This is a genomic window from Colwellia sp. 6_MG-2023, assembly GCF_030547765.1.
GTDB lineage: Bacteria > Pseudomonadota > Gammaproteobacteria > Enterobacterales > Alteromonadaceae > Colwellia.
Genome location: NZ_JAUOPP010000024.1, coordinates 1 through 57,671 on the forward strand (window position 1 = coordinate 1; position 57,671 = coordinate 57,671).

At 36.1% G+C, this 57,671-nt stretch carries 45 protein-coding genes and 2 tRNA genes (1 of these 47 running past the window's edge); 13 read left to right on the plus strand and 34 right to left on the minus strand.

What is annotated here, in order from left to right:
* Positions 1 to 237: 237 nt before the first annotated feature.
* The 10 genes from Q4503_RS14595 to Q4503_RS14640 form a co-directional block, all read right to left on the minus strand.
* A tRNA-Arg gene (locus tag Q4503_RS14595) sits at positions 238 to 314 on the minus strand.
* Between the two features lie 97 nt (positions 315 to 411).
* Positions 412 to 503: transfer RNA gene (locus Q4503_RS14600), tRNA-Ser, on the minus strand.
* 195 nt (positions 504 to 698) lie between these two features.
* Positions 699 to 893 (minus strand): carbon storage regulator CsrA, encoded by a 195-nt coding sequence (csrA, locus tag Q4503_RS14605; RefSeq protein ID WP_215971421.1) that lies wholly within the window; start codon positions 891 to 893, stop codon positions 699 to 701.
* Between the two features lie 557 nt (positions 894 to 1,450).
* Entirely contained in the window at positions 1,451 to 4,081 is a 2,631-nt protein-coding gene (gene alaS, locus Q4503_RS14610; protein WP_215971422.1) for an alanine--tRNA ligase, read from the minus strand.
* 669 nt (positions 4,082 to 4,750) lie between these two features.
* Positions 4,751 to 5,809, minus strand: coding sequence for a DNA polymerase IV (dinB, locus tag Q4503_RS14615; protein ID WP_303602713.1), 1,059 nt, complete (start codon positions 5,807 to 5,809; stop codon positions 4,751 to 4,753).
* A gap of 34 nt (positions 5,810 to 5,843) precedes the next feature.
* Complete coding sequence (hemH, locus tag Q4503_RS14620; protein ID WP_303602714.1) at positions 5,844 to 6,938, minus strand: ferrochelatase; 1,095 nt, start codon at positions 6,936 to 6,938, stop codon at positions 5,844 to 5,846.
* A gap of 20 nt (positions 6,939 to 6,958) precedes the next feature.
* Positions 6,959 to 8,221: a c-type cytochrome biogenesis protein CcmI gene (gene ccmI / locus Q4503_RS14625; protein WP_303602715.1), complete on the minus strand. Its 1,263-nt coding sequence runs from the start codon at positions 8,219 to 8,221 to the stop codon at positions 6,959 to 6,961.
* A gap of 9 nt (positions 8,222 to 8,230) precedes the next feature.
* Positions 8,231 to 8,764: a cytochrome c-type biogenesis protein gene (locus Q4503_RS14630; RefSeq protein WP_303602716.1), complete on the minus strand. Its 534-nt coding sequence runs from the start codon at positions 8,762 to 8,764 to the stop codon at positions 8,231 to 8,233.
* Positions 8,764 to 9,312, minus strand: a complete 549-nt coding sequence (locus tag Q4503_RS14635) for a DsbE family thiol:disulfide interchange protein (protein ID WP_303602717.1) — start codon at positions 9,310 to 9,312, stop codon at positions 8,764 to 8,766. Before Q4503_RS14635 ends, Q4503_RS14630 begins: the two co-directional genes overlap by 1 nt.
* Entirely contained in the window at positions 9,313 to 11,313 is a 2,001-nt protein-coding gene (locus Q4503_RS14640) for a heme lyase CcmF/NrfE family subunit (RefSeq protein WP_303602761.1), read from the minus strand.
* Between the two features lie 369 nt (positions 11,314 to 11,682).
* Between Q4503_RS14640 and ccmA the strand changes: the two genes are divergently transcribed.
* The 5 genes from ccmA (at position 11,683) to ccmE (ending at position 14,744) form a co-directional block, all read left to right on the plus strand.
* Positions 11,683 to 12,348 carry a cytochrome c biogenesis heme-transporting ATPase CcmA gene (gene ccmA / locus Q4503_RS14645; RefSeq protein ID WP_303602718.1) on the plus strand — a complete coding sequence of 222 codons (666 nt, stop codon included), beginning with the start codon at positions 11,683 to 11,685 and terminating at the stop codon, positions 12,346 to 12,348.
* Positions 12,349 to 12,403: 55 nt separating this feature from the next.
* Complete coding sequence (gene ccmB, locus Q4503_RS14650; RefSeq protein ID WP_215971428.1) at positions 12,404 to 13,093, plus strand: heme exporter protein CcmB; 690 nt, start codon at positions 12,404 to 12,406, stop codon at positions 13,091 to 13,093.
* 126 nt (positions 13,094 to 13,219) lie between these two features.
* The gene (locus Q4503_RS14655; RefSeq protein ID WP_215971429.1) at positions 13,220 to 13,987 is read left to right on the plus strand and encodes a heme ABC transporter permease; all 768 of its coding nucleotides are present in this window, start codon (positions 13,220 to 13,222) and stop codon (positions 13,985 to 13,987) included.
* Positions 13,987 to 14,220, plus strand: a complete 234-nt coding sequence (gene ccmD / locus Q4503_RS14660; protein ID WP_303602719.1) for a heme exporter protein CcmD — start codon at positions 13,987 to 13,989, stop codon at positions 14,218 to 14,220. Before Q4503_RS14655 ends, ccmD begins: the two co-directional genes overlap by 1 nt.
* Positions 14,220 to 14,744 carry a cytochrome c maturation protein CcmE gene (gene ccmE / locus Q4503_RS14665; RefSeq protein ID WP_303602720.1) on the plus strand — a complete coding sequence of 175 codons (525 nt, stop codon included), beginning with the start codon at positions 14,220 to 14,222 and terminating at the stop codon, positions 14,742 to 14,744. The genes ccmD and ccmE overlap by 1 nt, the downstream gene beginning before the upstream one ends.
* Positions 14,745 to 14,852: 108 nt before the next feature.
* Here ccmE and Q4503_RS14670 read toward each other — a convergent pair whose 3' ends face one another.
* From Q4503_RS14670 to Q4503_RS14745, 16 genes are all read right to left on the minus strand, one after another.
* Entirely contained in the window at positions 14,853 to 15,077 is a 225-nt protein-coding gene (locus Q4503_RS14670) for a TIGR02922 family protein (protein ID WP_215971432.1), read from the minus strand.
* A gap of 258 nt (positions 15,078 to 15,335) precedes the next feature.
* Positions 15,336 to 16,646 (minus strand): N-acetylglucosamine MFS transporter NagP, encoded by a 1,311-nt coding sequence (gene nagP / locus Q4503_RS14675; RefSeq protein ID WP_303602721.1) that lies wholly within the window; start codon positions 16,644 to 16,646, stop codon positions 15,336 to 15,338.
* Positions 16,647 to 16,744: 98 nt separating this feature from the next.
* Positions 16,745 to 17,875: an N-acetylglucosamine-6-phosphate deacetylase gene (gene nagA / locus Q4503_RS14680; RefSeq protein ID WP_303602722.1), complete on the minus strand. Its 1,131-nt coding sequence runs from the start codon at positions 17,873 to 17,875 to the stop codon at positions 16,745 to 16,747.
* 64 nt (positions 17,876 to 17,939) lie between these two features.
* The gene (nagK, locus tag Q4503_RS14685; protein ID WP_303602723.1) at positions 17,940 to 18,863 is read right to left on the minus strand and encodes an N-acetylglucosamine kinase; all 924 of its coding nucleotides are present in this window, start codon (positions 18,861 to 18,863) and stop codon (positions 17,940 to 17,942) included.
* A 289-nt stretch (positions 18,864 to 19,152) separates the two neighbouring features.
* Positions 19,153 to 21,843 carry a family 20 glycosylhydrolase gene (locus Q4503_RS14690; RefSeq protein ID WP_303602724.1) on the minus strand — a complete coding sequence of 897 codons (2,691 nt, stop codon included), beginning with the start codon at positions 21,841 to 21,843 and terminating at the stop codon, positions 19,153 to 19,155.
* A 233-nt stretch (positions 21,844 to 22,076) separates the two neighbouring features.
* A complete protein-coding gene (locus tag Q4503_RS14695; RefSeq protein ID WP_303602725.1) occupies positions 22,077 to 24,686 on the minus strand; it encodes a TonB-dependent receptor in 2,610 nt (869 codons plus the stop codon).
* Positions 24,687 to 25,158: 472 nt separating this feature from the next.
* Entirely contained in the window at positions 25,159 to 26,454 is a 1,296-nt protein-coding gene (locus Q4503_RS14700) for an amidohydrolase family protein (protein ID WP_303602726.1), read from the minus strand.
* Between the two features lie 10 nt (positions 26,455 to 26,464).
* Positions 26,465 to 27,853 carry an amidohydrolase gene (locus Q4503_RS14705; protein WP_303602727.1) on the minus strand — a complete coding sequence of 463 codons (1,389 nt, stop codon included), beginning with the start codon at positions 27,851 to 27,853 and terminating at the stop codon, positions 26,465 to 26,467.
* Positions 27,854 to 28,203: 350 nt separating this feature from the next.
* The gene (gene msrQ, locus Q4503_RS14710) at positions 28,204 to 28,809 is read right to left on the minus strand and encodes a protein-methionine-sulfoxide reductase heme-binding subunit MsrQ (RefSeq protein ID WP_303602728.1); all 606 of its coding nucleotides are present in this window, start codon (positions 28,807 to 28,809) and stop codon (positions 28,204 to 28,206) included.
* Positions 28,810 to 28,851: 42 nt separating this feature from the next.
* Positions 28,852 to 29,868, minus strand: a complete 1,017-nt coding sequence (msrP, locus tag Q4503_RS14715) for a protein-methionine-sulfoxide reductase catalytic subunit MsrP (protein WP_303602729.1) — start codon at positions 29,866 to 29,868, stop codon at positions 28,852 to 28,854.
* Between the two features lie 145 nt (positions 29,869 to 30,013).
* A complete protein-coding gene (locus tag Q4503_RS14720; protein WP_159822533.1) occupies positions 30,014 to 30,382 on the minus strand; it encodes a glutaredoxin in 369 nt (122 codons plus the stop codon).
* A gap of 167 nt (positions 30,383 to 30,549) precedes the next feature.
* Positions 30,550 to 31,314, minus strand: a complete 765-nt coding sequence (locus Q4503_RS14725) for a glucosaminidase domain-containing protein (RefSeq protein WP_303602730.1) — start codon at positions 31,312 to 31,314, stop codon at positions 30,550 to 30,552.
* A gap of 112 nt (positions 31,315 to 31,426) precedes the next feature.
* Entirely contained in the window at positions 31,427 to 32,626 is a 1,200-nt protein-coding gene (locus Q4503_RS14730) for a DEAD/DEAH box helicase (protein ID WP_303602731.1), read from the minus strand.
* An 85-nt stretch (positions 32,627 to 32,711) separates the two neighbouring features.
* Positions 32,712 to 33,173 carry a DUF1456 family protein gene (locus tag Q4503_RS14735; RefSeq protein WP_303602732.1) on the minus strand — a complete coding sequence of 154 codons (462 nt, stop codon included), beginning with the start codon at positions 33,171 to 33,173 and terminating at the stop codon, positions 32,712 to 32,714.
* 101 nt (positions 33,174 to 33,274) lie between these two features.
* Positions 33,275 to 34,546 (minus strand): O-acetylhomoserine aminocarboxypropyltransferase/cysteine synthase family protein, encoded by a 1,272-nt coding sequence (locus tag Q4503_RS14740; protein ID WP_303602733.1) that lies wholly within the window; start codon positions 34,544 to 34,546, stop codon positions 33,275 to 33,277.
* Positions 34,547 to 34,820: 274 nt separating this feature from the next.
* Positions 34,821 to 35,513 (minus strand): glutathione S-transferase, encoded by a 693-nt coding sequence (locus Q4503_RS14745; RefSeq protein ID WP_252727324.1) that lies wholly within the window; start codon positions 35,511 to 35,513, stop codon positions 34,821 to 34,823.
* A 216-nt stretch (positions 35,514 to 35,729) separates the two neighbouring features.
* Between Q4503_RS14745 and Q4503_RS14750 the strand changes: the two genes are divergently transcribed.
* The 3 genes from Q4503_RS14750 (at position 35,730) to Q4503_RS14760 (ending at position 38,707) form a co-directional block, all read left to right on the plus strand.
* Positions 35,730 to 36,290, plus strand: coding sequence for an NUDIX domain-containing protein (locus tag Q4503_RS14750; protein ID WP_215971445.1), 561 nt, complete (start codon positions 35,730 to 35,732; stop codon positions 36,288 to 36,290).
* Positions 36,291 to 36,365: 75 nt separating this feature from the next.
* On the plus strand, positions 36,366 to 37,352 hold the full coding sequence (locus tag Q4503_RS14755) for a cytochrome-c peroxidase (RefSeq protein WP_215971446.1): 987 nt from the start codon (positions 36,366 to 36,368) through the stop codon (positions 37,350 to 37,352).
* Between the two features lie 5 nt (positions 37,353 to 37,357).
* Positions 37,358 to 38,707, plus strand: coding sequence for a GGDEF domain-containing protein (locus tag Q4503_RS14760; RefSeq protein WP_215971447.1), 1,350 nt, complete (start codon positions 37,358 to 37,360; stop codon positions 38,705 to 38,707).
* A 38-nt stretch (positions 38,708 to 38,745) separates the two neighbouring features.
* On the opposite strand, the gene Q4503_RS14765 is transcribed toward Q4503_RS14760, so the two are convergent.
* The gene (locus tag Q4503_RS14765; RefSeq protein ID WP_215971448.1) at positions 38,746 to 39,624 is read right to left on the minus strand and encodes an AraC family transcriptional regulator; all 879 of its coding nucleotides are present in this window, start codon (positions 39,622 to 39,624) and stop codon (positions 38,746 to 38,748) included.
* Between the two features lie 136 nt (positions 39,625 to 39,760).
* On the opposite strand from Q4503_RS14765, the gene Q4503_RS14770 reads away from it, so the two are divergent.
* Together Q4503_RS14770 and Q4503_RS14775 are read left to right on the plus strand one after the other, a co-directional pair.
* Positions 39,761 to 41,845, plus strand: coding sequence for a TonB-dependent receptor (locus Q4503_RS14770; RefSeq protein WP_303602734.1), 2,085 nt, complete (start codon positions 39,761 to 39,763; stop codon positions 41,843 to 41,845).
* Positions 41,845 to 42,990 (plus strand): PepSY domain-containing protein, encoded by a 1,146-nt coding sequence (locus tag Q4503_RS14775; RefSeq protein ID WP_215971450.1) that lies wholly within the window; start codon positions 41,845 to 41,847, stop codon positions 42,988 to 42,990. Before Q4503_RS14770 ends, Q4503_RS14775 begins: the two co-directional genes overlap by 1 nt.
* A 137-nt stretch (positions 42,991 to 43,127) precedes the next feature.
* Here the strand turns inward: Q4503_RS14775 and Q4503_RS14780 are convergent, their stop codons facing one another.
* The 3 genes from Q4503_RS14780 to nagK (Q4503_RS14790) form a co-directional block, all read right to left on the minus strand.
* On the minus strand, positions 43,128 to 43,850 hold the full coding sequence (locus tag Q4503_RS14780) for a DUF1499 domain-containing protein (protein WP_303602735.1): 723 nt from the start codon (positions 43,848 to 43,850) through the stop codon (positions 43,128 to 43,130).
* Positions 43,851 to 44,171: 321 nt separating this feature from the next.
* Complete coding sequence (locus tag Q4503_RS14785; protein WP_303602736.1) at positions 44,172 to 45,560, minus strand: alkaline phosphatase; 1,389 nt, start codon at positions 45,558 to 45,560, stop codon at positions 44,172 to 44,174.
* A gap of 56 nt (positions 45,561 to 45,616) precedes the next feature.
* Positions 45,617 to 46,510 carry an N-acetylglucosamine kinase gene (gene nagK, locus Q4503_RS14790; protein ID WP_303602737.1) on the minus strand — a complete coding sequence of 298 codons (894 nt, stop codon included), beginning with the start codon at positions 46,508 to 46,510 and terminating at the stop codon, positions 45,617 to 45,619.
* 507 nt (positions 46,511 to 47,017) lie between these two features.
* On the opposite strand from nagK (Q4503_RS14790), the gene Q4503_RS14795 reads away from it, so the two are divergent.
* The gene (locus Q4503_RS14795; protein ID WP_303602738.1) at positions 47,018 to 49,714 is read left to right on the plus strand and encodes a TonB-dependent receptor; all 2,697 of its coding nucleotides are present in this window, start codon (positions 47,018 to 47,020) and stop codon (positions 49,712 to 49,714) included.
* Between the two features lie 252 nt (positions 49,715 to 49,966).
* Positions 49,967 to 51,106, plus strand: coding sequence for an ROK family transcriptional regulator (locus Q4503_RS14800; protein WP_303602739.1), 1,140 nt, complete (start codon positions 49,967 to 49,969; stop codon positions 51,104 to 51,106).
* A gap of 139 nt (positions 51,107 to 51,245) precedes the next feature.
* Here the strand turns inward: Q4503_RS14800 and Q4503_RS14805 are convergent, their stop codons facing one another.
* The 4 genes from Q4503_RS14805 to manD form a co-directional block, all read right to left on the minus strand.
* A complete protein-coding gene (locus Q4503_RS14805; RefSeq protein ID WP_303602740.1) occupies positions 51,246 to 52,118 on the minus strand; it encodes a hypothetical protein in 873 nt (290 codons plus the stop codon).
* A gap of 167 nt (positions 52,119 to 52,285) precedes the next feature.
* Complete coding sequence (locus Q4503_RS14810; RefSeq protein ID WP_215971456.1) at positions 52,286 to 54,046, minus strand: transporter; 1,761 nt, start codon at positions 54,044 to 54,046, stop codon at positions 52,286 to 52,288.
* A 15-nt stretch (positions 54,047 to 54,061) separates the two neighbouring features.
* Positions 54,062 to 55,213, minus strand: a complete 1,152-nt coding sequence (locus tag Q4503_RS14815; protein WP_303602741.1) for a Gfo/Idh/MocA family protein — start codon at positions 55,211 to 55,213, stop codon at positions 54,062 to 54,064.
* Between the two features lie 105 nt (positions 55,214 to 55,318).
* The gene (gene manD, locus Q4503_RS14820) at positions 55,319 to 56,536 is read right to left on the minus strand and encodes a D-mannonate dehydratase ManD (protein ID WP_303602742.1); all 1,218 of its coding nucleotides are present in this window, start codon (positions 56,534 to 56,536) and stop codon (positions 55,319 to 55,321) included.
* A 386-nt stretch (positions 56,537 to 56,922) separates the two neighbouring features.
* Between manD and Q4503_RS14825 the strand changes: the two genes are divergently transcribed.
* Positions 56,923 to 57,671, plus strand: partial view of a TonB-dependent receptor gene (locus tag Q4503_RS14825; RefSeq protein WP_303602743.1) — the start only. Its footprint extends 2,233 nt past the window's final position; the window shows 749 of its 2,982 coding nt (coding positions 1-749); the start codon lies at positions 56,923 to 56,925; its stop codon lies beyond the right edge, outside the window.

Here is a 57,671-nt window from a genome sequence, read left to right on the forward strand (position 1 = left end):
AGGAGTCGAACCTGCGACCGCCTGGTTCGTAGCCAGGTACTCTATCCAGCTGAGCTACGCGTCCGCAATTAAGATGTATTTAATATCGTGCTTATCCGATAAGTGAATACTAAAACAAGAGTATGATTAATAAATTATTCAACTAATGATAGTTACACCATCTAAAAATTTATTTATACAGTATTAGTAGTTACTGTTTTTAACATTATACCACTTTACTTTATCAAAAAAGAAAAGTGGCGGACGCGGCAGGAGTCGAACCTGCGACCGCCTGGTTCGTAGCCAGGTACTCTATCCAGCTGAGCTACGCGTCCGCAATTAAGATGTTTTTAATATCGTACTTAACCGATAAAACTTTCTTTTATATCTTAGTTTAAAGATTCACAACCATACATTACAAAAGGTAAATAATGGCGGAGAGGGAGGGATTCGAACCCTCGATCCGGGATAAACCAGATACTCCCTTAGCAGGGGAGCGCCTTCGGCCACTCGGCCACCTCTCCAATGGATGCGAATACTAATGGATCTTAAGAATAAGTCAAACATTTTTGTGAATTTATTTATGTTTTTTTACTGTTTGCTGAGAATTCAGCCAATAATGCTATTTTTCAGTCAATTTTTTAGAATAAAAAAATAATAGCCACAAAAAAAGCACTATAAAAATAGTGCTTTTTCGAACGTTCATAATGTCCATAAAATTAAACGTTGCCGGTATTTTCTCCATCATCCTTTTCTGCTTGTATACGCATGTAAATTTCTTCACGGTGTACTGAGATTTCTTTTGGCGCATTAACACCTATTCTGACTTGATTACCTTTTACGCCTAATACTGTAACTGTGACTTCGTCACCAATCATAAGCGTCTCGCCTACTCGGCGTGTTAAAATTAACATTTATATATTCCTTTGATTAAAATTGAGAAACACTAAATAAATATATAAGCTAGTAATATATGTAAATAGTATATTTTTCATAACACCATTAAGTAATAGTCAATATTATGAAAAAATCCACTTTTAATACGTATTAAACTCCTATGTTTATTACTTATTAAAATATACGCCATTCTAACAAGCTTATATTTGCTTTGAATATAGCTAAAAGCTATTTTTCAATGTATTTCAGCTTTTTTTTACTTTTATTTACATTTTTATAACATAATAGCTTGCGTTATGGTCAATACTCACAAATTTCAATCAGTATTTTAGGTTGACAACTCAGATAAAACCTTAATGAGATAGCTAATAGTGTTTAAATGAGCTTTTGAGCATCAATATACTCTAAATAAGCATTAATCAAGGTAAGAAGTGATTTATTCATATATTTACCTTACAGAGGGAATTTTCGATATAAAAAAAGCCAATTCAATGACTTGATTGGCTTTTATTAGTATTGTGTCTCGTCCTGAAGTGCAAACTCACATTGCAGGACGGACATATTTAATCTTAATTTAACTAAGTTTTTCAACTAACCAAGGTTGCACTGATGCTAAAGCAGTAGTGATATTCTCAGGTTGGCTACCACCGGCTTGTGCCATATCAGGGCGTCCACCACCTTTACCGCCAACTTGAAGGGCAACCATATTAACTAACTCACCAGCCTTCACTTGGCCGATAAGATCTTTAGTAACACCTGCAATTAACCCAACCTTACCATCATTAGCTGTTGCCAGCATGATGATACCCGATTGCATTTTATTTTTTAGCTCATCAACCATACCACGTAAAGCTTTGGTCTCAACGCCATCAAGATCTGCAATTAATACCTTCACACCATTAATATCAATGGCACTGCTTACTAAATCTGAGCCTGCTTGCGCTGCTAACTCTTGTTTTAACTGACTCACTTCTTTTTCTAACGCTTTAGAGCGGTTAATTAATTGTTCAATCTTAGTATCTACACTTGCAACATCAGCTTTTACTAAACTTGCTACTTTAGCTAAACAAGCGCCTTGTTGATTAATAAATTCTAATGCTCCTGTGCCGGTAACAGCTTCTATACGTCGTACACCTGCCGCAATGCCAGATTCTGACACTATTTTTAATAAACCGATATCGCCGGTACGATCTACATGAACACCACCACACAGCTCGGTAGAGAAACCACCTAAAGTAACTACACGTACTTCATCGTCATATTTCTCACCAAAGAGTGCCATTGCACCTTTTTCTTTAGCTTCTTCAATGTCCATTAATTCTGTTTTTCTTTCGTGGTTACGACGTATTTCATCGTTAACCAGTAGCTCAACAGCTTGTAATTCTTGTGTCGTCATTCCTTCAAAATGAGAGAAATCAAAGCGAAGTTTTTCGCTATCGCACAATGAACCTTTTTGGGTAACATGATTACCTAGCACTTTGCGTAAAGCAGCATGTAACAGATGCGTAGCAGTATGATTTTTAATAATAGCAGCACGACGTTCACTATTGATTTCAGCTTTAACACGACGGTTCATACCAATATCAGTACGAGCAATACCTTTGTGAGCAAAAGCATCACCTAGCTTTATGGTATCTTCTACTTCAAAAACACCATCATCTAGATGTAATAAACCACTATCACCAACTTGTCCGCCTGATTCAGCATAAAACGGGGTATGATCTAAGATGACTAAGCCCTGCTCACCTGCATTCAATTGATTCACCGGCTCTTGCTCGCTCGAATTAAACAGTTCGACTACAGTGGCAGAAGATGTATGACTACTATAACCTTTAAAATTAGTTTTATGATCTGATTTTAATTGTTGGTTGTAATCAGTTCCAAATTGACTTGCTTGTTGTGCTCGCTCCCGTTGCAAACCCATCGCTATATCAAAACCATTATGATCAATATTGAGTTGGCGTTCACGAGCGATATCGGCAGTTAAGTCTGCTGGAAAACCATAGGTATCGTAAAGTTTAAATACATCATCACCAGAAATTGTGTCGCCATCTAAATTGTCTAACATCTCTTCAAGCAAAACCATACCACGATCTAAAGTACGACCAAACTGCTCTTCTTCAATACGTAATAATTTTTCAATAATGGCTTGTTGTTGAACTAATTCAGGATAAGCGTCACCCATTTGTTCAATAAGTGATTTTACTAATTTATGGAAGAAGTGCTCTTTTGCTTCAAGTTTATGTCCGTGACGAATCGCACGACGAATAATGCGCCTTAATACGTAACCACGACCTTCATTCGATGGTACAACACCATCAACAATCAAAAAGCAGCATGAGCGGATATGATCGCTAATAACACGTAATGATTTATTATCTAAATCATTACACGACAATAAACTAGCAGTATCTTTAATTAAAGCTTGAAAAAGATCAATTTCATAGTTGCTGTGTACATCTTGCATAATCGCAGAAATACGTTCTAGCCCCATGCCAGTATCAATTGATGGGTTAGGTAGTTTATCCATATCGCCATTTGCTTGGCGATTAAACTGCATGAAAACTATATTCCAAATTTCAATAAAACGGTCACCGTCTTCTTCAGGCGATCCTGGAGGACCACCCCAAATATCAGCGCCATGATCATAAAATATTTCTGAACATGGGCCACATGGACCTGTATCACCCATTGACCAAAAATTATCTGATTCATACTTTTTACCAGCAGATTTATCACCAATACGAATAATTTTATCTTCAGGTATACCTATAACATCTTTCCAATATAAGAAAGCTTCTTCATCGGTTTCATAAATGGTAACTAGTAGCTTTTCTTTTGGTAAACCCAGAACACCTGTTAAGAATTCCCAAGCATAGCTTATTGCGTCTTCTTTAAAGTAATCACCAAAACTAAAGTTACCTAACATTTCAAAGAAAGTATGATGACGGGCTGTGTAGCCGACATTTTCTAAATCATTATGCTTACCACCAGCTCGAACACAGCGTTGTGCTGAAGTGGCTCGTGTGTAACTACGCTTTTCAGCACCTAAAAATACATCTTTAAAAGGTACCATACCTGCATTTGTAAAAAGTAATGTTGCATCATTACCTGGCACTAGTGAGCTACTTTTAACTATTTGATGTTGTTTTGTGGCAAAAAAATCCAAGAATGCTTGACGAACTTCGGCGGTACTTTTAATCATGGGGACCTTAATCAATCTGTGTGTTCAATTATCGTTAACTAGCGCAAAAATTTCATTAATAGAAAATCTGCGATATTGTAAAATCGTATTTTTTGGTTTGCTCTTCTTAAGTTAATAGAAGATCTACTCTCTTACTTTCACCAAAGCGTTTATTATACGCAAGCTCGGCTTGAAGATACCAATCAATTTCGCAATTATTCTGCAATTGTTGAATAATTGTTGAACAAACACCTTTTTGTTCTAACTCATTGACCATATGTAGCTAATCATAATCACTATTCAGAAAGCGCTATAAATAGGCTAGACAAGATTTAATAAATGTTTCTCTAGCTATTATTTTTCCTGACTTCATCGTTAAATTCAATTGTAATAGAGTAACTATTAACACGAAATTTATTTTCGAACTAAAGTAAAAGGTTATCAAGCTAGGCTATAGTAAAAATTAATATAATTAATTATTTCAATTGATTTAAAATATTTTAAATCGAGTTCAGATTAAGTATTCCCTTAAGATCGTATATTGATAACGACAATTTCCACTTACGTGTTTAATAGCCTTTTATAGAATATGGATATAACACTCGTTTAACTTATTTTAATTGAAATACTAAATGCGTTCGGCAAAGTAAGCTCAGTTCAGTAATCTAATATTATTTTTAGTTTTATTGGTTAAAGCAAAGATAATTGTTTACATTGAGTATTCTTTTCAATGCTTGGCTCAGCAAAACCTAAAGTTAAGCCGACAAGACGTATACCTCGTCCTTTTGAACGCTCATGTGCTTTAAGTAATAAACGATGAAAAGTATTTTCTTCTGCAGCTAAGCTTTGTTGCTCAACTGTAGTTTGATTAAAGTCATTGAACTTTAACTTAATACCTTGGCGCACAATTTGTCTGCCTTCAACTTTTGCTAATCGCTCTACTAATTTGGGGTATAGTTTTTCAATCACCCGTAAACATTCGGCTTCACTATAAACATCTGTCATTAAGGTTGTTTCTATTGCTAACGATTTTCGCTGCCGACTTACTTCTAATTCTCTGTTATCGATACCGTGCGATTTTTGATACAAGCTAGTTGCAAATTTACCGACTATAGTCGCGAGATGATTGATAGAAGAAGCTCTAACGTCGGCACAAGTAGTAAAACCAAATGATTGTAATTTTTGAAAAGTTTTAGGCCCTATCCCTGGAATTTTTTTCAGAGATAATTGCTCAACAAATTGACTAACTTGATCAGGTGGAACAATGCACTGACCATTTGGCTTATTTTCATCGCTCGCTATTTTCGCGATAAACTTATTAGGCGCGACACCTGCTGAAGCTGTAAGGTTTAGCTCATTATATATATCACTGCGAATTTTTTCCGCAATAAGCGTTGCACTGCCATGACATTGTACTGAATCAGTTACATCGAGAAAGGCTTCATCAAGTGATAAGGGTTCAATCAGATGGGTATAACGAGAAAAAATCTCTCTTATATGAGCAGAAACTTCTTTATAAACAGACATGCGCCCATGCACAATAGTTAATTCAGGACAGAGTAATTTTGCTTTACTCGCTGGCATAGCAGAACGTACACCATATTTTCGTGCTTGATAATTACAAGTGCAAAGAACACTACGAGGCCCATCACCACCAACCGCTAATGGTATATCACGGTATTTGGGAAAGTCTCGCATTTCTACGGCTGCATAGAAACAGTCCATGTCTATATGAATTATTTTTCTCATACAGATATATTACTGAGTTTTTATACAGTGTCAATTATTCAGTTAGCTTTGAAGCATTAAGCTTCGGTGCTAAAATATTTACAATAGCTTGAATATGATCATCTCGATCATTTAGCGCTGCTATATAATGGTATTCCTCACCACCAGCCTCGATAAAAATGTCTCGATTTTCATGCTCAAGCTCTTCTAGTGTTTCTAAACAATCAGCGCTAAACGCAGGACTAATAATAGCAACATGTTTATGACCTGCTTGAGCTAAACTTTCGAGTGTTTCGTCGGTATATGGCTGTAACCATTGTGCTTTACCAAAACGTGATTGAAAAGTCATCACGAAAGAATCATCTGTTAAGTTTAACTTTTCGCTTAATAAGTTATTGTCTGAGCGACTTAATAATTCTTTCTTTAGTAGGTCTGTTGTTATTTTACAAAAATCATAATAAGGGTCGCCCCATTGGTAAAATAACTCAGGCATACCGTGATAGGAAAGTACTAGTTTATCGGGTGTACCATGTTCATTTAAGTGCTCTATTACCGTATTGGCTAGTGCATTAATATAAGATTTATTATTATGATAACTATTAATAAAGCTAATGTTAGGCACATAACGCCATTTTCTTAGCTCTTTACTAACCGCATCAAAAGTAGAAGCTGTCGTTGGTCCTGCATATTGTGGATAAAGCGGTAACACAACAATATTATCGACATCTGCCTGCTGAAATTTTTGTAATACACTGGGTATTGAAGGTTCGCCATAACGCATGGCAATATCGACAATAACATCCTGTCCGTACTTTTCTTGCAGTTGTATTGCTACTTTTTGTTGCTGAGCTCTACTAATAACAAGTAAAGGTGCGCCCTGCTCTGTCCATACAGTTTGATAGAGCTTTGCAGATTTTTTTGGGCGTATACGTAAGATAATACCATGCAGTATTATCAACCAAATAAGACGCGGAATTTCAACAACTCTGGGATCAGACAGAAATTCACGTAAATATTTACGCACTGCACCCGTAGTTGGTGCAGCTGGTGATCCTAAATTAGTTAGTAAAACTCCTGTTTTAAAAACCTTTTCACTCTTGTCATTATTGTTAGCAACGTTATTCTTATGAGCTGTAAAACGTGATTTCATTTTAATCTTATTTAATTTTGCTATTCAACAAGGCTATCAATAACAATATCGATAGTCTCCGTTTTATCAACCGGTATATTCTGAACTTCAGCTTTAAAGTCGCCTGGTTTAATACCTGCGCCACCATCTTTAGAAACGATAGCGTATATATTCACTGTGCTCACACTACTTAAATTGCTCTGTGGAGACATTGCAGTGCTATTATTTAATACTACGTTTTTAGGCAGGTCACTGGCCATTAATTTTATTGCCGCTAATGGCATACGTTGGCCATCAGTTGGGATCGCATAAACAAATACAACCTTATCTTCACCGTTTGCTAATTGCGCCATAATGTCGTCAGATAAACTCACACTAAGGTTAAGCTGTGGACCATCAATAGCTGCCGTTGATGGTGTTTGATTTACTTCGCTTCCAAGGCGTCTTTTCGCTTCGTTTACCGCTTCTTTTAAAGCTTCAATATTCACGCTTTGTCTATTGTCATCAATAATTCGTTGCCAGTATTCAATCGCTTTAGCATATTCTTGCGAAATAAAATTATGCATACCTAATAAAATGTTGGTTGACGGATCATTATTATCTAACGCTAAAGCTTTATCAATTAGGGTTTGTACTTGTTCATCTATTTGCTGGTTATTACGATAATAGGTTGCCTGGGCAATTGCGCCAAATAAGTCGGCATGCTCACCTTCAATTCGAATGACTTCTTCAAATGCATGTATAGCAAGATCAAACTCACCGACAGCAACGAAAGCTTGACCTAAATCATACCAAGCCTTGCTATCATCTGAATTAGTATCTATTTTTTGCTGTAAACCTTTTATGTAAGCCAACATTTCTTCTTGTTGTGCTTCTGAAGATTGTAGCCCTTCTTGATTAGTAGTTGATGCCATTGGAGTAGCAATAATCGTATCCAACGTGCCTTGCTTTAAATAGATAGCAACAGAAAAAGAAACAACAAATAAAGACAAAAAAATCGGCCATAAAACACTAAAATGATTAGTGTTTTTCACCTTGTTTTTTTCCTTTTCTGTCGTTGTTACATCTTGCAATAAACTATTATCTAATTCTGCTAACAAATATTGGTAGCTTTCTTCATCAATAGCACCATCGCTATAATCTTTTTCAATTTCAGTTTTATGTTCTTTATAAAGCACAACGTTAGTTTCATCACGTAAACCTTGCTTGCTTTGATTATTTTCTTTTGCCTTTTTAAAGAATGGCACCCAAACAATTAATAAAAGTAAGGCAATAAAGATAAAGGCTATTAATACTATTTCCATAACGGTTGACTACTCTTTCTCTTGTTTAGTTTCGTTTGGGCTAGCCTTATTAGAGGCTGCTACATTACTGTCGCGTTGTAATAATTGATTTAGCTTTTCTTGTTGTTTGTTATCTAATGCTAAACTTTCTTTTGTCGCTGGTTTTTTTCTCACAATAATAATAACAACGATAATACCGATTAAAATTAATAATGCAGGACCAAACCAAAGAATATAAGTAAGGCTTGTTACGCGAGGTCTATATAATACAAATTCTCCATAACTACTCACCATGATATTAACAATTTCAATATCTGCTTTACCTTCAACTAGCAAGTTATAAAGCTCCAATCGCATTGCCGAAGCTACAGTAGAGTTTGAATCAGCCAGGTTTTGATTCTGACATTTAGGACAGCGTAACTCTCGACTCAGTGCCTGAAAGCGAACTTTGGTTACTTCATCTTTAAATTGAAAAGTTTCTACCGGTGCAGCATGCACAGTGCTAATCATCAATATACTTGTGACTAGCATTGCAAGACAAAATAAAAATCTACTTAACATCATTATTTACCTGCTTGCCTTTCAGCAATAATTTGATTAATTAATGGTTCAAACTCTTTACGCCAAACACGAAGGTCTAAAGCACCAGCAAATCGTTTTCGAATAATGCCATGATGATCAATCACAAAGGTCTCTGGAGCGCCAAAAACACCTAGTTTTACACCAAGTAACCCGTCTTTATCAAAAATAGAGAATACATAAGGATCTTCGTAATGTGTTAACCATTCATTAGCCGCAACCAATTCATCTTTGTAGTTTATGCCATAAAGCTTTAATTTCGGATCTTTAGACAACTCAAATAAATATGGGTGTTCATATTTACAAGTTGGGCACCAAGTGGCCCATACATTTAATAAAACAATATCACCTTTTAAATCGGCTTTAGTCACGGTGCCATTAGGATTATCTAAGGAAGGTAACGCAAAGTCTGGCATGGGATTACCTACTAATGCTGATGGCATTTCAGTAGGGTTCAAGGATAAACCTCGATATAGTACAACGCCTAATGCAATGACTAATATCAGCGGTAGAAAGCGGATTATTTTATTCATTTAAGCACTCTCCGATACAGCTTTAATACTTGGCTTTGAAGCAGCCGCTATGTTTTCATCACTATTCTTCAACGCATTTTTTCTGACCTGGCTTTTCATTCTATAGCGTTTATCCATCATGGCTAAAATACCACCAATCGCCATAAATATCGCGCCTAGCCAAATCCAGCGAACAAATGGTTTATAATGAACTCGAATAGCCCATGCTCCAGCATCAAGAGGGTCACCTAAAGCGACATAAATATCTCTAAATAAACCACCATCAATACCAGCTTCTGTCATCCCCATTGTTTGTACTCGATAAGTTCGACGTTCAGGTTTCAATAAAGCAACAAAGTTATCACCATCATAAACATTAATTTGACCTTGCTCAGCAATATAATTTGGTCCTTCTACATGCTTAATACCATTAAATTCAATATGATAACCTGCTATCTCTACTTTTTCATGTAATTGCATTTTAACATTGGTTTCACTTTCATAACTCGATACTAACGTAACACCAACAATAGTTACCGCAATACCCGCATGTGCTACTGTCATGCCCCATTGCCCTAAACTTAACTTTGCTCTAAGTTTATATTGATTGATTAAATCCTTAACTACCACAAGGAAAACCCATGCAGCTAATGTCATGCCCATAGCAACCAATGCATCAAATTCACCGCCATAAATAACAGGGAATAATAAACCAAATGCAATACTAAATACTGAAGGTTTAATTAGCTGCTTACGTAATTCTCCTTTTTTAGCCTTCTTCCATCGAATGAGGGGACCAATTCCCATAATGATAAATAATAAGCTCATAATAGGCACAAAAACCGCATTAAAATACGGAGGCCCTACCGAAATTTTTCCGTAACCCAAGGCATCAACTAGCAAAGGGTATAATGTACCTAATAATACCGTTGTGGCAGAAACAACTAAAATAACATTACATAACAATAATGCGGTTTCACGTGAGTAAAGTGCAAAACGACTAAAACTTGCAACATTGCTTGCACGGAATGCATATAAAGTTAATGAGCCACCAACAGCAATAGCTAATAACACTAAAATAAACACACCACGAGATGGATCAGCAGCAAAAGAATGTACCGAAGTTATAACACCTGAACGTACTAAAAACGTTCCTAATAAACTTAAACTAAAAGTAAAAATTGCCAGCAAAATAGTCCAATTTCTGAAAGTACCTCGTTTTTCAGTTACCGCTAAGGAATGAATCAACGCCGTACCCACTAACCATGGCATGAAAGAAGCATTTTCAACAGGATCCCAAAACCACCAACCTCCCCAGCCAAGTTCGTAATATGCCCACCAACTACCTAATGCAATACCTAATGTTAAGAATACCCAAGCACCAATAGTCCAAGGACGCGACCACCGAGCCCAAGCGGCATCCATTTTACCCGACATTAGTGCCGCGACGGCAAAAGCAAAAGCAACAGCAAATCCCACATAACCTAAATACAGCAAGGGTGGATGAACAATTAAACCAACATCTTGTAGTAATGGGTTTAAATCGCGACCTTCAAGTGGGACATTTGGCCAAAGACGTTCAAAAGGGTTAGAAGTTAGTAATGTGAATGCAATAAAACCGACGGAGACCATGCCCATTACAGAAAGTACACGGGCAATAAATTCTTGTTCAACATTTTTTGAAAATTGAGCGACAGCCATCGTCCATGCGGTTAAAGAAAATACCCAAAGAAGCAATGATCCTTCATGTCCGCCCCAAACAGCACTTATTTTAAAATAATAAGGCAAATGTGTATTTGAGTGGTTTGCGATATATTTAATAGAAAAGTCATCAACGACAAAGCTATAAGCTAAAATCACAATACTAATTGCGGTAAAAATAAACATACCAAAGGTAAGTGGTTTAGCATAATTCATTAACTTATGTTGGGTACTATAGACACCAATTAATGGAATAATACTCAAGCATAATGAAAAAGCAAAGGCTATAACCAAAGCGATATGACCTAATTCAGGTATCAGCTCAGGTAAAATTTGGGGATTCATTCATTTCTCCGTATACACATAATTTTTATCCTTTAGGCTCAAGCATAAACAATAAAAAGGTACTAACTCATAATAGTTGCGCAATTCTAGCACACTTTTATCAAGGAAAAGATCAAATGCTTTATCCTAAATGATTTGATAATTGTTTCTTAATGTTACAAATTATCGAGTAACTATGTTTGCTAATTCTAACTATTGCTATGGTATGATATACCCAATGGACATAATAATAATCTAACTTCAAAATAAACAGCTAAACAGTAGCCATCAGGTAAACTTTGCAAGTTAATTAACTCGTACAATCAATTACTAAATTAATTCATTAAATAATAGAGAAACCTCACTTTGTCACAAGATCAAGCTAATATCAGCGATACCTCTTTACTTAGCGCAAGAAGTTTAACTTGTATTCGCGAAGATCGTCTGTTGTTTGATCAACTAAATATTACAATAAACGCGGGTGAGATAGTACAAGTTGAAGGCCCTAATGGCTCAGGGAAAACCAGTTTACTCCGTATTTTAGCTGGCTTATCTCAACCTTACGAGGGCGATATTTATTTTAAAAATAAATTAATAAATCACTCAAACGAAGAGTTTCATCAAGCGTTACTTTACTTAGGCCATCTGCCAGGTGTGAAAGGTGAAATGAATGCACAAGAAAACTTAGCATTCAACCTTAACTTGCATGGTTTACACTGTGATGACACATCGATAAAGCAAACATTAGCTAAGGTAAACTTAACAGGTTTTGAAGATAGTTTAGCTGCTCATTTAAGTGCAGGACAACACAGAAGAATATCATTAGCTCGCTTATATCAATCAACCGCTCGCATTTGGATTTTAGATGAGCCTTTCACAGCGATAGATAAGCAAGGTGTGTACGATTTAGAACAATTATTTAAAGCTCATATTAATCAAGGTGGTTGTATTGTTTTGACGACACATCAGGATTTACTGACATTCGAGCCATCCTCAATAAAAAAAATAACCTTAGACTACATAGTTGAGTAATAATAAATGTACCGCACTCAAAGCCAAATAAATCAAGATAAAAATAGAGGACAGCATGGCTGCAGCTAATTTGTCATATCGTGCTGTTTTTTCGCTCGTACTTAAACGTGATCTAACTATTGCTATGCGCCATAAAGATGACATTATTAATCCACTTTTATTTTTTGTTATTGTCATCACCTTATTTCCATTAGGGATTGGGCCAGAAGCGCAAACCTTAAGTCGTATAGCGCCAGGCATTATTTGGGTAGCCGCGCTATTATCAACTTTATTATCACTCGATAGATTATTTAAATCGGATTATGAAGATGGTTCACTAGAGCAAATGTTATTGAGCCCTCAACCTATCTTTGTTTTAGTACTTGCAAAAATTGTAGCTCACTGGCTAATAACGGGGCTTCCATTGATTTTAATTGCACCTTTGCTTGCTATACTTTTACATTTAAATGAACAAAGTTATAGCGCGTTAATGCTAACGTTATTATTAGGAACACCGGTATTAAGTTTGCTTGGCGCAATAGGCGTAGCCTTAACTGTCGGCATTAAAAAAGGTGGCGTACTACTGAGTTTACTCGTACTGCCCTTGTATATTCCCGTTTTAATATTTGCAACAAGCGCTATTGATACCGCAGCGCTTGGCTTACCTTACAGCGGACAACTTGCTATAATTGCAGCATTATTTTTTGGCTCTCTAACACTGGCGCCTTTTGCTGTTAGCGCTGCATTAAAAGTAAGTACTAATTAACATAAAGCTCGATTGATTAAGTCCCTGATAAAAATTCAGGATAACGGTATTTGTCCTAATAACCGAATGCTTATTCATAAGAGTAAATAACTATAATAGTTTTAGTAAAAAGAGAAGAGCATACTTATGTGGAAATGGTTACATCCCTACGCTAACCCAGAAGTGAGTTATCACTTAACTGGAAGGATTATTCCTTGGTTTAGCGCATTAACAATCTTGTTTTTATCTATTGGTCTTATTTGGGCATTAGCTTTTGCGCCCGCTGATTATCAACAAGGTGACAGTTTTCGTATTTTTTATATACATGTACCTGCTGCTTCATTGTCAATGGGCATTTATTTAGGCATGGCAATAGCAGCTTTCACCTCTTTAGTATGGCAATTTAAATTAGCCGATGCATCGGCTGCGGCCATGGCTCCTGTTGGTGCTATATTCACGGCTATTGCGTTAATTACCGGCTCAGCTTGGGGGAAACCTATGTGGGGAACTTGGTGGATATGGGATGCTCGATTGACCTCTGAACTTATTTTGTTGTTTCTATATTTAGGTGTTATTGCGCTACATAATGCTTTTGAAGATAAAGCTTTAGCAGGAAAAGCGGCTGGTATTTTAACGCTTGTCGGTGTGATCAACTTACCTATCATAAAGTACTCAGTAGAATGGTGGAATACTTTACATCAAGGCTCAACAGTCAGCAATTTGGGCAAACCATCGATGTCTGTTGAAATGCTTTGGCCTTTTGTATTCTGCTTCCTAGGTTTTGCTTTATTAGTTGGGACAATTGTTTGTATACGTTTTCGTAGTGAAATTTTAATTCGTAATAGTATAAGGCCTTGGGTAAAAGCATTAGCTTTAGAAAAGAGCCTTTCCAATAACGCTTTGGAGAATAAATAATGCAATTTGACAGTTTTAGTGCTTTTTTAGATATGGGTGGCTATGGCTTTTATGTGTGGTTATCTTTTGGTATCTCAACGGCCCTCATCTTAGCACTTATTTTTAACTCCATTTACGCCCATAAACAAGTTATTAAAAATATTGCTATGCGCCAGCAAAGAGAAAATAAATTACGCGAATTACGTTCACAACGTAATAAAACTCAAACTAACACACCTAAAGAGGTTATATAATGCACCCCCGCCGTAAAAAACGTTTAACAATAGTTGCCTCAATATTAATCGGTATTTCCTTTGTCGCCGGACTGGTACTTTATGCTTTAAGTCAAAATATTGATTTATTTTATACACCATCAGAAATAACTCTGGGTAAAGACGGCTCTGGTGCTACTCCAGAAATTGGTCAGCGTATTCGTATTGGTGGTTTGGTTGTACCTGGTTCAGTTAAACGTGATCCAGATAACCTGAAAGTTACTTTTAAGCTTTCAGATATGAAAATGCCAATTACCTTTAATGAAAATGATTTAATGATCTCAGTTTATTACGAAGGAATTTTGCCAGACTTATTCCGTGAAGGGCAAGGAATTGTTGCCAATGGCACATTAGTATTAGGAAGCTCTGGAGAATTACATATTGAAGCAAGTGAAGTGCTAGCGAAGCATGATGAAAACTATATGCCGACAGAGCTTGCCGATGCTGCAGGTAAAGATTATAAAAAGCTAGAATATACCAATAAACAGTTAGAGAATAAGAATTAACCACTCTCAAGTAGCGAAGTCGATTAGGAGAACACACTATTTGTTGTTCTCCTTACCTCACAGCCACTGAATTAATACACTACCGTCCTTAAAATCACTTAAGTTAATTTAGTTTGAAGTAACGTAATTAACCGAAAGTATACGATCTCCAATCTTGTTGAGAATCTCAACTTCCCCGTCACAAACAGCAATAATAGATTTACCATCTTTAAATTCTTTTGGAATAATAACTCTTCCAGATAAGTTCTGATCAAATATTTCCACCGTATGATGCAGTTCTAAACCATTATCTTGATAATAAATAATGGTCACTTTACGTTGAAGCTCCGACATAGTATTGACAACTTTAATAATAAATATGGTGATAGATTATACACGAATAACTTATTAGTAAAGCTATTTACTTTGCGCATAAAAAAACCCTGAACCATAAAGGCCCAGGGTCGATCAAATGACCGTTTAACGCACCCTCAACTTTCAAAATAAATAATTGAAATTATTAATTTTGACCGCAGAGATTTTTTACAAATACTGGCTAGAAGGAAGTACCAATATTCGTAATTCTTTCGTTAGTCGTAATTATGTATCTAACTACTTCCAACTTTTCATTTTGCAGCCTTTTACGGCATAAAATAGAATAAATAAATAACAAGGTAACATCACAATATACCCGCCTTGTTGCCCCATAGAAGTGCCGCTTGCCAGTCCCCAAAATAAAGGACCAAATGCGCCACCTGAAATCCCCATAACTAATAGTGCTGAACCAATACTAGTTAGCTTACCCATGCCAGATAAAGCTAAAGGAAATACTGCTGGCCAAACAATCGCATTAGCTAGACCAAGAAATGCTATTAGGATCAGTGTATCTGGGAATTGTGCTTCACCTAAAATAAATGAAAGCCCATTAGCGATAACAAATGAATTATTATCACCAAAAACAACACCTAAGCTCAGTAATACACCAAGTAGCGCAGAAATAGTTAATGCTGTTTGTTGCGAAATAAAACGAGGTATTAAAATAATACCTAAAATGTAACCAACAACCATGCACCCCATAGTATATGACGTCATCACACTATAATTTTTAACACCTAACGATAACGCAAACGTTCCAATGGTATCACCTGCAATGACCTCAACAGCCACATAGAAAAATAATGCTAATACACCTAGCGCTAAGTTAGGATGAGACAGCGCTTCTTTTAGCTGTCCTTTGTTATCACCTTCATCTACTTCTCTTTCTAGCTCAGGTAATGGCGATTTTTTAACAGCAAATCCTAATAAACCAATAAATAAAGCCATGCCCAAATACGGCATGACTAGCGCATCAGCCATACCATCAATTTCTATTGCGGTTAATTCAGTATTAGCCGTATCACCAAAACCACTTAAAATAAGCGCGGTAAAAACAATAGGAGCAACAACACCTGCACCTTTATTTAAGATGCCCATAACAGAAATACGTGCCGCAGCTGATTCTTCAGATCCAAGGCGAACAACATAAGGATTAACAGCTGTTTGTAATAAGGTTTGACCTGCTCCCATTACTAATTGAGCTAAGAGAAACAAAGCAAATATTTGTGTTTTAGCTGCAGGGATGAATAATAAGCCTGCAGCCATCATAGTCGCCATCCCTAATGCCATACCGTTTTTATAGCCAACTTTACGAATAATGGCAGCAGACGGTAGTGCGGTAAAAGTTACTGCGATGTAAAAAGAGAATAAGATCAAAGATGCTTGAAAAGGTGATAACTGTAATATTTGTTTAAGGTAAGGCATTAACGAGCCGTTTAACCAAGTAGCAAAACCTAAGATAAAGAATAGCCCTGCAACTATTGCCATAGGTAACACATTACTCTTTGAGTTATTTGATTGCTCTTGTTCATTTATAGGTAATGACATTTCTCTAACTTCCTCTTTTTTAGTATGTTAGCGATTAAAATAACACTAACTTTTTAATTATTTTTATTTACTACTCAAATAAATTTTATCGCTATTAATTAAACTTTTTCTCCAGCAATCCAAGTAGATAAAACAGTGAAATCTTCTTTTAAAACAACCATATCTGCCTGCATCCCTACCTTTAACTCCCCACGAATAATATTTTGATTTTCATACAAGTATTGTGCTGGATATAAACTCGCCATACGTATTGATTCACCTAGAGGAATATTCAAACCTAAATGTGTATTTTTTACTGCTGTAGCCATATCTAAAGATGAGCCTGCTAATTCACCGGTAGTTGACGTTAACTTGCCCTTGTCTACATAAACCGTTCTGTCATATAAAGGGAATTCTGTCATATTAGTTCCAGCAGGTGGCATTGCATCTGTGACTAAAAATATTCCTCCGGCAGGTTTAGTTTTAATCGCTAACTTACAACTTGCATAATCAACATGATGACCATCAACAATTAAACCACATTGAGTATTATCATTTAACAAGGCGCAACCCACGACTCCTGGCTCTCGACCTTGTAATGGTGACATAGCATTAAACAAATGCGTAAAACCAGTTGCGCCAGCATCAACCGCTTTTTGCGCTGTACAAAAGTCTGCATTAGTGTGTCCTAAACAAACTTTAATACCTAGTTCAACCATGCGCGCTATATCTTTTGCAGAAACAGTCTCTGGGGCTAAAGTAACCATCACTTGCCCCATGTCTTTTCGTGATAATATTTGCCATTCAGCATCAGAAATTGGACGAATAAGGTCACCACTGTGAGTGCCTTTTTTGGCTAAGGATAAATGAGGGCCTTCGAAGTGAATACCCACTATGCCTGGTATTTTCTTGGTTATTGCTTCTGATATAGCATCAGCTGCTTGCGTCATCACGTCTACTTTGTCAGTGATTAACGTTGGCATCATTGCTGTGGTACCAAACTTTGCATGAGCTGACATAATAATTTCAAGCTTCTCAACAGAAGGAGAGTCGTTAAATAAAGCGCCACCTCCACCATTAACTTGTAAATCAATAAACCCTGGCACAACTAAATCTGATGCTACAATATCTACATCATTAATATTTTGATCTATCGCGCTAATAACACCATTAGTAATGGTTAATACTTGATCATCAATAAATTGCTGACCATCAAATAAACGTTTGGCGTGAAATCTAAGTTGTGTCATTTAATGTTAATCCTTAAATATTTCTAGTGTGCCTATGCTAGTTATCGACTCGTTTCTAGCTCAACTACGCACTTTGAACTACACTTAAGCTTTGTTGCATTGCTAGCTCTTTACGGGCAAACAATACAGCTCCAACTTCTGGAGGACTTAATGGCTCGGCTAATTTTTCTTGCAAATTTTTATCAAGCCAAGGTTTCAACCGTATTGTTAAACCGCCAAGCATTGATATACGCGCGGGCATTTTAGTTAATAACACACGAGCAATACTATTAATGTATTCGGCACCCTCTGTGACAATTGCAATAGCAATATTATCGCCCTGCTCTGCAGCATCAAACACTAAATTTGCTAGTTGAGCAAAATAAGTTGCTTTTTTTCCCGCTACTTTTTCAACGATAGATGTCGCATCAGCACAATGTAATTTTGCTAATAACACATCATTCATTATTGAATATTCAGCAATACCATCAAGAGAAAGTAATACTTGCTTCACTGCTTGTAACCCAAACCAAGCACCACTACCAATGTCACCTTGAGGAAAACCATGCCCACCAATGATAACTTCTTGGTCATCAATACATGAAAATCCACAAGAGCCTGTACCTGAAATGATGACCGCACCATTACTACTATGATGAGCACCTAAACAAGCAATAAGTAAATCGTGCGCTAAAAATAAGCCTTTAAATGGGCTTTGCCATTCTTGCATTTTCTTAAACTGAATAGGTAAATTAACCCCTGCTAAACCAACGCCAGCATAAATTTCGCTTAAGTTAATATGTGTTAATCCTGCATCTTTTAATGCCAACAGTGCAGACTCTGTAATTGAATCAGTTGCTTGCCCTATTCCATGTAGAGGGTTGCCTGGTCCAGAAATTCCTGTTCCCAGAATTTCATTGTTTTCATTCATTACAATGGCTTTACACTTGCTTCCACCACCGTCTATTCCTAGAAATAGCGCTTTGTTATTGTCACAGCTTGTGAGCATACTAACCTCAAAATTTTTCTCAATTATTCAATATCTTGCTTTCGTATTGTTAGTGCTACTTCTAATAAATAAGCAATATAAAAAGAATTAAATTAAATTGATTTATTCATTTATCTTACCTTTAGATGACAGCGTTGTCATTTATTTTTTCATTAATTATTAATATTTACCAATATTTTAGTTAACGAAAAAATATAACATCCTGATATTAAAAGAAATATAAAGAATTAATTATCGATAAAGACGAAAAAATTATTGTTTTTCATCTTTATCGATAATATAAAAATCATTACTTAGTAACTTTAGTAATGCGCCCTGTTCTTAAACCATTAATAGCACGACTACGAACAGATACCGCCCCAGTTACTTTAACTGGTGCTGTATACGTGTGCCAAATTGACGGTCCACTTTCAGTATTATTTATTTGATATTCAATAATAAGCCCTGGAAAAGCGATATTAGCTTTTAGTACCCCATCTTCAATTACAGCACCTACTGTTGGCAAGCGATAATCTACTCCAGCTAACTCTAACTTAGGAAGCTCTTTTTGACCTAAAACTTGTGCAAATAAACGCCAGTCATCATCTCGAGATTTTTTCATATCTGTTGTAAATAAGCCTGTCGTTTGACTGTATATAGCGCCATCATAATTATATGGTATTGCCCAGCTAGGTAGATGCCAAGCGCGTTCTGCTAAAGCGATTAAACGTGGATATATTTTATGTTCTGCAACTTCATCACTACGTGTATTTTCACTCCAAAGTTGACCTTGAATGCCTAAAAAGGTTTGTCCTTTAGCTAGTTTCGACTTGGTATCATCAGCAACATAACTATTGTCTTCTCTGTCCAACCAAAACTCTGCATGAGCTGGTAAGTTATCAGGCATAAATTGAAAAACTTTCTCTGTGTTGGTATGACGAGATGCCCAGTAATAACCGTGTTCTTTTGGATCAGCCTCATATGGAAAGTCAAAATATAAAACATCAGGAGAAGAAAGCACGACTTGCCAATCACGGTTTGCTAAAGCATGTACTTTTTTATGCCCTTCCCAAAAAAGCACATCCCAAGAATTAGCTTGTACTATAGCAGGCATATTTTCCTTACGGGTATGTTCCATCCCGTCACTCCAACCTGCTACTTCAATATCAAGACTTAATAAAATACCAGCAACTCGTTCAATAAAGTAAGCGCCAAGATCACTCATCTTTGAAACGCCTTGGTCATTTTTTGCCACAAACGCTTTACATGCAGGCGATTCAAGCCATGCACCTGCAGTTTCATCAGCACCAATATGGTAACGAGTTAATGGTTGTCCAGCCTCACTATGAATTTGTTTTACTTGCGTCATTACTTCCAATATAAAATCGTATGTCGATTCAAGACAAACATTAAGCGTATTATCATTATAAAACTGCACTGACGAATATTCCGTCTTATCTTCGAAGTCATCAAGCAAGAATTGTGTTGCTTTTTCAGTTTCCTCAAGTGCCTGATACTTATTATATCGAGCAGCCATAGCCTTCATCGCCGCACGTGAATGTCCCGGCATATCTAGTGAAGGAATTACTTGAATATGTCTTGCCGTCGCTGCTTTTAAAATCTCTTGATAATCACTTACACTATAAAAACCATTAATCGATGACTCACTATCTACACCAGCACCTAACTGCGATATCAAACATGTTTGCTCTTGTGTATCGAAACAGCGTTTACTTGATAGCTCAGTAAGTTCAGGTAAACTTGGAATTTCTAGACGCCAACCTTCATCATCCCCAAGGTGTAAATGTAGTTTATTTAACTTATAAGCCGCCATTTGATCTAATAACGTTAGAATAAATTCTTTAGAATGGAAGTTACGTGCAACATCAACCAACATACCTCGAAAAGCATAATGTGGCTCATCATCTACTTCAACAACAGGCAAGGTTTTATGCCCTATGGTATACAAGCTTGCAAGTGACTGTAAGCCATTAAAAACACCATTCTCATCAACACCAATGATACTAATTTCTTTGCTATTAACAGATAGTTTATAGCTACCGATTGCTTTAGTATTATCTGGCTCCACTTTTAATGTAACAGGGTAGCCCTGATTGTTTTGCTTAAGACCTAGCATTGATAAATGCTTTAACGCCGCATCCACTGCCTTAGGGACTACATTTAAATAATCAACATTAATTCCTTCAGCCACATTAACCAAAGTATTGTTTTCATCAAAGCGAACTGATTTAGGTGTTGGTATGATTGCTTGAGAAATTGTCGGCAGCTCTTCCGCTAAATCAGCGACTCCTTGAGCATTACGCTTATATAAACTTTGGCTTGTTAACCATCGTGTGCTATCACCACTGCTGCGTTTAAATTGAGTAATTTCATCGGTAAAAGGCACAATAAAAGGTAATACTTCTAATTTAGTTTCTTGGTCTGTTATCGGTTTAGTACTGGTAATGACCCTAGCTTGTAAACCTAACGACGTAACCAGATAATTTGGTAGCGCATCGGTTTCTGATAGCATCCAGAAATTAGCTCTAAAAGTTACTTTTTTCGTTTCATTAGCTTTAAAGCCTGAAAAATTGTTTAACAAAGTAATTTTATGTAAATCACCATTTATATGCGTAACACTAAACTCATCACTTATCGATGATTGGACCGGAGAAATCTGACTGAAATAGATCGACCATCCTTTAGTATCGATAGGCTCTTTTGCAGTAAAACTTAACTCTACTTCAAAACAGGCACCATCACTAACATTAGCATCACAATATTGTGTTGGCACATTACTGATCACTCGGTATTTGACGTCAAGATTGTTGGCAATATTATCAATATCGCTTTGTTTAGCGTCGGGTAATGCTTTGGGCACAACAGATTCTATAGTCTGATTTGGTTTTTGGTTACTATTTTCACAACCTAAAAGAAATAAGCTCAATGACAAAGCAACAAATGTTGATAAACGCATCTTTGGTAGTGTTTTTTGATTCATGTTTCTAATCCATAAAATTTGTTTGATGCTCATTACAATGACGTACTAGATAAATACTAACTTACTACTCTACAATAAATGTTCACTATTAGAATAAAGTAACTTAATTCAAATAGTCGACGGCATTTATTTGCCAAGAGTATGAAAGATAAGTAAACAAAGTAACGTCATTAAATAATGAAAAACCCAGCATTTGCTGGGCTTTCGCAATATTAACTAATATTAGCTACTTATTAAAAGCGTATGCTAACACCCACTTTATAACGAGCTTCACCTTCAAAACTCCAAGCAGGGTAACCCGCTTTAAATTCATCAGTAACACTAGCATCTAAACTCGCAACACCAATTTGAATACTGTCTTCTTCGGTAATGTTAACCGCTTCAAAAGTAATATCGATATAGTCGGTTGCTGCATAAGAGCCACTAAAATCTAAAGAACCGTAATCTTGATGCTCTCTGTTACCGTAAAAACCAGGTAATTCACGCATCATGTACTCAGAGCGCCAGTTATAAGCAATACGTGCAGAGAAGTCATCATTTTCATAAAAACCAACTAAGTTAACAGTATGCTTAGACGAGTCAGAAAAAACACTCACTTCATCAGGGTAGTTTTCACCTGGAGATTCTGCATCGGCATAAGTGTAGTTAGCTGAATAACCAAAGCCATTATCAAACGCATCTTGAATTTGAATTTCTATCCCTTCAATTGAACCACCAGCGCCATTAACAGATTTACTTACCGTCCAACAGTCACCGTCAGCACCGCCACAATTAAGACCAATAGCAGCAGAGTCATTATCAATAATACCAATAGAGTTATTAAGTGTTTGCTGAGATGAAATAAAAGAACTAACTTCTTTAGTAAAGTAAGTAACACTTAACATAGCATCATCACTGAAATACCACTCAACACCAATATCTGCTTGGAATGCCTTGAAAGGGCTTAAACTAACATTACCTGTATTTTGAACTTCATTAGCAGCTATACCGTCGTGATAACCAGTTAATGCTTGTGTAGCAAACATATCTGAATAATTTGGACGAGAGATAACTTGTGCTGCCGATGTACGTAAAATGATATCGTCGGCTAAATCCATTACTACGTTAATACTTGGTAACAGTTCATTATAACTTGCTGATTCATTTGTTAAATTAGTATCTCTAACTCCTGTAGAGCTAAGTGCATAATGATCAGAAGATGCATCAGTTGTGATGTAACGAAGGCCTAGGTTTCCTCGGATACCGTCGGTACTAAAGTCAGCCATTGCATATATCGCAACATTTTCTTCGTCAACAGTTCCATATCCTGCTCTATCTTCTTCATAACCAGTAATAAAAGACTTAGAGTCGCTTAGCATAGCTGATAAGTTTGGTTCTGGTAGAGTAAAACCAGCGCCTGCAGAAATAGTACCTGAATAAAATGCTGAGGCATCTTGTCCGACAATGTCTGGAGCAATGGCGTTAAGCGTTTGCTGCTTAACACTATGATCAGCGTAACGGAAGCCTGTTTTAATAGCAGAAATAACACCAAGTTCAACAGGAACTTCTAAATCTAAATTCACATAAGTTTCTTCGTCAGAGTTAGGCTGTGTTTTAAGTGCCCAACTTGCCGATGCTAATTCACCTTGGAAGTCATCAGCTGTAAAACTTTTTCTGGCAATATCAATAGCAATAACTTTACCAGTAGCATCATATGTACCAGCATAATCTTCAGCAGTACCTAACCATGTACCATAGTTTGCTGTTAAATCAGTACCACCTTCAGCTTTGGTAGAACCAACACGACCAGATAGCGTGTAGGCATCCGCTTCATACTTAAAATCAAGATCAACAGTTTCAGAAGTCATGCCTGTTTCACGTGCCCAAGTTTGTGCCCAACCTGAGTCAGCACCGGTACCTGGTCGACGATAAAAAGTACATGCGCCAGCAGCATTTGTTTGCTCACAAGCTGCATCTTTATCATCAGGAAACATGGTAAATACAGAGGTATTAGCATTATCAGCTTCTAAGTCTAATGACATTATATTTAAACCAAACTCTAAATTGTCCGTTGGTCTATATTGAAAAGCTACGTTTACCGCTGTACGTTCACGTTCTTGTTGGAAAGTTGTTGGAACAATTTCTCCCCAACCTAGTAACGACTCTATGCCATTACGTTGATAGTCAGTTTCAGAATAAGAAGCCGCAACTAAAACACCAAATGATTCATCATCATTTTTCCAGCTGTATAAACCAGATAGTTCAGGGTCAAGAGCTTCAGAAACCGTTCCGTAGTCACCTTTAATACTTAAAAAAGCTGTATTTGAGTCTAAATCTAGTGGTTTACGGGTTTTAACGATCACCGTACCACCAATACCACCTTCAACTAAATCAGCTTGAGAGGACTTATAAACTTCTAGACCACCAACAATTTCAGAAGGAAGCATAGAGTAATTGAAACTACGGTCAATCGCTTGTTGATCATACCAACCAGTAGATGCAACTGAGTGGCCATTTAATAAAGTACGTGTTAACTGTGCTGAGGCTCCACGAATAGAGACTTGTTGACCTTGGCCAAACTGACGGGACACTGCTACCCCTGGAATTCGAGCTAAAGACTCACCAACATCGCTATCTGGAAATTTACCAACATCTTCTGCTGATACAACATCAACTACGGCGTCAGAAAAACGTTTACCGTTTAATGATGCTTTTAATGAACCACGAATACCAGTTACTTTAATTACTTCCATTTCTTTATCTGTAACTTCTTCTGCAGCCATTACCATTGGTGCAGTACCACTAGCTAAGATTAAAGCGATTGAACTAGCTAACACGCCTTTTTTAAATATTTTAGATGACATAGATTTCCCTTACTCATTTTTGTTTTATTTAATTAATTTCAATTTTCTTGTATCAGCGAACTATTGATAAATTTCACAAGCTTATCTGAAATAAACTATATCGAAGCTCTCTATCTTTTTAATACAGTAATATAAATATTTTATTTTCATATTACGACAGCGCTGTCATAAATCATGACAACGCTGTCATAAGGCGACTAAAACCATAACGCTTATTTTTAAATTTAGCTAGTCAAATTCTAAAAATAATTTAATTTAAAATGTATTTTTTCCTTAAGTGATTGAAATAAAGTAATTAAAATTTTTCTTTAATGTAGCTAAATTCAACTTTTAATTATCATAAATACGTCATAATTTTAACACAGAGTGAAATTTATCGTTAAATTATATGATTTGAATAAAAATAATAGCGCAATTTACCAATAAAAAAGGCGAACAAAATTGTTCGCCTTTCATAAAAATTTAATACGTGTTATTGATAATAAGCTTTTGGCATAATACCTTTTTCAGTATAACGATCACGTAAAGCATCTTGACGTGATTGAGTGGAAACAGGTTTACCATTAATCCACATAAAATCTACTTTGGTGCTTAACTCCAAAGGATCACCACTCCATAATACTAAATCAGCATTTTTTCCTACTTCGATACGACCTGAGTTAAGTTTAAATACATCAGCTACATTAGCCGTAAGCGAAGCAATAGCATCAGCTTTTGGTAAGCCATTAGCAACGGCAATACCAGCATCAAAGCGTAATTGATTAATATTATGACTTTCACCTTTAGGTGCTAAAATAATCTTAACGCCTGCTTTAGCTAATATTCCCATGTTAGCTAAAGAAACGTGCAATGAGTCAAAACTACTCGGTAAATTATCAATTGAGCTTAAAATAACCGGTACGTCCGCTGCTGCTATTTCTTTGGCAACAAGTACAGCATCACTCGCACCAACCAACACTAAATCAATACCATATTTTTTCTTCAAGGTAAGTAAAGCTAGTAAGTCAGTTGCTCTGTCAGCATAAGCTAATAATGGCTTTTCTCCCGCCAATAAAGCATTAACAACTAATTCATCACGGTTTGGCTCTTTCGCTTCTTTTTTCTCTTTCGCTGTTTGATTTTTTTGCTTCGCTAACGCTTTTTTAGCATCAGCAAACTTATAATCTAGCGCTTGTAACTTTTGTGCTCTAGAGCCTTTCCTTTCTGAGCCTAAATAAATAATAACAGCATTTTGCTTTTCAATAATACTCGAAAAATCACCCGATAAGTTAACAGCAAATGTTTGACCTGCAAACAGACCTTCTCCGCCAACGGGTGCCGATATATTACTCGTGATCCCACCTTTACGGGTATAAGGAATTAAAGTTGATTTAGGGTTGAATGCTAAGCTAGCGTCAAAGGTGATATCTGCCTTTTCATCCCTACCATCACGTGTTCTTGATACAGCGCCAACTTCAACTAAGCCTAAAGAATTCATGGTTCCAATAAAACCTGGGGTTAATACTCTTCCCTTGGCGTCAATGACTTCATCTGCTGCAATATTTTCAGGCCTATTCTCATTTTCATAAACTTGAGTAATGACTCCTTCATCAATAATAACAGTGGCTTGCTCTAAAATTCCTTGGCTTGCTACCGTATGAACAGTGGCATTAGTAATAGCCGTGATTTTAGCATTTACTGCAGTACTCGTTAACGCTAATACGGTAAGAGATGCTGTTACTAATGAACGTAAAATAAATGTTTGTTTTTTTTGTTGAATATTTTTCATTAGTTATCCCCTACTCTTGCCCTAAAAGAAAATCACTTTTCGCTTGATATTTTTCATCGAAACGATCGTACACTTTTGCGCCATCAACAAAAACTTGTTCAGCACGTGCATAAACACTAAAGGGATTAGTATTCCATAAAACTACATCTGCATTTTTGCCGATTTCTAAGCTACCGGTTTTATCATTAATACCTAACGATTTTGCTGCATTAGCTGTAATCCATTTAATTGCATCTTCTTCTTTTAGATTAAAACCATTATCAATAGCACGATATAACACCTTGCCGGCTTCTTGGTTTAATCGTTGAATTGTCGTTTCAGAATCCGAATGAACAATAGCGCATGAATTTTTCACAGCATCAACAATTGCTACGTTTTCATCAACCATATCATAGGCTTCCATTTTAAAGCCCCACCAGTCAGGCCACATGGCAACACAATTTCCATTTTCAGCTAACTCGTCTGCAATTTTGTAAGCTTCTACCGCATGATGAAAAGTACCAGAGTCATAGTTAAACTCTTTAGCTATGTCGACCATTACAGCCATTTCTTCTGCTTTATAACAATGATTATGCACAAGAATTTCACCGTCAAGTACGCCCATTAAAGTATCTAATTCTAGGTCTCTTTTCGGCGCTTCAGGATTTTTACCTGCGTCATAATCACTATTATATTTAGCCCATGCGCGTTTATATTCAGTTGCTTCAGCCCAAGCTGCTCGATAACCAGCAACATTTCCCATACGCGTTGAAGGCATTTGCTTTCTGCTACCATAAACACGCTTAGGATTTTCTCCGCACGCCATTTTCAAACCGTAAGGAGCATCAGCAAACTTCATCGCTTGCATAGTATGACCAGGAACATTTCGTAGAGTTACGCCACGGCCACCAAATAAATTGGCTGAGCCAGGTAAAATTTGTAATGTAGTTATGCCACCTTCTCTAGCTGCTTCAAAACCAGGATCTTGTGGCCAAACACTATGTTCAGCCCAAACCTCAGAGGTATTAGGCGAGGTCATTTCATTACCATCAGAGTGTGATTCAACACTAGGGCTTGGGTATACACCTAAATGAGAATGCACATCAATAATACCAGGGGTTATCCATTTACCTTGCGCGTCAATAACTTCTACATTGGTTGCCGTTAAATCAACACCAACTTGTTTAATTTTACCATCAATAATAAGAACATCTGCATTATCCATACGTTCACCAATACCATTTAATACAGTGGCATTAGTAAATAAGGTGTTTTGTTGTGGTAATACTTTGTATGTACTTGGGAATGGGTTTTTATTTATCGTGACTTTATCATCTTGTTTTTCGTTGGGTGAACACGCAGTCAAAGTAAGTGACACTGCGGTCAAAGCTAAACTCAGCTTAAAAGGTATTTTTTTCATGTTTATTCCTTTAGGTAAATAACAGCTATTATTATTTTTCATGGCTATTCAAGTAGTATCGAAAAGTTTTTCCTAGCTAAAATATATAAGAAAATTATTTTTACTTTGATATTAAACAACCCGATCTGGGGTTAAATAGAATAGTTTAGACCTAAAAAGAATATTATGTTTGACCAGTAACGACAAGCCCTTAGCGCTATAAGTAGCGTGTTTGAGACAGAATTACGACCAATGGTATAAAAATTGAGATAGTTTACTGAGGAGCATTCTTAATATTTAATGAATCAATATTTAATGAATCAATATTTAAATGGATCAATAAAACCTAGGTAAAACTAAGTCAGTTAAACTTAGTTAAACGTCGATAAGAATAACCGTTTGATTTTTTTATATCTAAATAACAGTAACATAATTGCCATAGCAAAATAGAACAAAGGCGATGTTAATTCTGACTTAACCGACCAGTAAAAATGGATTGCTACCAATAAAATGATGATATAGCTCACATTATGTAGCTGTTGCCATGATTTACCCATTTTACGTTTTAACTTATTTATAGATGTAATACTTAACGCGGTTAATAAAAAGAAAGCCGCCATACCAATGGTAATATATGGACGTTTCCATACTTCACTAATAAATAATGCGCCATCAAATTGTATTTCAAAAGATAAAAAGTTAACTAAGTGGAATAAAGCATAAGTATAAGCATAAAGCCCAAGTAAGCGTCTAACGTTCAACAAATAACCTTGTTTAGTTAATTGAGCGATTGGCGTAACACTTAACGTTATTAACAATAAATTAAACGCTCCTATACCAGTAAAATGAATAACACTTTCAACTGGATCTGCCCCTAATTTATCATTAAAAGCTAAAAAATATAAATTAACTAATGGTATCAAAGCACCTAAGTGAATAAGTACTTTTAATAAAAACACTTTAGTATCATTTTTCATATTATCTAAACAGCTTATGTTTGTAGAAAGACATCATTTACATTAAAAGTTTTTTGATAAATCCATACCTTTATAAAGATCAGCAACTTCTTCGCCATAACCATTAAAAGGTAGTGTTGCAACACGATTACGCGAAAAAAGTCCTCCCGTTGTTATACTACGTTCACTCGCTTGGCTCCACCTTGGGTGATCATGATTAGGGTTAACATTAGCGTAAAAACCATATTCTTTTGGTGCCAGTTTATTCCATGTGGTTGGCGGCTTATGCTCAAGTAATTTAATGCCAACAATTGATTTAATACTTTTAAACCCATACTTCCACGGAACAACCAAACGAATAGGTGCACCATTTTGCGGAGGCAGTGTTTTACCATATAAGCCTACGCTCATTAACGTTAAGGCATTCATCGCTTCATCTATACGTAAAGCTTCTACATAAGGGAAAATAAGACCACCACCTAAACGTCTGTCTGCTTGCCCAGGCATCTGTTTAGGGTCATGCAACGTTTCAAAAGCCACATACTTAGCACGAGAATTAGGCGCTACTTTTTTAAGTAAACCAGCTAAAGAAAAACCAATCCAAGGAATAACCATTGACCAGGCTTCAACACAACGCAAACGGTAAATACGTTCTTCTAAAGGAAACATGTTAGTTAAGTTGTCATAATCAAGCGTTATTGGATTATCACATTCGCCTGATATTTTTAACTGCCAAGGGGCAACATCAAAGCCTTGTGATAGCGCTAAAGGTTGATCCTTTTGAGCGCCAAATTCATAAAAATTATTATGTGAAATCACCTTATTTTCAGGTGTTCTAAGCAGGTGCTCATTTGTTGAGTCTTTACTGAAATTAAGCGCTTTGGTTTGAAACTTCACCTTCTCTTTATCATCATCTGAAAAAAAGCCCGCTTGCGCTGTAGAGGTAATGGCAGAGCTCATTACTGCACTCGCACCTAGAAACCCCATTTTTTTCAATAAACTTCGACGTTCAAGATATACCGATTCATCGGTAACGTTGCAATCTTTAAGGGTATTTTTTGTCGGGATATTAATCAGCATATCAGTATCTAATGGTTCATATTAAAGCACATGAAATAGTAGACACTGATATAGCAGAAATAATTTCAATTATCTCGATTACTGACTAAATTTTTAAACAATCATTTACTGCTTAAACTGAGAGATATTATTATTAAAAGAAAAACTATGCTGTTTTTACTAACTGTTGTAAATGCGTAATGACATCACTTGATTCATAAAGCCACTGTACTTCACCATTATTTTTCTCAATACGCAAACAAGGCACAGTACGTTTGCCCCCCTCACGAATAAGCTCTTCGCGGTAATCATTTTTTTGGTTAATGTTACGCAATTCTATATTCAAACCTTCACGCTTAATTGTACGGCGTACTTTTACACAAAAAGGACAACTAGGTAGTTGGTACAAACTTAAATTTTTAGTATTCTCATCAACTTTTTTCTGTTCTTCAACGGTTCTTTTTGGTGATTTTGGTGAAAAAATAAAATTTAGTAATAAAATAAGGCGACCAATTGGCCAGCGTATGAGCGACATAATCATAGTATTGTTTCTATAGTAAAGTGTGTATTAAAACTTTTATTTAAAAAGTGCGTTAAAACATCTAATTTGATCATTAAACCAAATTCGGTGAAGGTGAAATAGTTTAGCATGAACCATCTTTGTTAGCCCATACATAACCCGAGAAGAATATTGCTTAAATGTTACTGAATATCTTGGCTTTGATCATATTGAGTCAGTTTATTAAATTTAATCATGGCGCGTAGCTCTGTTATATATTCCATCCCGCGCTCAGAATAACGACTTAAACCTTCAGCTAAAACAAGCCCTGTTATCGGCTGCTTGTCAGCTCTTTGTTGTGCCCGTATATTTCGTAATGACTGATATGCAGGATGGCTATTTAAATTATTCATATAGCTTTCAAGTGACTGTTGAGGTGAGTCAAAAGCAGCAACTTCATGGCTCTTACCAGAGTCTCTTTTATTAGGAATAAGTCCACAACCTTTTTCAAAACACCATTGACCAAAAAAATTATTACCGAGTTGAGCAAACCTTGAGGTTCCCCACGCACTTTCATTAGCTGCCTGTGCTAAGACAAGTGATGGCGGTAATACATCAACACGCTTAAGTAGTTTTTGCCAAAAAATATCATCGTCAATAGTGGCGTCTGTGACTCTGTACTGAATTGCTATATCGGCAATTTTTCGCTTATCCCACCAACTGATATTATTTCTATTTTCTGACCATAAAAGTAACTGCTTTCTTGTCTTTTTTATAGTGACATTCTTTTCATCAATAAGCGGATTAAAGTAATTAAAAAAAGCTGATTTTCTCTCCGTACCGGCAGCGTATTCTTCAAAGTTAGGTCGCTTTGGTTCGTGTGAATAAAGGGTGATAACGAGTGTAAGCACTAAAACTAATACGGCTAATAAAATTGATATTCGTTTATTATCAAATGCTTTATTCATATAGCTTCCTTAATTAAATGAGTTTTAGGGCCATTTATTCGTTACGTTAACTTATTGAAAATCTTTATTGAGTACCTTATTTAGGTGTATTTATACTTAGGTACGTTTATGCTTAGCTCCGCTTACTTTTAGGTATATAATTCAAAATAGAAACGGGAACGACTTTTTTGACATCAAAGCCTTCAAATTCTTTCCGATTAATCACATGGCCTAGCCTACTTTCAATAGCACATAAGTTTCTAAAGTTATCTTTGGAAACAAAAGATACTGCTTCTCCAGATGCTCCAGCTCGACCTGTTCTACCTATTCGATGAATATAATCATCAACATTGTCAGGCAGATCATAATTCACTACACGCTCAAGTGCGCCAATATCAAGACCACGTGCAGCAATGCCTGTTGCAACTAAGTATTTAATTTTCCCTGATTTAAAATCATGCCATATTTGTTCACGAACGGCTTGTGTTCTTCCACTATGGATAGCTTCTGCTTTTATGTCACGTTTTTCTAACTGACTTACCAATTTAGCAGCCCCATGTTTTGTTTCAATAAAAATAAGCGCCTGCTGCCATTGCAAACTTTTTATTAAATGACTTAATAATGCCGATTTATTACCTTTATCGGTAGTTACCAACCATTGCGCTATTTTGGGCTTTGAAGCACTGTTTTGAGCGATAGAGATTTCTACCGGGTGATTAATAGTTCTTTTAGCTAAGGCACGTACTTCATCTGAAATAGTAGCAGAAAACAATAAATTTTGACGTTGTGTAGGTAAGCGCTCAATAATTTTATTAATGTCATCAATAAACCCCATATCAAGCATTCTATCAGCTTCATCTAATACTAACATTTCAAGCTCATCAAAATGTAAAGCACGTTGATGTGTCATATCTAATAATCGGCCAGGTGTCGCAACAATAATATCAACTCCCCATATTAGTCGTTGCTTTTGTGGTACGGCATCAACACCACCATACATAGCCATAGAACTTAACGTTAAATATTTACTATATGAGCTAATACTTGCTTCAACTTGCACCGCTAATTCACGTGTAGGAACCAATATAAGTGCACGTATACGTTTGCCACGCAACTTACGATCTGTATTTATTTTTTTTGTATGTAACTGCTCTAAAAGAGGCAAAACAAAGCTCGCAGTTTTACCTGTACCTGTTTGCGCGCCAGCAATAAGGTCTTTACCAGACAAGACAACTGGTATTGCTTGCTTTTGAATAGCAGTAGGCTCTGTATAAGCTAAATCAGCAACAGCTTTTAAAATGGGTTCAGATAATCCAAGGGTTGAAAATGACATGTAGATCCAGAAGAGTAAACTGTGTTAATTAGAATAAATAAAGCGACTACAACGTAAAATCGCTTATTAAAGAGAGGTTAGCAAACTATTGTTGTGCTTGTATTTTTAACCCATTTAGAAAAGTTGAAAGTACATCATCACTGCAGTCTCTGTAGTGCTTATGGTTTACATTTCTAAAAAAAGCACTTAGCTCATATTTACCTAAGCTTAAACCGGCTAATTCAAGAATATTAATAACATCATCAGCTTTAAGTCCAAAGGCTATTTTTAGCTTATTAAAAATAGCATTATTTGTTAATACTTGCTCAGCTTGACGTTGAGGCGTATCGTCCTTAGCACCTCTTTTCTCAGTGATTAAACCATTTAAAAAGCTTGCTAATTCGCTATCAGAGAGTACTTGATAAGCACTGTCATTTTTCTCTTTGAAAAAATCGGCTAACTGTTCTTGGGTAAGAACACATTCCCCTAGCGCAAATACGACAAGTATTTTTTCATCATTAAAATTTAAAATCGTACTGATACGACGAAGAAGGTCATTATTTATCATTAATTTGCCCAGAGCTGTAAAAATAGTGAAAGTGCTTATAGTATAACGGCTATCAACCTATAAGCGCTATCACATTCATACAATATGCTCGATTACATTACTTAAGCTTTTGCTAACGCTTGTTCAATATCGGCAATAATATCGTCAATATGTTCAATACCCACAGATATTCTAACAAGATCTTCAGAAACACCCGCAGATTTAAGCTCTTTGTCATTTAACTGTCGATGTGTCGTCGATGCAGGGTGACACGCAAGTGATTTTGCATCACCAATGTTGACTAAGCGTAAAATCATACCAAGAGCATCGATAAATCGCCCACCAGCTTCACTACCACCTTTAATACCAAAACTTAAGATACCTGACGCTTGACCATTAGTAACAGTTTGGCAAAGTGCATTATAAGGACTTTCAGGTAAAGCAGCATAATTAACCCAATTTACTTTTTCATGGTTGCTCAGATATTTAGCGACCTTAAGTGCATTTTCACAATGGCGCTCCATGCGTAAGCATAAAGTTTCAAGACCTTGCATGATCAAAAATGAACTATGTGGTGATAAAGCAGCACCTGTATTTCTAAGTGGTACTACACGACAACGACCAATATATGCTGCTGCGCCTAATGCTTCAGTATAAACAACATCATGATATGAAGGATCTGGTTCATTTAACATTGGAAATCTATTTTTATTTGCAACCCAATCAAATTTTCCTGAGTCAACAATAATGCCGCCAATAGTTGTACCGTGACCACCAATATATTTAGTTAATGAGTGAACAACAATATCCGCACCATGCTCAAACGGACGACACAAAGCTGGACTTGCAACGGTATTATCAACAATTAACGGCACACCATGTTTGTGTGCAATTTTAGCGAGTCCTTCAAGATCGATAATATTACCCGCTGGGTTACCAATAGATTCACAAAAAACGGCTTTTGTATTCTCATCAATTAAGTTATCAAATGAAGCTAAATCATCACCTGAAGCAAACTTTACTTCTATGCCTTGTCTTGGCAAGGTATGTGCGAATAAATTATAAGTACCACCATAAAGCTGACTAGTACTGATAATATTATCACCTGCTGATGTAATAGCTTGAATAGCATAGGTAATTGCCGACATACCCGAAGCAACAGCTAACCCTGCAATACCACCTTCCATTTGAGAAACGCGTTGTTCCAATACATCCGTTGTTGGATTCATAATACGCGTATATATATTACCTGGAACTTTTAAGTCAAATAAATCAGCACCGTGTTGTGTGCTATCAAAAGTATAAGAAGTTGTTTGATATATAGGTGTTGTTGCAGCCTTGGTTGTGGTTTCAGAGTCATATCCATGGTGCAGTGCTAAAGAGGCTAGTTTCATAAAATTCCCTAATTGATGTTATTATAATTGGAGTTAATCTATCTTAATGCTCGTAAAATTTAAATAAAAACTCATATCTATTAGCCATAAGATATATGAATAGTCACTTTGAACTTGACTCAGGATCCTATGCGCATACAGATAAACTCAGGAGATTTCGTATTATGTAACCAACGAAATGACAAGCACAATGACCTACGTAGTGACGAGTAGGAAATTATGATCACGTCAAGTCAGAGAATAACGAAAGTAATGCGCTACCCAGTATCAGATATTAACCAAAAACAACAGTCTCATCATTATCTAGCCATAGCGGATACTTAAACATAACTTTTGAAAACATCGGACTTTGTAAATAATGGTTAAGCCATTGTCGGATTTTGGGATAAGGCGCTTGTAAATACCATTGACGCTCTACTCTGGCAAACTGCCGTATAAAAGGTAACAACGCGATATCTGCTAAACTCTCTTTATCAGACATAATAAATGCATGACAATTTAACCGCTCTTCTATCATTTTTAGGTGATTTTCACAGGCATATCGGCATTCAGTAATATTATCTTCGTGATACCGTTTAGCGCATCGATATGCTTCGAGCTTCGTCTTAAATTCCTGATCGAAAATAGCAATTAACCTAAGCATTTCGTCCAGCTTATTCGTACCTGTATTAACTTGTTGGTTATGCAAAAGATCGTCAGGATCACTCTGCTTTAAAGCCCACAACATAATATCTAAACTTTCATCGATTACGGTTGGTACTTTTTTATCTAACACCAAAACAGGCACAGTACCTTTAGGCGATACTAGGAGCATTTCATCGGGTTTATTACTTAACACAATATCGCGTAATTCAATAGGTTGCTTGGATTTAAATACGGCTATTCTGGCTCGCATAGCATACGGACAGTTTCTAAGGGAATAAAGTATAGGAAGGTTATTCATTACGGATATATTATCTGTTGTCATTTTATTTCCTCATACTTTTACTAGCTAATGTTTTTTCAATGGGCTTATACCATCAAATTGTATCAACATTATTAATCAAAACAATTTAGACATAATAATATAATGGCAGTACGTCGTAAAAAATTAACAACATTTCCTAGCTAAGCAAGTACAATAGCAATCTTTTAAACATGAATATTTATAATGTAACCATTTGAAAAACCATTTAGAGATTTTATGCATTTATTAAAACGAGTTGTTCATCATGCTATTGAAGAACAAAACTTAACACCTGCTCACCCTAAAAGCTTTACTCGAATTGCCACCAGAGCAATAGTCATAAAAGACAAAAAAATATTATTAATGTTTACTGAGCGTTATAACGATTACTCATTACCTGGTGGCGGTGTTGACCAAGGTGAAGCTTTAATTGATGGTTTAAAGCGAGAGTTAAGTGAAGAAACCGGTGCATTAGAGATAAACAACATAAACCCTTTTGGCTTATACGAAGAGTATCGCCCACATAATAGCCAAAAACACTTTCCAAACTGTACTATTATGCATATGCTTTCATATTGTTATGTCTGTGAGATAGCAGACCAATTAGGCGAAAATAAATTAGAAGATTATGAAGTAAATAATGGTATGCAAGTACGCTGGGTTTCAATAGATGAAGCTATTAAGCATAATAAAGAGACCATGAAAAATGATGAAAAGCAAGGGCTATCCATTCAGCGTGAAACGTATTTATTGCAAAAAATTAAAGCCCAAATTATTAATAGTAAACCTGATGCTTAATAGCAATCACAAATAGAACTAACGACTCTAAACATATTGTTTACCTATTTATTGAGATAAGTAACTAATAAAGTTTTGAGTTATATTTACTTAAGCACTAATAAGCTTGAAAAAATCAATATATATAGCATACTTACTCAATTAAATAATTTATTAAGAACTCACGCCTTGACCTATTTTTATTTAAAATCATATTTCACAAAGCTTATTGTGATTGTGGTTCTAGCCTCTATTGCTTTTCAGTCTCTTGCTAGTGAGCCAATTCTACCTATTTTAAAAAAAAAGCATCTCAACAATAAAAAATTTGAGCTCGGTAAATTATTATTTGTAGATACAAGGTTATCCAAGAATCAGGATAGGTCTTGCCATTCCTGCCATAACTTAGCATTAGGTGGAGCTGATGGTTTAAAAAAGCCTGTTAATCTAGCGTTTAATTCTCCTACCATTTTAAATGTCAGTAAAAATTATTATATTGGATGGAAAGGTGAATATAGCCAATTAAAGCCTCAACTAGAAATGATACTTCAAAAGCCTGATGTAATGGGTACAGATTGGGCATTTGTAATACCCGCATTTAAAAAAGATCAGTTATATTCAAAACTATTCTCCTCTATTTATAACTACGGTATTTCAAAAGAAAATATTATCGATGCCATTTTATACTATGAAAGCAACTTAATTTTGCCTTCAAAGTTTGATGAATTTCTTTTAGGTGATAATGATGCAATAAGCTTATCAGCCAAACAAGGCTATAATAACTTTAAAGATTATGGCTGTGCATCGTGTCATCAAGGAGCCAACGTTGGCGGAAATATTTTTCAAGAACTTGGCGTAGTTCTTCCTTACAAAGGTATTATTGGTCAATACAAAACGGAGAAATTACGTGTTCCTTCATTGAGAAATGTTGCAAAAACAGCTCCTTACTTTAGCGATGGTACGGTTAAATCACTAAAAAAAGCAATTGAAATAATGGCCAAGCATCAACTTGGACAAAAACTAACAGATACAGAAATTGATCAAATCGCTGATTTTTTAAAGTCACTCGATAGTATTATGGAGTGATATGCATGAAAAAAACTAAATTAATATTTGTCCTCATTATTTTATCTTTTTCTCTTATCTTAGCTATTTACGGTGCTTACCATCGATATAGTAATCTCAAAAACACTATGGAAATACAAGATAGCATTCTTCAATTAGTAGAATTAAAGTCTGCTAATGCTGAGTGGGATATCGAATTGAATAGAATTCACAGTGATAACATTCCTCACTTTGATTTAGTCAACAGTGCCGCGGTAAAATATGAAAAAGAAATGATGCTATTTCTAAATAAAACCGCCAATTTTAAAAAATCAATTCAAGAATCTACAGCCGACCTAGTTATTTTATCATCGATGAAAAAACAGAGTATGAACGACTACTTATCAGAAGTTGCTGTTACTAGAAATTCTTTAAAATTTTTAGATACTTTATTGTTTTTTCTACATTCTCAATATCAAAATGACGAAAATATTCTTAGGTTTCTGACTTACGCACAGCACAGGCTAACAACTTTAATTGCGTCAAATCAAAATATTCATCTTAAAGAACAAAAAAAGCCGGCTGAATGCCAACAATGTACTTTGGAGCAAAATGAGGCTATTTTCAAAGTTAACCAACATTTAGAGCTTTTAAAAGAGCAAGTGTTATTATCTCACAAAGCTAGGGAGGCTTTTTATAATCCTGAATATGAAGCTCTATCAACAAACCTCTTTGATGAGTTATCGTCTATCTATGTAGAAGCAGACATGGTTCATCAAACCATTCAAACTAAAGTGCTCATGTTTACGGCTATATTGGTAATAATAATAGTTATACTCTTAATACTATTATATTGGTTATATCGGACCATAGACGGACACCGAACTACTGGTATTACAGACCCTCTCACAGGTCTGTATAACCGAAAAAAACTATTTGAAAATTTAAAAAATTTGATACCTTCACATAAAAAATCAAATAGTAAATTAGCATTACTTTTCATTGATTTAGATGGCTTTAAAAGTGTCAATGACACTCATGGTCATGACATAGGCGACAAACTACTACAATTATTATCGGAACGATTAACAAGTAGCGTAAGAAAACAAGATTCTATTTACCGAATAGGTGGTGATGAGTTTATAATTCTTGTACAAGAATTAAATAGGTTAGAAGATGCAGAGTCTATAGCACAAAGTATACTAACGAAATGTAATAAACCCTATTTACTAGATAAGAACAACTGTAACGTAACACTGAGCATTGGTGTTAGCCTCTTTCCGGATCATACTGAAGAGCCAAATAAATTACTTAAATATGCTGATGAAGCAATGTATAAATCAAAAAGAAATGGCAAAGGTATAGTGACAACATGGCATAGTGACATATGTTCTTGATCAAAAAATATATACAAAAAAACGCTTAAAAATTACTGTTATTTATTTAGCATTGACCAAGTTTTAGGCGCACTGCCATTTAAACGCCTAAAGGCTGCAGAAAATTTACTGGGATTTGAATAACCAACAATCATTGACGTTTCAGTAACACTATACCCCTTAAGTAATAGGTCTTTAGCAATTACCATTCTCCGCATAGTAATGTACTCAAAAGGTGCATAACCAGTAGCACTTCGAAAAGAACGAGTAAATGTACGAATATCTAAATTGACATATTTAGCAAGAGCACTAACACGAATATCTGAATAAATTTGACTATTAATATACTCAAGTGCACGCTTTAGCAGCTTATCAGAAAGAGGTTTAACTAATTGGGTAACGGTTTTTTTAGCTCGATAATTAGCTAGCTGCTTTAAAACAATAAGTAAGCCGTGCTCAAAAAACGCACTAGTTAACCCATTAACTTCAGCATCACGCCATAAAGCCGTTAACACAGAGGTTAATAAAGGATCTTTATGAAACACTGATGCCGCAGACATAAAATCTTCAATAATAAACTTTTCATTAAGATTCTCCTCTAGGGAAGAAAGATCTATAGCAATGCCTAACATAGATGTGCCTGAACAATATATTTCTGATTTAGAATTGGGCAATGCAATCAAAACATCTCCTGTTCGAATAACTCCTTCTAAGTTCGCCTCATTTGAAAAACGTCCAAACTTACTTACACCTGAAGTGCATAAATTAATCATAAAACGAGAACTAGGCTCTTGAATTTGTTCAAATGCATCAAATTGTGCATGTGCTATTTGTGCAATGCCATTAGGACTGCTAAGCGATAATGATGGTTTTACACCATACTTTGCTAATCGATGATTAAAGTCATCATGCTCTTGCTGCCACGTTTTAATACTCATCAAAAATTAATTCCTAAATGATTACGCAAATGGAGTGATATCCCCCTATTTGGAGTGGTATCAAAAATCCAAACATCTTACAATGAATGATAATTATTCGCAATTGAGTAATATAATTAAATATAAAGGAAGGGAAATGAAGTTACTACCATGCTTAAGTGTTTGTGTGGCAATGATTGTAAATTGCTCATCAGCATATTCACAAGAGATTGAAGAAAATACAAATAAAGAAGAAAAAGAAAAAACAGAGCGAATTATTATTACAGGTGAATTGATTGAACGATCTATATATCAAACGGCAAATAGCACAGAAATATTAGATGAATCAATACTTCAAAATCGTGCGGGTTTAAATACAGTGCGCGATATATTAAATTCAGCAGCAAACGTTTCCGTTGTAACAGGCACAGGTAAAGCGCCTACTGTTCGTGGTGTTGATGGAACAGGAGCCTCTGAAAACGCTAATGCATTTTTTGCAGGTAGTCGCTCACGTTTAAGTTGGCAAATAGATAACCGCCCAGCAAGCTATAACGAAATTGTTTTTGGTGATATAGGTATATTTGACCTTAGCCGTATTGAAGTACTTAAAGGCGCACAAAGTACTTTAATTGGTAGAAATGCAATTGCGGGCACTGTCATTATAAAGACTAATGATCCAAGTTTTAATAATGAAGCAGTAATACAATTAGCAACTGGCAACTATCAACAACGTAGAACATCAGCAATGATCAACGCACCGATTATTGAAGATCAAGTAGCAATTCGTCTTTCTGGTGATTTGTACAAACGAGAGTCTCCTGTTAATTATACATCATACGAGGGTGTCGATAATCCAGGTGAAGTAAATGCCTTATCTTTACGAGGAAAGGTACTCATCACGCCTGACTTTTCTCCAGGTAGCGAGTTATTATTAACATTTTCTCAAACTGATTATACAGCGCCTAATAGTGAAATAATAACCAAACCCTTTGACGATAAGTTATCTAACTTTCCACAACAGCCTGTACATAACCCAAAAACTACTTCTGTGGCAGCAGATTTTAAAACTGACATTTCAGACACGACACGCTTAACATTTAGTACCTCAACAACACAATTTAAATTTAAACGTAAAGCCGCTCCAAACTCGAGTAATGCGACGATAGAGACTACGGAAATAGTACTAGAGCCAAGAATTTATTATGAAACAGATTCAGGGTTATCTACCGTGAGTGGTTTGTATTACCATCAAGCAGATCAAGATGAATTTATTGAATTTTTCGGTGGGCAAAATTTTAAAGATAAATCCGATACTATAGCCGCATACAATGAAACGGTGTTACCACTCAATCAGAACATTGATCTTTCTTTCGGGCTACGTTACGAACAAGAACATCATCAACGTAATGGTGGTGACCCTACAGGAGAATTAGTCTCTATTTTTGTCGATGAAACTTATCGTGCTTTATTACCTAAGTTAGGTGTGAATTTGCAGCAAAACGAAACAACTAGTTGGGGAGCTCAAATTTCACGAGGCTACAATGCGGGTGGTGGCGGAATTACGTTTACCTTCCCTATTGTTAATTACGAATATGATGCTGAATATGTATGGACATCTGAACTTTATGGACGCCAAGAGTTTTTAGATGGTGATCTATTTTTAACACAAAATATTTTTTATTCTAGCTACAAAGACATGCAATTACCATTTGACCTAACACCAGATGACTCTAGAGATGAAGCATTTGTTGTGCGTAATGCTGATCGTGTTGAAACAAGTGGTATAGAGCTAAGTGCTACATTATCCGTAACACCTAGTTTTAACGTGTTTATGAACCTTGGTTTATTGAATACTAACATCAGTAAATATCCAGGCTCAGGCATTGAGGGAAATGAGTTATTAACTGCCCCGAGTATAACGTCGAATTTAGGTTTTTCTTGGACCCATAACCAATGGTCGGCAAGCATGGTAACTAGCTCTACGAATGGTTATTTTACAGATGTTAATAATAGGGATAACGCGAAGACCAAGAGTTATATCATCGCTGATGCAAAAATCTCTTATGATTTCGAATATATACGAATTTATGGCTCTATTAAAAATATCGGTGATATAGATAGTTCTGTAGCGCGTTATCCAGGTAAAGCACCTGAAGGAAGTGAGCAACCAGATAGCGCTTTTGATAACGCAGTATTAGTACAACCAAGAAGCTTCATTTTGGGCGTTGAGGCTCAATTCTAATGTTTATATCAGCTCGAAAAACGTTGATTTTTTTACATGGATGGTTAGGTAGCTTGTCGGCAATATTTATTATACTCGTTGCCGGCTCTGGAGCTATGCTTGCTTTTGTAGGCCAACTATTTTTAGTGCAGTACGGTGATATACTACGAGCAAGCCCTCCCACTCAAACGACACAAATCGTCAGTGTAACTCAGTTGATTGATACGGCAAAAACAGGATATAAAGACCAGTTTCAAACGATAGGCGTTTTAATGCCGCACAGTAGAGTCGACGATGTTGAAACCGCAATGGTATTTGGTATGCCTTCTGGCTCAGACGCCATAGATGGTATAAGAATGCTGAGTGTTGACCCATGGATAGCAAAGTTTAAAGGAGACTTTCCTTTAAATGGTGCTTTTGCACATGAATTAATTGATTTTCATCATTCATTTTTACTCGGTAATACAGGCATTATTTTTGTGTGTATTTTATCTATATTGTTATTGTTTTTTGTTATTACCGGGATTTATTTATGGTGTTTAAAACAAGGAACAACGTGGGAAAAATTAACGCGCATAGATTTTCGTCGTGACATAAAAAAGATCTGTTTTACTTGGCATTTATGGCTTGGTGCTTGGAGTGCATTATTTATCGTTTATTTTTGCTTAACCGGTCTAGCTTTAGCTAAACCCGCTTGGTTTTCTCCTTTGTTATCGCCTCCCACTTATGAAGTACCTGACAGTGCAGGGTTTGAAAAAACTTGTCATGAAACTATAACCCCCTCTGACGCGGAAATGGCTGGGATAAAAGCATTTCCAACGAAAGAGTTAGCGATATTTTTTCTTCCTAACAAAAAAAATGGTCCTTATATGTTGACGTATAGATCAAGTAAAGATAACAACAAACGTGACGGTGACAGCCGTATATTTGTTCATAGTTCATGTAAAAACTTGGTCTATATTGAAAACGCTGAAACATTAAGCCTTTCGGCTCAAGCAACCGGAATGCTTCTCTCTTTACATGGCGGATATAGCTTTGGAAAACTTGGCGGAAGTATACTTGTTTTGTTAACCGGTTTGAGTCTTGTTATCTTATCTGGCACAGGGTTAGTAACATTTCTTACGCGTAAAATAAAACGTAAACGACAAATAGGTAATTTTGAGTAATGAATAAAATCAGAATTAACGCGCCATGGTACTTTTAACAAACACAAGTTGATCACGGCTTAGTTAAGTTTTCTTAAATATAAAAGGCTGTTGTTAATAATAACAACAGCCTTTTTAATATCATATTTATCCACTGATTAGTTAACGTTAAATACAGTGATGAATTTTTTTATACGCTCGGCATTGGCACCAAGATCAGTACCACCAACACGCGAGATTGAACGTAAATCAATCTTGCTCCCCGTCTCAGTTTGTTGAACGCGGATAGCGATATCGTCTTTAAACGCCCACAATGAAGTAGTATCTACCGCTTCAATTCTACCTTCATCTTGATTCTTAGCAACAATTTCCCAACCTAAACCCATTGCCGTATCAACAGCTTTAGTAAACACTTGCTCAGTACTAAATTCTGATAGAATAGATTGTAATTCAGGGTAAGCTGCCTGCTGCAACGGTGCGAGTTTTTCACAATCATAATCTAATGGATTACTCGTATCACCACGTAATGCAATAATCACATCAAATGCAGGTAAGTTAACCGTATCAGTACTTACTTGGTGCAAGAATGGTAAAGATTTAGCTTTAGCTGCTTGCTTTGATAGCCCTATTACCGGAATTGCTAATAATAAAGCAACAACTACGCAGGTTTTAGCAACCTCTTTTTGTTTTTTAAATAAGGCAAATAAAGTGACCAATATCGCGATTAAAAATACCGCAATACTAACATAGCCAGTATATTTAATTATTTGAAAAGAGACACCCATCGACCAAAGCTGTAGACGATATGCAATAACCGCAATAGGGAAGCCAAGCAATAAAGGGATTACCATAAATTTACAAAATTTTGAGATGGTATTCATAACCATTATATTTCCTTAATCTACTGTTATATTGATTTAACTAACCTAAGCTTAATGGCCAAAAACTTATCCATAGAGCTCAACTCAGATTTAAAAGCACATTGTTGAATTAGTATTTATTAACATAGCCACTATTTACTCGGGCTTGTGTGGGGTATTTAAACGTATTTATAGCAGAAGTGCTATTTATATTGGTAAGAGTTATTCATTTATTGATAACTGTTTTCAAAAAATTGATCGTTTTAATTAGAATATTATTATAAATAATGGGGAGTTAAACCTCCCCATTGCATGTAACTTAGCGTCTTAGGTTAATTAATCTTATTTACCTAACAAGGTGAAAATTTTGTTCGCAATATCAATATTATTATTTAACCCTATAAATTCTTTACTATGTGACCCAAAAGCAAAAACAGGTACATCTATCGCAGTATGCGCCGAAGTAGTCCATCCTGTATTCGTTCTCTGATCAGCGATAAGCTTTATTGCATTATATAGCTCGGTATTAACTTGACTCGCATCTTTATCTTTATATGGATTTCCCTTATCATCAGCCTCTTTACTCTCTATTTGTGTATGCTGTTTAATCATACGCAAAGATGTTAACTCTTCATCGGTAAGCTCAAAGTTAAATAATAACTGGGTAGATTCTGCTGTTACTTCTTCATCCGTTAGTTTATTCGCAATAAATTTAGGGGAATGCTTCATGATTTTTAACGTTTCAGGTTTCCATTCATAAGTACCATTCGCCCCTATCGTTAAACCACCAGTGCTATGATCTGCGGTTACAACCACTAAAGTATCAGGGTTATTTTTAACATACTGCTCAAAATATTCTAACGTTTTAGCTAAATCATCCATCTCGCCCATAGCAGCCACAATATCATTACTATGTCCGCCCCAGTCAACTTGACTAGCTTCTACAAGTAAGAAAAAACCGTTTTCGTTATCTAATTGTTTAACCGCTGCTTTTGCCATTACAGATAAACGATTTGGAATCACATCATCCAGCGCCCAAGGCAAACCGACATCTGCAAATAAACCAATAACAGGTTGGTTTGATTCAATCGTATCTAATTGTTGATATTTATCTATATATTGAAACCCTGCGCTTTTAAATTCATCTACTAATTGTCTATCTTCACGCAAAAAGTATTTCCAACCACCACCCAACATAACATCCATTTTGAAGAGCCCATTTAGTTTTTCATCATAATAACTATCTGCAATTTCATTATAATTTTGTCGACTTTCATTATGAGATAAATAGCTTGCTGGCGTAGCATGGTTTATCTGGCTTGTTACAACAACACCCGTTTTTTTACCTAGTTTTTTTGCAAACTCTAAAACCGTTTCAACCGGTTTTTTATTTACATCTACTCCAATCGCACCATTGTAACTTTTTACCCCCGCTGATAAAGCAGTAGCACCCGCAGCGGAGTCAGTTACATAACCAGACACCAAGGCAGGATATGTACTACTTGACCCAACTAAATGACGATCAAATACTGTTTGTTCTACGTTTGCAGTATTCAAGTTATCACGATAGTAACGATAGGCTGTGATATACGCAGGCCCCATACCATCTCCAACAACCATAATAATGTTTTTAGGTGAGGAATAAGTTGCTACTTCCTCTGTTAATACATTTTGGTTACTACACGCAGATATACCCATCATTGCTAGAGCAATCACTATACTTTTTTTCATTTTCTGTCCCACTATATAAAGATTAGTTAAGTTAAAATTTATTAAATTGCATCAATTTAGCAAGCGATACTATCTTGCTGCTGAGCAAAAAATATTGCTCCTATCTCCGGAGGGCTCAAAGGGGGAGATAACATATCTTGCACATCAGCAGCTAACCAAGGAATAAGTAATGGGCTCAAACCACCTAGCATAGAAATACGTGGAGGGTTATTGTTCATTAATAACTTCGCCATTTTATTAATATAGTCAGCACCTTCATTCACTAGTTTTAAAGCAAATTCATTATTATTATTAGCAGCATTAAAAACAATACCCGCAAACTGAGCATAAAATCCAGCTGTTTGACCCGAAGTTGCTTCCACTAGTTCAACAGCACTAGAAATATTTATCTGTTCTCTGATTTTACTACTCATAACAGATGAATCAATAATACCGTCAAGTTCAAGCAATGCATATTGAACGGCTTTTAATCCAAACCATGACCCACTGCACTTATCACCTTGCGGAAATCCATGAGCACCAACAACCATAGTTTTATTATCCACATACGAGAAGCCACAAGAGCCTGTTCCAGTAATCATTACAGCGCCATCATCACCATTATGGGCACCTAAACAAGCGATTAATATGTCAGTTGTTAAATAAAAAACTTTAAAAGGATGCTCCCAGTCAGTTAATTGCTTATACAACATAGGTAAATTTACACCTGCAATGCCAGCTCCAACAATAAGATCACTTAATTGAACATTATCTAAATGCGCATTTTCAAGTGCTAATCTAGCGGACTCAACAATTGAAGCTATTGTTATATCCAAACCATTCACTGGATTAGCAGGGCCGGAAACGCCCTCTCCTAATATTTCATTATTGTTAGACACAACAATTGCTCGGCACTTAGAGCCACCGCCATCAATACCTAAAAAATATTTTTCATGTCCCATACGTTCCATTAAAACCTCATTAATTTTTCATTTTACTCGCATGTTTTTCTTTAATAACAATACAATTTTTACTCGAATCGATATGCAAACAAGACAGAAAAAGTGAACAAAAACTTAAATACCATTAAGAGACTTAACCTACCTAAAAAAAACGCAACTTACAACAATTAAATACCACAAAGGAAATTAATGATGCTGTTTTTTGAGGTATCATGATAAAAAACACTTTTAAAGCATAAAAAAACAGCTAAAAAAAACGATTAAATTCAAACACAGTACTTATTTAATATAAAAACAAAACAACCAAAACAATATAAAACCTTTAAAAACAACAAAATAAAAATAAACGAAAGAATAAAAACCAAAAAAAACAAGTAAAAAAAACCTAAATCATTGCAAAAGATAATCAAACGTGTATATTAAATCACCTAACGGTATTTAATTTAAATAAGAATTTTCGTAAAAAGAAAACAAATGTCTACTGTAGTTCCTATCAAAAATTAATTAAGGGTTAATATGAGAAATTTTAAAAAAACAAACAAATCATTAAACAAGTTTAATAAGGTCTCCGCCGCAGTTTTATTAGGGTTAATTTATAACGTATCCCCAGTAAATTCTGCTTATGCTGCTGAGAGTACAGCAGCAGAGAAAGAAGCTGAAGTTGAAACTATCAGAGTTACCGGTACTAGGCTAGTAAGTCGAAATGTGATTGTTCAGAAGCAAAACTCTGCACAAATCGTTGACTCTATAGGCCAAGATGAAATAGGTGGATTACCTGTAGGTAATGCTGCAGAGTTACTTGCACAAGTACCTGGACTTAACCCTTTTGAAGATTTAAGTGGTCGTGGTAGTGGCGGCTCAAGTGGTCCAGAAGTTCGATTTGTTAGTATTCGAGGCATACGTCCTGATTTAAATATTACCTTATTAGATGGGTTAACATTGGCAACATCAAACTTTGAAAATAGAGCCGTTTATCTTGATGCTTTTCCTGTAAACTTAGCGGCAAGAACCGATGTAATTAAAACCTTTACCCCTGAAATGAACCCTGGAGGGGTTGGTGGACAAATTAATTTTATAACCCGAAAAGGCGTAGACTTAGCAGAACCATTATTTACAGTAACAGCTGAAACGGGTGTGGCCGAAATAGATGACGCTGTACAAGGCGTAGATGATCCTTTAAGACTAGAAGCACTTTATGCTGGTCAAATTACTGAAAATATAGGCATAGCCCTATCGGGTAGTTATAACAAACGTGATCTCGGTAAACCTTCACAATTAACCCGTGGTCGTTCACGTAGTATCGATTTTCCAACCCAAGAAGATGTCAGAGTGGTTAGAGAACACAGAATACTTTCTGAATCAGCACCAACAACTCGCATAGGCTTATCAGCTAAATTAGATTGGACACCTGATGATGACACTTATCTTTGGTTTACAACAGCATACAATGACCTTGACCAAACAATTAACCATAATAAATCAGACGTACGTATTCCATCAAGTGCAGAAGGCTTAACATTAGATGCTAGCGGTCAATCAGGTACATTACGTATTGATGATTCAGATGTTGCTTTTGGAACAGGTAGATCAGCTTTTTCTGAAGTAGGTGAATTTATTAATAAAGCCGACCTTACCTTATTCCAGGCTGGTATAAACAAAATTATTAATGACGATTTTACTTTTAATGCAAAAGCAGGCTACTCTGAAGCTAATAACTCAAGAGAAGCTGAGTATTATTTATATATGAGAACAGGTGGGGTTACTGATATTGCATTTGACAGTAGTAATATCACAGAGCCTAGCCTAAGTGTTATTAGTCCATCACCTGAAAGCTACTTCGATCCTAGTCAATATAATTTACTGTACCGTAATATGTTGCCTGAGAAAGCAAAAGAAGAAGTGCTCGACGCTATTATAGATGTTGCCTACAATGCTGATATTGATGATGAAGGTTGGGGCCTAAAAACAGGTGTTCAATATAGAACAACTGAACGAAGCTATGACTTCGACTTAACAACTCATTACGATATCGCCAATGAAACCGTTGAGGGAACTGGTTTTTCTTTAAGTGATGTATTTGCTGAAAACTCAAGCGACTTATCACCTCCAGGCTCTAGCAGTGGCTTCCCTGCATTTTTTGCTGACATTAATGAAATAAACAAAACAGTTACTCCATCATTGTCTGATACTAGTATCTTTCGATTTGAGAACCTTGACTCAAATAGACTTGGCGCTGATTATGCTATAGATGAAAAAGTAGTATCACTTTTTGTTCAAGGTGTATACCAGTCAGAAAAAATCCAATCGATCTTAGGCTTCCGTTATGAGAAAACAACTACTGACGGCTCTGGCTTTAGAGAAGTAGATGGGACGTACGAAGCAAGTGAAAATAGTGGCTCTTACGACTTTATACTACCTTCACTATTAGTAAACTATAACATTCAAGATGATTTAATCTTAAGATTTGCAGCCAGTAAGACATTAGGTCGTCCAGCTTTCCCTGAAATATCGCCATCAGGAGAGCTGGAAAGTATTGGTTTACAAAATACACTTACTCGCTCTAATCCAGATCTTAAACCACGTTTATCAACTAACCTAGATTTATCATTAGAGTGGTATTTCACTTCTGATAGCATGGCTACTATAGGCTTCTTTTCTAAAGATATTAAAGATGAAATATTAGTTGAAACGTTAACTGATGTTACTATCGATGGTGTTACCTATGATGAAGTAACTCAACCTGTAAATGCTTCAAAAGCAACCATCAAAGGTGTTGAGTTAAGCTTTGTATCATATTTACCTGAGCCATATAATAGCTTTGGTATTTCTTCAAATGCTATTTTTATGGATACTACATTTGATACCAAAGGTGAAAGAGGTAAAGTTGATTTCTTACTTTATCAACCTGATTCAATTGTAAATGTTTCATTACTTTATACTGATGATAATTTCGATGCGAGTCTTTCATTAAACAGAACAGCTGAATTACCGACTGTATTTAACCCAAGTGATGCTAATGGTGATCAATATAACCAAGCTAGAACAACCTTAAGTGCGAAACTACTATATAACGTTTCAGAAAATACTAAGGTTTATATTAATGGCTCTAACTTAACATCTGAAGATAGTGTAGAAATGACGGGTGAAGGGGTTTTATACCATAACCGCATTATGGGTAGAACTGTAAACCTAGGTGTAACGCATAAGTTTTAATTGATGTTAGGCATCTTTACTATCGAGAGCTAAAGGGCTCTCGATTGTTTTAATTTTAGTGTTATAAAAACTAATGTATTTCGTTATTGTAAAACGAAGTACATTCTTTAAAACCTGTACAACGCGTTATAGTAAACAGGCTAAATACCTCCATAGTAGAAAATTTAATTATATGATATTGTTATATTAGTGAGTTATATATTTCATCTAGAGCAGTGCGGAATAGCTCTTTTATAAGAATAAGGAAGTGTTGTGCCAGAGCATTCAGCATTAAAATCTACGTTACAAATAGAAAAACAATTACACCTTAGCCATAAAAAAGTACTTGAATACCTCAAGCGCCACAATAAGGCTACTCGTGCAGAAATAGCAAAAGCAACCGGTTTATCAAACCAAACATTAACACGCCTCACAAAACAGTTAATCGACTTAAAAATTATTTCTGTTGACTCAAAAGTGTCAGGGTTAAGAGGTCAACCTGCTATTTATTTACGTATAATTCCCGGTGTTTTTGCTTCTATTGGCATTGTTTTTGAACATGATAAAATTGTCGTTATTGTCGATGATTTAAGTGGCGATAACTTATTAAGAATAAGTCAAAAAGGTACATTTTTAACTGCTGATATTGCGATAAAATCAGCAACAGAAATGCTTGACCACATCTACTCAAAAATAGATCCTACCCTGAAAATATTAGGTATTGGTATATCGATATCTGGCTTTTTCACTAACGTAGAAGGTGGTGTTTGTTCTCAGAAAGATCCTCAAGGTTGGTCTAAAATTGACTGGCAAAAAACCTTTGCTTATAAATATAGCTGCCCATGTTATGTTGAAAATGATGGCTGTGCCGCTTCTATTGGTTTTTCACTATCAACAGAAGGCGCTAAGCTCCATAGTTTTTTCTTACTTTTATTTACCTTAGATATTGGTGGCGGATTCGTGTTTGAAGGGCAATTAGTGAATGGAACCTACGGAAATGCAGGAGAAGTGGCGACACTATTCAATAAAGACCTTAATGCGATTAGACCAACAGAAGGATCATTATACAGCTATCTTAGTAATCTTTGGGATGAACCGGTAACAAATGAAAAAATAGTTGCTGCATTTCATGCTGGTGATACCAATATAGCATCTTGGATTACAGCTTGTATTGAATCGATGAAATTTCCATTAAAAGCTATTCAAAGTTTATTAGACCCTGAAGCTATTATATTTACCGGCCGTTTACCCATAGAGATTCAACAACAGCTGTCTGAGAAAGTCGTTATATCAGGTCCCTCTTATGGTGATGTATATGCACCTACGCCAAAAATATTAGTAGACAAAAAACAAAATATACTCGAAAAAGGTGTTACGGCAATACCGGCTTTCTATTTTTTTAATCGTGGCTAAGAATGAGATAGGCAACGTTAATACAAACAAACTAATAACGCTGCACATAATATTTACCTAAAAACAGACTTACTTTAGTACTAATCAATGAAGCGTGATTCTCTTCGTTACCCACTCATCACTTAACTCCATCAGCCGATTATTGCATCACTTTTTCAATAACCGTTTTTATTTTTTCATAATTCACCGACTCAACAAAACCAAGGGAAAACGTTTGTGGTGTCTGTAGGTATTTGTCTTTATTACTACGGCCAAAACCAAATACCGTCATATCAGGGCGACTAACATAGTTATCTGGATACTCATCATCTTCATGATGCAATAAATAAAGCATACGTGAGCTTTTTTCATCACCAAAAGCGATCCATTCAGGCGAAGGTAGGTCACCTAAAAAGGGGTCATTGATTAAGTTCTTCTTGTTATTATTCGCGCTAAACCAAAAATCAGTATCATCCATTTCCCCAAAAGGCACCCCTTCATACTGCACCCAATACTTGTATCCAGCACTCACTTTACTCATAGTAAAATCTAAGCGATCAGGATAAAAATCCCATTGCCCTTCCCACTTTTTGTTTGCTGATGTGAATGTAATACGAACATGTTGTTTAGTGTCAATATCAATCACCGACGTTGATAAGTCTGTTCCAGCATTTAGCGCATGAAAGTAATTACCGTCTTGTTTATGAATGGCGTTAGGAAAGCCGCGATATTCACCTTTATGACCTGATCCTTTTTCATTATGAAAACCGATCCAATCTACCCCTTCCTTATCTAGCATACTTGATAAACCACCACCTTCCTTTTCAAGGTAATAAGTCGCATTGGTTGTAGTAATGATATAGCTAGACACACCTCCTGCCGTCTCATCAATACCATGAGTCAGTTGTACAGCTTGTGTCGCTATGCTTTGTTGATTGTCACTAGAACAACCCGAAATAAAAGATAGTACGCCTGTTAATAAAACCCAACGTGTTAGATTTTTAGGTATTGTTGCTAATGTTGTTAACCTCATACGGAACTCCCTCCAAATTTTATTGCGCTTACTTAAACTATAACTTTAAATATTGTTGTAACTATTATTTGTTAACTAACCTTTATATAAAAAAGGCGCTACATCAATAATGTTTGTAGCGCCGAATAAATCCTAATAAAAATATATTTTAAGTTGCTTTTTTTACCTTAAATTTGTGCTGTAATTTGCTTTGGACTCGCGCTTTTTTTTAATAAAAACCCGGTGCCCAAAATAACTAATGCACAACAAACGAAAATTAAACGCCCCCACCATGAGTTAGGTATTAATGTCATCATGAAAATACCATAGCCCATGTACATCACCATAGAGCCTAATTTATTACGCTGTTGACGGTCATAATCATCTTGCTCACCATCAGCAATTACTGGCTTAACCAAGTCTTTAAAGAACTCATCGGTTTGTTCTTTATATTGATCTTTCTCTTCTTTATAAAACAATGATGTTAGGCAGAAGAAACCAGCAGTAATAACTAAATGTGCCCCTATGGTTAATATTAAGTTCATGTCTGTTGCTTCTCTTGGCGTAAACTCAGGTATACCAATAAAACGAGAGAACACATCTGGGGTCAGTATATTCATCACAAACCAAGAAACAAACAAGCCAATTACTACTGTTACCCACGGAGCCCAAGACGGCGTTTTCTTAATAAACAAGCCAAATATTAATGGAATAAGAATAGGTACCTGGATCATGACCGAGAAAGACATCATCAAATCAAACAAGCTAAGCTCTTTTAACGATTTGAAAAATAACGCCATTACAATAACCAGTAAACCACTAACAAAACTTAGTATCTTACCCATTTTTAATAAATGCGCGTCATCAACAATTCGATTACGTTTCGCTAAAAACGGTTGGTAAATACTACGAATAAAAATACCTGAGTTTTTATTAAGTGCTGAATCCATTGACGACATAGACGCTGCAAATAACGCGGCGAGTAACAAGCCGACTGTACCAATAGGCATCGCATTTCTTGCAAAGACTAAATAGACCGCATCTGATGCTTTATTACCAAGGTCGGCATAAGCTAGTGCAGCATCAGGATACAAAATGGCTGACGCCCAAGGTGGAATAAACCAAATAATACTGCCAATCCCCATTAACACCATGGCAAGTAATGAAGCTTTGCGTGCATTGTCAGAATCTTTCGCATTTAAAAAACGAAATGAATCATTCAAGTTCATAATGGTTATAAGCTGTTTAGCAAGGAAGAACACAAAGGTTCCCACCAATAGCAAACCATAATTCATATCAGGCCCCATGATAAAATCAGACGGGAACTTAGTAACTAGCTCTACAGGGCCGCCAACCATGACTAATGCAACAATAGCACAAGCAATAGATACCACAGCAACCACTAAGGTTTGTACAAAATCAGATGCAACTACACCCCAAGCACCTGATAATACTGAAATAAACAATACAGCTAAACCAGTAGCAATAATGGTAACGTTAATATCAGCTTCAAACACAGCACTGGTAAATACACCTAAAGCATTTAACCAAATACCAGCATTTAAAAAGCTGAATACGATTAATGCACAAGAGAAAAACAATTCATTTTGGCTACCAAAACGCCGTTTAATTCCTTCTGTTGGTGTATCAACACGCATTTGGCGAAAACGATACGAAAAATATGCCCAGCCACAAAAATAAGCAAAGGTATTGGCAAAAAACACTAAACTTACCGCAAAGCCATCAGTAAAGGCTTTACCGGCTGCACCGGTAAAAGTCCACGCTGAAAACTGTGACATAAAGGCGGTTGAACCTACCATCCACCACAACATTCTGCCGCCGCCACGAAAGTAATCACTTGTTGATTTAGCTGCCATTTTTTTGAAGGTAAACCCAATACCAACAACTAACAGGAAGTAACCAACTATTACTGCGTAATCATAGATCATGTTATCGCCCTTTTATTAAAGTTTGCTTACGTCTACCCAATAATCGTTTTTACGAATTAAGTCGATAAGTTGCTGATACTGACTACCTTCTTTAAAGGTTTGGTAAGGAGGAACGTCTTCACCTTCAATATCTTTAACCATTTCACGAATAAGGTAACGCCAGTTACGCTCGGTATCACCTTCAACATTAGGAATATCGGCAGCAATATCAGCAGGTAATGCTTGCTCTAGCCACTCTTTAGCATCGCCGCCATTGCTTTCACCATATAAGTAAAGTGGACCTGCGCCGTAATGACCTTTAATGTAAATAGCGCCTTTACTACCATAAAATACGATATGATCTTCATTAAAACGAGGATGTAAACCGCCGTGCTTGAACATTACTGAAACCGGTTTTTTAGCAAACTCACTTTCTAATTGTGCTAACACGTTATAAGACCACTCAACGTTAGATTCGCACCATTTTAATGACGGATCATTAATATCTTCAGGGATAAAGTCACGACGGGTTTTAAAGTTATGAACACCTTCTACAATTGGCGCTTTGCCTAAATCGTCACGCACTTCGCCCATAATTGATAAGATCTTCTCACCAACAACCGAAGTTACAATCGACATCATGTGCGTGAAGTTATTGTTTAAACGACCACCTCCATCTTCTTGACGATGTGACCAACCAAACGGAATATCACGCTCTAAATTAAAATGCGAAATACATTCAACTTCTAATGGCTCACCAATCGCGCCAGCAGCAACTAAACGTTTAGCGTGTAATATTTCAGGCATGTATCTAAAGCTTGAAGCAAAAGCTGTTTTTACTCCTTTAGCAACGGCTAATTCATGTAATTCTTTTGAAGTACTGCCATCGGCAGTTAATGGCTTATCTGAAAACACATGACAACCAAAAGCAATCGCTTGCTTAATAGGTTCAACGTGCGCACCACCCGGCGTGGCAATTGACACAACATCAGGCTTACAGTCTGTTAAGGCTTGTTGCCAGTCAGTACCTGCGTATGGAATTTCCATATCTTGAGCCACTTGTTTAACAACACTCTCTGTTCTACCGACTATGCCGACTATTTCTGCGCCAGCGTATCTAAATGCTTCAGCATGACCTTGTCCGGCAAAACCAGTACCGTGCACTAATACTTTTACTTTATTACTCATGATTTATTCCTAATACTTTAATATTTATAAATAGATGTCTTTATTCTTTCTTTGTAGGGAATTATTTGAAAAAAACATTCTAAATTTCTCTACTAATACAGTTAATTACCAGTTCCAAAGCGTACCGTCTTCTAATCGACTTACCGGTAAGTATGAACGTTTGTATGGATATTCTGCTGCTGCTTCTTCATCAAATTCCACTCCTAAACCAGACGCTTCACTCATCATCCCCATACCATTTTCAACAGTGAACTTATGCTTAAAAATGCGATTTAAGCTTTCGTTACCAAAACCAACAAACTCTTGAATACCAAAGTTAGGAGCCCAAATATTTAAATGCATATGAGCAGCAAAACATACGGGTGATAAGTCAGGTGCACCGTGTGGTGCCGTTTTAACGTTATAAACACTGGCAAAATCAGTAATTCTTTTAAGTGCGGTTATCCCGCCAGCATGAGTTGCGGCCACACGAATATAATCAATTAATTGATTTTGAATTAGATCTTTACAGTCCCAAATGGTGTTATACGTTTCACCAATAGCTAAAGGCGTTGTTGTGTGATGACGAACAATTTTATAACTTTCTTGGTTTTCAGCAATGGCGGCATCTTCAAGGAATAATAAATTATATGGCTCTAGTAATTTACCTAGTTTTGCGGCTTCAATAGGCGTTAAGCGACTATGCACATCATGGGTAAAATTAACCTCATAACCAAAGCGTTCACGCGCCTTTTTAAATAGCTCAACAATCGAATTAAAGTATTTAGCGGTTGACCATTCTTCCTCTGGTGGTAATGGGCGGCTACCTTGCAATTCAAAGTAATCCTTTTTATCCCCAAGTACACCATAAGTGACTTTTAAACCAGGGATAGCAGACTGTAAGCGAATAGCTTTAAAACCATTTTCAATATGCTCTTGTGCTTTATCTAGGGTATCGTCAATATTTTCGCCGTTAGCGTGCGCGTAAAAAGTAACGCCTTTACGACTTTTTCCGCCTAATAATTGATATACAGGTAAATTCGCGATTTTGCCTTTAATGTCCCAAAGCGCCATATCTATCGCGGCAATAGCCGCCATAGTGATTGGCCCTTTACGCCAATAAACACCTTTGTATAAATATTGCCAAATATCTTCAATTTCTTGTGGATCACGACCAATTAAACAGGGAACAACGTGTTCTTCTAAGTAGGCAACTACCGCCATTTCACGGCCATTTACTGTTGCATCGCCTAAGCCATAAGTACCTTCGTCAGTAATCACTTTCACTGTAACGAAGTTTCTTCCTGGACTACACACGAATACTTTTATTTCTTTAATTTTCATTGCTTTTCCTTATTTAGGTTATCAAACCAAAAGATAACTAAACCGATTTACTAAAACGATTATCTTACTGATGTGAAATCACTTGGTCAACTAAATTTCTAACTACTATTATTTCATATCACAACGATTTTAATTTCTCTCCTTGATGAGAGCCTTACGAAAAAACACAACAAGATAACTTTAAAACCTTACCCTGCTTCATCGTTGGTTTAACGCTTATATATGACAAAGGTCTAAGTATTGAAATATTGACATTTGGTTATTTTATGTTAACTTTACCTTAGTAAATCGGTTTAGTAAAACGATTTGTTTTGTGGTTTTACATCTTGTAAGCGATTTATTTACATAAACAATAAATACAACATTACGTAGTAAAAGGGGAATTCATGAAAATTAAATTAAATAAAATAAGCTCTGTACTGCAAAACCGTAGCTCACATTCGGCACTATATTGTGCCGCTTTAGCCACATTATTGGCTGTACCTTCTGTTTCAGCACAAGAAGCTCAATCCGCACAAAATACACCGGAAGTTGAAGTAATAGAGGTTACGGGAATACGTAGCTCTCTTACTAGCGCACTTTTAGAGAAACGTGATGCAAATAACCTAGTTGAGGTAATTAAAGCCATAGACATTGGTAAATTACCCGACCAAAATCTTGCTGAGGTTTTAGAAAATGTGACTGGTATACAAATTACAAGAACAGCGGGTGTAGGTACAGGCGTACAAATTCGTGGCACTAACGCAAATAGAACAGAAATCAATGGTGTTTCTACCGTAGGCTCAGGTACTGGCCGAAGTGGTATCAACTTTGAAGATGTTTCAGCAGGTATTATCGCTGCTGTTGAAGTAACGAAAGCTTCTGAAGCAAAGACGATTGAAGGCTCTGTAGGCGGAACAATTAATTTAAAAACTATCCGCCCTCTTCAACTAAGCGACACATTAGCGACCTTAAGAGTACAAGGTGAAAATAGCAGTTTATCAAGTGATAGCGGCTTAAAACCTAGACTATCAGGTACCTTTGGCGATAATTGGGAAACTGATGCTGGTACATTTGGTATTGTCATCAGTGCGAACTACGCAGAGCAAGAAGCAACCGCATTTCGCCCTAGATCAGATCGTGATAACTCAGTAGC

What these genes read in the sequence shown, in the direction of transcription:
- Q4503_RS14630 (WP_303602716.1), bottom strand. Translation starts at nt 8,764, where the DNA reads ATGATGTTAAGTAGATTTTTATTTTGTCTTGCAATGCTAGTCACAAGT.
- Q4503_RS14805 (WP_303602740.1), bottom strand. Translation starts at nt 52,118, where the DNA reads ATGAGGTTAACAACATTAGCAACAATACCTAAAAATCTAACACGTTGG.
- Q4503_RS14690 (WP_303602724.1), bottom strand. Translation starts at nt 21,843, where the DNA reads ATGAATCAAAAAACACTACCAAAGATGCGTTTATCAACATTTGTTGCT.
- Q4503_RS14775 (WP_215971450.1), top strand. Translation starts at nt 41,845, where the DNA reads ATGTTTATATCAGCTCGAAAAACGTTGATTTTTTTACATGGATGGTTA.
- Q4503_RS14745 (WP_252727324.1), bottom strand. Translation starts at nt 35,513, where the DNA reads ATGACAACAGATAATATATCCGTAATGAATAACCTTCCTATACTTTAT.
- Q4503_RS14730 (WP_303602731.1), bottom strand. Translation starts at nt 32,626, where the DNA reads ATGTCATTTTCAACCCTTGGATTATCTGAACCCATTTTAAAAGCTGTT.
- Q4503_RS14795 (WP_303602738.1), top strand. Translation starts at nt 47,018, where the DNA reads ATGAGAAATTTTAAAAAAACAAACAAATCATTAAACAAGTTTAATAAG.
- Q4503_RS14765 (WP_215971448.1), bottom strand. Translation starts at nt 39,624, where the DNA reads ATGAGTATTAAAACGTGGCAGCAAGAGCATGATGACTTTAATCATCGA.
- nagP (WP_303602721.1), bottom strand. Translation starts at nt 16,646, where the DNA reads ATGTCATTACCTATAAATGAACAAGAGCAATCAAATAACTCAAAGAGT.
- Q4503_RS14720 (WP_159822533.1), bottom strand. Translation starts at nt 30,382, where the DNA reads ATGTCGCTCATACGCTGGCCAATTGGTCGCCTTATTTTATTACTAAAT.
- hemH (WP_303602714.1), bottom strand. Translation starts at nt 6,938, where the DNA reads ATGAAATCACGTTTTACAGCTCATAAGAATAACGTTGCTAACAATAAT.
- ccmI (WP_303602715.1), bottom strand. Translation starts at nt 8,221, where the DNA reads ATGGAAATAGTATTAATAGCCTTTATCTTTATTGCCTTACTTTTATTA.
- nagK (WP_303602723.1), bottom strand. Translation starts at nt 18,863, where the DNA reads ATGCTCACAAGCTGTGACAATAACAAAGCGCTATTTCTAGGAATAGAC.
- Q4503_RS14740 (WP_303602733.1), bottom strand. Translation starts at nt 34,546, where the DNA reads ATGAAACTAGCCTCTTTAGCACTGCACCATGGATATGACTCTGAAACC.
- Q4503_RS14780 (WP_303602735.1), bottom strand. Translation starts at nt 43,850, where the DNA reads ATGAATACCATCTCAAAATTTTGTAAATTTATGGTAATCCCTTTATTG.
- msrQ (WP_303602728.1), bottom strand. Translation starts at nt 28,809, where the DNA reads ATGAAAAATGATACTAAAGTGTTTTTATTAAAAGTACTTATTCACTTA.
- Q4503_RS14655 (WP_215971429.1), top strand. Translation starts at nt 13,220, where the DNA reads ATGTGGAAATGGTTACATCCCTACGCTAACCCAGAAGTGAGTTATCAC.
- Q4503_RS14810 (WP_215971456.1), bottom strand. Translation starts at nt 54,046, where the DNA reads ATGATCTATGATTACGCAGTAATAGTTGGTTACTTCCTGTTAGTTGTT.
- nagA (WP_303602722.1), bottom strand. Translation starts at nt 17,875, where the DNA reads ATGACACAACTTAGATTTCACGCCAAACGTTTATTTGATGGTCAGCAA.
- dinB (WP_303602713.1), bottom strand. Translation starts at nt 5,809, where the DNA reads ATGAGAAAAATAATTCATATAGACATGGACTGTTTCTATGCAGCCGTA.
- Q4503_RS14770 (WP_303602734.1), top strand. Translation starts at nt 39,761, where the DNA reads ATGAAGTTACTACCATGCTTAAGTGTTTGTGTGGCAATGATTGTAAAT.
- msrP (WP_303602729.1), bottom strand. Translation starts at nt 29,868, where the DNA reads ATGCTGATTAATATCCCGACAAAAAATACCCTTAAAGATTGCAACGTT.
- Q4503_RS14670 (WP_215971432.1), bottom strand. Translation starts at nt 15,077, where the DNA reads ATGTCGGAGCTTCAACGTAAAGTGACCATTATTTATTATCAAGATAAT.
- Q4503_RS14695 (WP_303602725.1), bottom strand. Translation starts at nt 24,686, where the DNA reads ATGTCATCTAAAATATTTAAAAAAGGCGTGTTAGCTAGTTCAATCGCT.
- Q4503_RS14725 (WP_303602730.1), bottom strand. Translation starts at nt 31,314, where the DNA reads ATGAATAAAGCATTTGATAATAAACGAATATCAATTTTATTAGCCGTA.
- ccmE (WP_303602720.1), top strand. Translation starts at nt 14,220, where the DNA reads ATGCACCCCCGCCGTAAAAAACGTTTAACAATAGTTGCCTCAATATTA.
- Q4503_RS14760 (WP_215971447.1), top strand. Translation starts at nt 37,358, where the DNA reads ATGAAAAAAACTAAATTAATATTTGTCCTCATTATTTTATCTTTTTCT.
- Q4503_RS14705 (WP_303602727.1), bottom strand. Translation starts at nt 27,853, where the DNA reads ATGAAAAAAATACCTTTTAAGCTGAGTTTAGCTTTGACCGCAGTGTCA.
- Q4503_RS14735 (WP_303602732.1), bottom strand. Translation starts at nt 33,173, where the DNA reads ATGATAAATAATGACCTTCTTCGTCGTATCAGTACGATTTTAAATTTT.
- Q4503_RS14815 (WP_303602741.1), bottom strand. Translation starts at nt 55,213, where the DNA reads ATGAGTAATAAAGTAAAAGTATTAGTGCACGGTACTGGTTTTGCCGGA.
- manD (WP_303602742.1), bottom strand. Translation starts at nt 56,536, where the DNA reads ATGAAAATTAAAGAAATAAAAGTATTCGTGTGTAGTCCAGGAAGAAAC.
- Q4503_RS14700 (WP_303602726.1), bottom strand. Translation starts at nt 26,454, where the DNA reads ATGAAAAATATTCAACAAAAAAAACAAACATTTATTTTACGTTCATTA.
- csrA (WP_215971421.1), bottom strand. Translation starts at nt 893, where the DNA reads ATGTTAATTTTAACACGCCGAGTAGGCGAGACGCTTATGATTGGTGAC.
- Q4503_RS14750 (WP_215971445.1), top strand. Translation starts at nt 35,730, where the DNA reads ATGCATTTATTAAAACGAGTTGTTCATCATGCTATTGAAGAACAAAAC.
- ccmD (WP_303602719.1), top strand. Translation starts at nt 13,987, where the DNA reads ATGCAATTTGACAGTTTTAGTGCTTTTTTAGATATGGGTGGCTATGGC.
- alaS (WP_215971422.1), bottom strand. Translation starts at nt 4,081, where the DNA reads ATGATTAAAAGTACCGCCGAAGTTCGTCAAGCATTCTTGGATTTTTTT.
- Q4503_RS14635 (WP_303602717.1), bottom strand. Translation starts at nt 9,312, where the DNA reads ATGAATAAAATAATCCGCTTTCTACCGCTGATATTAGTCATTGCATTA.
- Q4503_RS14785 (WP_303602736.1), bottom strand. Translation starts at nt 45,560, where the DNA reads ATGAAAAAAAGTATAGTGATTGCTCTAGCAATGATGGGTATATCTGCG.
- nagK (WP_303602737.1), bottom strand. Translation starts at nt 46,510, where the DNA reads ATGGAACGTATGGGACATGAAAAATATTTTTTAGGTATTGATGGCGGT.
- ccmB (WP_215971428.1), top strand. Translation starts at nt 12,404, where the DNA reads ATGGCTGCAGCTAATTTGTCATATCGTGCTGTTTTTTCGCTCGTACTT.